At 38.6% G+C, this 47,389-nt stretch carries 44 protein-coding genes and 1 riboswitch; of the genes, 34 read left to right on the top strand and 10 right to left on the bottom strand.

The genetic code is table 11. From position 1 onward, the window contains the following. Positions 1-671 precede the first annotated feature (671 nt). Both IV84_RS02615 and IV84_RS02610 read left to right on the top strand, forming a co-directional pair. Positions 672-1,682 (top strand): glycosyltransferase family 2 protein, encoded by a 1,011-nt coding sequence (locus IV84_RS02615; RefSeq protein WP_056986065.1) that lies wholly within the window; start codon positions 672-674, stop codon positions 1,680-1,682. Between the two features lie 2 nt (positions 1,683-1,684). Further along, on the top strand, positions 1,685-2,668 hold the full coding sequence (locus IV84_RS02610; RefSeq protein WP_056986064.1) for a glycosyltransferase family 2 protein: 984 nt from the start codon (positions 1,685-1,687) through the stop codon (positions 2,666-2,668). Between the two features lie 264 nt (positions 2,669-2,932). Here IV84_RS02610 and IV84_RS02605 read toward each other — a convergent pair whose 3' ends face one another. Then, entirely contained in the window at positions 2,933-4,126 is a 1,194-nt protein-coding gene (locus tag IV84_RS02605; RefSeq protein ID WP_062909601.1) for a CotH kinase family protein, read from the bottom strand. A gap of 42 nt (positions 4,127-4,168) precedes the next feature. Continuing rightward, on the bottom strand, positions 4,169-4,669 hold the full coding sequence (locus IV84_RS02600) for a GW dipeptide domain-containing protein (protein WP_056986062.1): 501 nt from the start codon (positions 4,667-4,669) through the stop codon (positions 4,169-4,171). A gap of 231 nt (positions 4,670-4,900) precedes the next feature. On the opposite strand from IV84_RS02600, the gene IV84_RS02595 reads away from it, so the two are divergent. After that, on the top strand, positions 4,901-5,791 hold the full coding sequence (locus IV84_RS02595) for a YihY/virulence factor BrkB family protein (RefSeq protein ID WP_046871591.1): 891 nt from the start codon (positions 4,901-4,903) through the stop codon (positions 5,789-5,791). A gap of 100 nt (positions 5,792-5,891) precedes the next feature. Then, positions 5,892-6,188 (top strand): DUF3899 domain-containing protein, encoded by a 297-nt coding sequence (locus IV84_RS02590; RefSeq protein WP_145913124.1) that lies wholly within the window; start codon positions 5,892-5,894, stop codon positions 6,186-6,188. Positions 6,189-6,240: 52 nt separating this feature from the next. Here the strand turns inward: IV84_RS02590 and yidA are convergent, their stop codons facing one another. Beyond that, entirely contained in the window at positions 6,241-7,047 is an 807-nt protein-coding gene (gene yidA / locus IV84_RS02585; RefSeq protein ID WP_046871593.1) for a sugar-phosphatase, read from the bottom strand. Continuing rightward, positions 7,044-8,420: an HD domain-containing protein gene (locus IV84_RS02580; RefSeq protein WP_046871594.1), complete on the bottom strand. Its 1,377-nt coding sequence runs from the start codon at positions 8,418-8,420 to the stop codon at positions 7,044-7,046. Before IV84_RS02580 ends, yidA begins: the two co-directional genes overlap by 4 nt. A 227-nt stretch (positions 8,421-8,647) precedes the next feature. On the opposite strand from IV84_RS02580, the gene IV84_RS02575 reads away from it, so the two are divergent. From IV84_RS02575 to IV84_RS02550, 6 genes are all read left to right on the top strand, one after another. Continuing rightward, positions 8,648-9,088: a YwiB family protein gene (locus IV84_RS02575; protein WP_046871595.1), complete on the top strand. Its 441-nt coding sequence runs from the start codon at positions 8,648-8,650 to the stop codon at positions 9,086-9,088. Between the two features lie 45 nt (positions 9,089-9,133). Further along, positions 9,134-9,718 carry a DNA-directed RNA polymerase subunit delta gene (rpoE, locus tag IV84_RS02570; RefSeq protein ID WP_056986061.1) on the top strand — a complete coding sequence of 195 codons (585 nt, stop codon included), beginning with the start codon at positions 9,134-9,136 and terminating at the stop codon, positions 9,716-9,718. Positions 9,719-9,893: 175 nt separating this feature from the next. Continuing rightward, the gene (locus tag IV84_RS02565; protein ID WP_046871597.1) at positions 9,894-11,495 is read left to right on the top strand and encodes a CTP synthase; all 1,602 of its coding nucleotides are present in this window, start codon (positions 9,894-9,896) and stop codon (positions 11,493-11,495) included. Positions 11,496-11,728: 233 nt separating this feature from the next. Beyond that, positions 11,729-13,009: a UDP-N-acetylglucosamine 1-carboxyvinyltransferase gene (locus IV84_RS02560; RefSeq protein WP_056986060.1), complete on the top strand. Its 1,281-nt coding sequence runs from the start codon at positions 11,729-11,731 to the stop codon at positions 13,007-13,009. A 9-nt stretch (positions 13,010-13,018) separates the two neighbouring features. Beyond that, positions 13,019-14,311 carry a transcription termination factor Rho gene (rho, locus tag IV84_RS02555; protein WP_046871599.1) on the top strand — a complete coding sequence of 431 codons (1,293 nt, stop codon included), beginning with the start codon at positions 13,019-13,021 and terminating at the stop codon, positions 14,309-14,311. A 108-nt stretch (positions 14,312-14,419) separates the two neighbouring features. After that, a complete protein-coding gene (locus tag IV84_RS02550) occupies positions 14,420-14,677 on the top strand; it encodes a type B 50S ribosomal protein L31 (RefSeq protein ID WP_056986059.1) in 258 nt (85 codons plus the stop codon). A 114-nt stretch (positions 14,678-14,791) separates the two neighbouring features. Here IV84_RS02550 and IV84_RS02545 read toward each other — a convergent pair whose 3' ends face one another. After that, complete coding sequence (locus tag IV84_RS02545) at positions 14,792-16,024, bottom strand: multidrug efflux MFS transporter (protein WP_046871621.1); 1,233 nt, start codon at positions 16,022-16,024, stop codon at positions 14,792-14,794. Between the two features lie 89 nt (positions 16,025-16,113). Between IV84_RS02545 and IV84_RS02540 the strand changes: the two genes are divergently transcribed. Further along, positions 16,114-16,830, top strand: a complete 717-nt coding sequence (locus IV84_RS02540) for a class A sortase (protein ID WP_046871601.1) — start codon at positions 16,114-16,116, stop codon at positions 16,828-16,830. Positions 16,831-16,874: 44 nt separating this feature from the next. On the opposite strand, the gene IV84_RS02535 is transcribed toward IV84_RS02540, so the two are convergent. Beyond that, positions 16,875-17,342, bottom strand: a complete 468-nt coding sequence (locus IV84_RS02535) for a low molecular weight protein-tyrosine-phosphatase (RefSeq protein WP_056986058.1) — start codon at positions 17,340-17,342, stop codon at positions 16,875-16,877. A 104-nt stretch (positions 17,343-17,446) separates the two neighbouring features. Between IV84_RS02535 and IV84_RS02530 the strand changes: the two genes are divergently transcribed. The 10 genes from IV84_RS02530 to IV84_RS02485 all read left to right on the top strand — a co-directional run bounded on the left by IV84_RS02530 (position 17,447) and on the right by IV84_RS02485 (position 26,094). After that, the gene (locus tag IV84_RS02530; protein WP_046871603.1) at positions 17,447-18,037 is read left to right on the top strand and encodes a LemA family protein; all 591 of its coding nucleotides are present in this window, start codon (positions 17,447-17,449) and stop codon (positions 18,035-18,037) included. Positions 18,038-18,067: 30 nt separating this feature from the next. Further along, positions 18,068-18,967 (top strand): zinc metalloprotease HtpX, encoded by a 900-nt coding sequence (htpX, locus tag IV84_RS02525; protein WP_046871604.1) that lies wholly within the window; start codon positions 18,068-18,070, stop codon positions 18,965-18,967. Between the two features lie 71 nt (positions 18,968-19,038). Then, positions 19,039-19,821, top strand: a complete 783-nt coding sequence (locus IV84_RS02520) for a hypothetical protein (protein WP_046871605.1) — start codon at positions 19,039-19,041, stop codon at positions 19,819-19,821. A gap of 180 nt (positions 19,822-20,001) precedes the next feature. Next, complete coding sequence (locus IV84_RS02515; RefSeq protein ID WP_046871606.1) at positions 20,002-21,378, top strand: UDP-N-acetylmuramoyl-tripeptide--D-alanyl-D-alanine ligase; 1,377 nt, start codon at positions 20,002-20,004, stop codon at positions 21,376-21,378. A 177-nt stretch (positions 21,379-21,555) separates the two neighbouring features. After that, positions 21,556-23,118, top strand: coding sequence for a degradosome RNA helicase CshA (cshA, locus tag IV84_RS02510; protein ID WP_046871607.1), 1,563 nt, complete (start codon positions 21,556-21,558; stop codon positions 23,116-23,118). Positions 23,119-23,410: 292 nt separating this feature from the next. Continuing rightward, complete coding sequence (gene acpS, locus IV84_RS02505; protein WP_046871608.1) at positions 23,411-23,770, top strand: holo-ACP synthase; 360 nt, start codon at positions 23,411-23,413, stop codon at positions 23,768-23,770. Between the two features lie 6 nt (positions 23,771-23,776). Beyond that, complete coding sequence (gene alr, locus IV84_RS02500) at positions 23,777-24,904, top strand: alanine racemase (RefSeq protein WP_046871609.1); 1,128 nt, start codon at positions 23,777-23,779, stop codon at positions 24,902-24,904. Positions 24,905-24,981: 77 nt separating this feature from the next. After that, on the top strand, positions 24,982-25,254 hold the full coding sequence (locus IV84_RS02495; RefSeq protein WP_141306217.1) for a hypothetical protein: 273 nt from the start codon (positions 24,982-24,984) through the stop codon (positions 25,252-25,254). An 18-nt stretch (positions 25,255-25,272) separates the two neighbouring features. Further along, positions 25,273-25,644 (top strand): type II toxin-antitoxin system PemK/MazF family toxin, encoded by a 372-nt coding sequence (locus IV84_RS02490; protein ID WP_046871611.1) that lies wholly within the window; start codon positions 25,273-25,275, stop codon positions 25,642-25,644. Positions 25,645-25,728: 84 nt separating this feature from the next. Next, complete coding sequence (locus tag IV84_RS02485) at positions 25,729-26,094, top strand: DUF488 domain-containing protein (RefSeq protein WP_046871612.1); 366 nt, start codon at positions 25,729-25,731, stop codon at positions 26,092-26,094. Here IV84_RS02485 and IV84_RS02480 read toward each other — a convergent pair. Next, positions 26,091-26,579: a GNAT family N-acetyltransferase gene (locus tag IV84_RS02480; RefSeq protein ID WP_046871613.1), complete on the bottom strand. Its 489-nt coding sequence runs from the start codon at positions 26,577-26,579 to the stop codon at positions 26,091-26,093. The genes IV84_RS02485 and IV84_RS02480 overlap by 4 nt on opposite strands. 42 nt (positions 26,580-26,621) lie before the next feature. Then, positions 26,622-26,666, top strand: a riboswitch (PreQ1 riboswitch). A gap of 7 nt (positions 26,667-26,673) precedes the next feature. Between IV84_RS02480 and IV84_RS02475 the strand changes: the two genes are divergently transcribed. After that, positions 26,674-27,183 (top strand): QueT transporter family protein, encoded by a 510-nt coding sequence (locus IV84_RS02475; protein WP_046871614.1) that lies wholly within the window; start codon positions 26,674-26,676, stop codon positions 27,181-27,183. Between the two features lie 377 nt (positions 27,184-27,560). On the opposite strand, the gene cbpA is transcribed toward IV84_RS02475, so the two are convergent. The 3 genes from cbpA to IV84_RS02460 form a co-directional block, all read right to left on the bottom strand. Continuing rightward, entirely contained in the window at positions 27,561-28,208 is a 648-nt protein-coding gene (gene cbpA, locus IV84_RS02470) for a cyclic di-AMP binding protein CbpA (RefSeq protein ID WP_046871615.1), read from the bottom strand. A 132-nt stretch (positions 28,209-28,340) separates the two neighbouring features. After that, entirely contained in the window at positions 28,341-29,732 is a 1,392-nt protein-coding gene (locus IV84_RS02465; protein WP_046871616.1) for a L,D-transpeptidase family protein, read from the bottom strand. Positions 29,733-29,915: 183 nt separating this feature from the next. Further along, positions 29,916-30,878: an L-lactate dehydrogenase gene (locus tag IV84_RS02460; protein ID WP_046871617.1), complete on the bottom strand. Its 963-nt coding sequence runs from the start codon at positions 30,876-30,878 to the stop codon at positions 29,916-29,918. A gap of 327 nt (positions 30,879-31,205) precedes the next feature. Between IV84_RS02460 and pth the strand changes: the two genes are divergently transcribed. The 12 genes from pth (at position 31,206) to lysS (ending at position 47,007) form a co-directional block, all read left to right on the top strand. Further along, positions 31,206-31,763, top strand: coding sequence for an aminoacyl-tRNA hydrolase (gene pth, locus IV84_RS02455; protein WP_046871618.1), 558 nt, complete (start codon positions 31,206-31,208; stop codon positions 31,761-31,763). Positions 31,764-31,784: 21 nt separating this feature from the next. Next, entirely contained in the window at positions 31,785-35,291 is a 3,507-nt protein-coding gene (gene mfd, locus IV84_RS02450) for a transcription-repair coupling factor (protein ID WP_046871619.1), read from the top strand. Positions 35,292-35,310: 19 nt separating this feature from the next. Then, on the top strand, positions 35,311-36,903 hold the full coding sequence (locus tag IV84_RS02445) for a putative polysaccharide biosynthesis protein (protein ID WP_371861584.1): 1,593 nt from the start codon (positions 35,311-35,313) through the stop codon (positions 36,901-36,903). A 591-nt stretch (positions 36,904-37,494) separates the two neighbouring features. Beyond that, positions 37,495-37,764, top strand: a complete 270-nt coding sequence (locus tag IV84_RS02440) for an RNA-binding S4 domain-containing protein (protein WP_046871932.1) — start codon at positions 37,495-37,497, stop codon at positions 37,762-37,764. Between the two features lie 212 nt (positions 37,765-37,976). Continuing rightward, a complete protein-coding gene (locus IV84_RS02435; protein WP_052694537.1) occupies positions 37,977-38,348 on the top strand; it encodes an FtsB family cell division protein in 372 nt (123 codons plus the stop codon). 156 nt (positions 38,349-38,504) lie between these two features. Continuing rightward, the gene (locus IV84_RS02430; protein ID WP_046871931.1) at positions 38,505-38,996 is read left to right on the top strand and encodes a S1 domain-containing RNA-binding protein; all 492 of its coding nucleotides are present in this window, start codon (positions 38,505-38,507) and stop codon (positions 38,994-38,996) included. An 82-nt stretch (positions 38,997-39,078) separates the two neighbouring features. Next, positions 39,079-40,476: a tRNA lysidine(34) synthetase TilS gene (gene tilS, locus IV84_RS02425; protein ID WP_052694536.1), complete on the top strand. Its 1,398-nt coding sequence runs from the start codon at positions 39,079-39,081 to the stop codon at positions 40,474-40,476. Then, positions 40,476-41,018 carry a hypoxanthine phosphoribosyltransferase gene (hpt, locus tag IV84_RS02420; protein WP_046871930.1) on the top strand — a complete coding sequence of 181 codons (543 nt, stop codon included), beginning with the start codon at positions 40,476-40,478 and terminating at the stop codon, positions 41,016-41,018. Before tilS ends, hpt begins: the two co-directional genes overlap by 1 nt. Positions 41,019-41,114: 96 nt before the next feature. Continuing rightward, on the top strand, positions 41,115-43,292 hold the full coding sequence (gene ftsH, locus IV84_RS02415) for an ATP-dependent zinc metalloprotease FtsH (protein ID WP_046871929.1): 2,178 nt from the start codon (positions 41,115-41,117) through the stop codon (positions 43,290-43,292). A gap of 122 nt (positions 43,293-43,414) precedes the next feature. Continuing rightward, positions 43,415-44,299, top strand: a complete 885-nt coding sequence (hslO, locus tag IV84_RS02410; RefSeq protein ID WP_046871928.1) for an Hsp33 family molecular chaperone HslO — start codon at positions 43,415-43,417, stop codon at positions 44,297-44,299. Positions 44,300-44,432: 133 nt separating this feature from the next. Next, positions 44,433-45,440 (top strand): tRNA dihydrouridine synthase DusB, encoded by a 1,008-nt coding sequence (gene dusB, locus IV84_RS02405; protein ID WP_046871927.1) that lies wholly within the window; start codon positions 44,433-44,435, stop codon positions 45,438-45,440. 94 nt (positions 45,441-45,534) lie between these two features. Further along, on the top strand, positions 45,535-47,007 hold the full coding sequence (lysS, locus tag IV84_RS02400; RefSeq protein WP_100078178.1) for a lysine--tRNA ligase: 1,473 nt from the start codon (positions 45,535-45,537) through the stop codon (positions 47,005-47,007). Positions 47,008-47,389 lie beyond the last annotated feature (382 nt).

Below are 47,389 nucleotides of genomic sequence, written 5' to 3'. Positions count from 1 at the left end.
GCATTATATTTCGATCTATGAATATTTCAGGGAATATAATAAAAAGTTGAATAGCTTTAGAATTCATTTCTTTTACACTTGTTTGTATTCAATGCCGGTTTGTTTTTATGACTAAATAGCAATGCTTATGTGAATTGAAGATGACATTAGGATTTGGTTAGGTATCTATTAGTTTATTTAGCACGTTATAATGTTTTGAGTTATAAGCATTAAGAATCCTTTTTAACCTCGTTTAGATGTTTTTCATTGGTGAATTTTATAACTTCGCTTGTGTAAGAAATGAGACAGATTACTCTAATAATATTTCTTAATTTTTTGGTTCTTAATATGGTAGACTTTTTTATTAATTAGCCAACTAATTAAACAAAAATGGTATAATTAGTTGTATAAACAATTATGAGCGTTAGTGACTAACTAATGGTCTGGAGAAAATATTGACGATAAATTGTTTAGAATCTTTGGCATAGGATAAATAATATGTGAAGTATAAAAATTTGTGGTTACACAATTTTCAACAGATGATTCATGATTGAATGGATTAATAAATAAAAGAAGAGTTTATGGATTCTATATTTATTCTTGAAGTCATAGTTGACTTATAATTGTTAGGTGATATGAATAAAAGAATTTATTAAATATGATGAAGTATATTATAGAGGAGTTGCAGTGTTATGCAGAAAACAGTTTCGATTATTATTCCATTCCATAATGAGCCGATTTACACAGTGTTTAATGTATTAACCTCAATAAATAATCAAATTGGTATTAATTTTGAAAAAGTTGAAGTCATTTTAGTAAATGATGGCGGTCCTGAGCTTCCAAATGGTAAGGATACTTTTAGACTACTAAAAAATTTAGATGTAATTTACCTTCGTTCAAGTGAAGGGCATGGTCCTGGGCCTGCTCGACAAATGGGAATGGATCATGCAAGTGGCCAGTATTTTATGTTTATGGATGCGGATGATCAATTCCATATTGATGGGGCTTTGTTAGATTTTTTCAATGTTACTGATAAAAAAAATTATGACATAATTGCTGGTAAGTATGTTGAACAAGCAAAGAGTATTGAGAACGGCAACCTGTTTTATGTTTTCCATGATAACAATGAAAACTATTCTATTTTTTCTAAGTGGTTTAATCGTGATCTTATTGAGCGCTATCATATTCGCTGGGCTGATGATTTGAAAGTGTTTGAAGATACTTATTTTGTTGGGCTAGCTTATGAATTTGCAACGAATATTAAGCAAATAGATGCTTACAGTTATACTTGGTTGTATAACAGTAAATCAGTTGGCCGACGTATTGATAATTCAGGGATTTCCTTTGATGACCAGTTACATATTTGGAGTAGAGGACGTCGATATTTTCTTGAACAAGTACAAAAATACAAAGCTGCGCGTGTGGAAGATTGGTTTGTGGATTATGTTGCAGATATTTATTATCGACAAAAGAAATTTAAACCAGCAAATATGGAAAAATTTACAGAAGAGCATATTCATTTGCTTCGTGAATTTAGTTCGTATTGGCTACCGGCACGCGTAAAAATTATGCAAGCAATCATAAGTTACAACATAAAAAAAACTAATTACACAGGCTTAAGTAATGATGATGCAATTAAATTTTTATACGATACAGAACAATACGCGTTAGGAAATCAATTTTCTGAAAAGGAGACGAAGTAATAATGGATGCAAAGAAAGAATTCAGGCCAACTGTGTCAATTATCATTCCCTTTTACAACGAAGATGAGTATCAGCTGATGATTGCTTTATCATCAATTAACTATCAAATTGGGATTGATTTTCGTGAAGTGGAAATTATTCTAGTTGGAGATGGTGGAAAAAAACTAAAAAGTTTAGATGATTTTTCAGTGCTTAATAATCTTAATATTCGTTACAAATATTTTACGAATAGTGGGGGCGCCGGGGTTGCTAGACAGCGTGGCATGGAAATGGCCAAGGGCAGATACTATATGTTTGTTGATGCTGATGATGAATTTTATTATGATGGTGCTCTGCAGGAGTTTTTTGATGTAGTTAAAAAGGGTGACCATGAAGTAATAGTTGCCAAGTATATTGAACAAGGTAGAAATGCAGACGGCAGTTATTTTTATTTACATAATGATCCTGTTTGGAGTGCTGCCTATGCCAAATGGTTCAATCGTGATTATGTCGAACGGATGGGCTTGCACTGGCTGGATGATGTTCGGATATTTGAGGATGTGTATTTCTGTGCCATGGCGGTAGAATTAGCGAGTGATGTTGTTTGGCTTGACTCGTTTGTTTACAGTTGGTTGTATAATGAAAAATCTACTGTTAGAGATCCTGCCTTAAAATTTAATATTCGGTTAGATCAATGGGCTAAAATGAATAAATATTATTTGCGTAAGATTAAAGAAAAGGCACCCCAGAAATTAGCGTTTGATTTTGGCAATTCTATTGCCACATTGTTTTATTGGGAGAAAAAGAATCCTGGATATGATGAGAAAACATTAGACCATGAACAACAGCTGATGTTGAAAGAAAACGCTGATTTATGGGGCTCCACACAAGATATAATGCAACAGCAATTACAGGCATTGCATCAGCCAGGTTCAGAATATGAGAACTATGATATTTCTGATTTTAGTAAATACTTGGCACATTCTGAAAAACTTTTGAAGAGTTAAGTTGAACTTTGATCCAGTTGCTTTGAAGCTAAGATAACATGAAGGTTATGACAAAAATAGATAAGGCGATTTATTATAGTTTGATTCCTATAAATTTAGGATTCAAGCTATTTTTTTAACATAGTGAATTTTAAGTAGAGTTTAGCTTTAGTATATAAAAATTAGTTTTTTCGGTATTAGAAATTTAATTTTAAAAAATCCTGTTAATTGGTTACCATTTGGGCAATTTATTAACAGGAAGATGTACATACAGTGAACGATTCCTTATTTGAAATCTATTTTAAATCCGTTTAAAAGGTTGCTATGAAATGATTTTTCAATAATATGATCGCACTTAGGTAATTGTCGGTGAACAAAGTTAGTTACATTGGCTAAACTACTCGTTGGACCGGTTGGACTGTGCCAAATGTTTTGATCAGCAGCAAAATTTGTTCCGCCAATTTCGTCCATCTTTTGTTTGTAAGCGTCAATTACATGGTCTTCACTGAGAATTGTTTTGCGTAATTCCTGCCAGCGGGATTCTACCTCTTCTGGGAAGCAAGCAAAAATTCGTTTGAACAACGGTGAATCAATATGATTCAAAACTGGATGTGGATTAGAAAGAAGTTTGCCATCTGCATCAATATCAAAACTAATATCTAAATCAATTAATGAAAACAACCAATGCTTGCCATCATAAGTGAAGACAGTTGTATTGTGAGTAACATTATCAAAGGCGTCAAGGGCCCCCGTAAACAAAATGTAATCAATCAAATTGAGAGGATCAAAGTAATTTTGGGCATTTTTATGAAATTCTTGATCGGTTGAAGAATGGATAAATTTCATTAAACGATTTGTATTTGTAAACAATTTTTTATCGGCAGCTGTATGGTGTGACATGACGCCAAAGTCAGAATCATTTAATCTGGCAGTTGGGTTTGCAAAAGCAAGATCTTTATCATTTGTGTAGCCATCAAGTGCTAACAGGAGGATTTCATCTTCATTGTTAGAATCGAGCTTGAGACTATTCGCATCGAAATAGCTTGAAAGACTGTAAATGCCATAATTCATACCATCAAAGAAGACATTGACTGGCTGGGTTTGAATGGTTCCCAACATCTCTTTATCTCTGATTTTTTCAGGATAGATTTTTTCAGTTGCTAAAATTTCTTTCCATAAAGAGTAGCCAGTTCCATTTCTGGAATGGGTTTGGTCGGTATAGTCACCACGCAAAGAAAATTTACTTCTTGGCTGCCAAGTGCCAAATTTAACTAATTTAGATTGGGATTGCTCGAAATCATTATAAAGTTCGAATTCGAAATTACGGCGCTTGAAATCTTTGGTGTAATTGCCTTGGACAGAAAACTTGATCTGGGCCAGCGTATTTTCACCGTTTGGTTGTCGAATTGTCACACTACTTATTTTAGATTTAGCTTTTGAGCGCGAGGCAGTGTCACTACCAATAAATAGAGTTGCCAATGGCTTGCCCATCTTTGTGACGGCCTGAGAACTGACCCAAAATCATGATCCGTTGGTAAAAAACTGTTTAAATTCTTGATTATCACTACGAATGGCACGAGCGGTTACCAGAATGGTTTGACCGGCTATTCTATCCTTATTAATATATCCGATCGGAATATGACTAAATTTTTTAGTTTGTGGAATGTCCTTAAAGTAAGGATAATCAATGTTAGTTTTGGCTAACGTTGCTAATTGGTTAGTGAGACTAATTTGTGAATCAAATGTGGGCGGAATAACTCCTTCTTTGGGAATCCAAACATCGTTTCCTTGCCAATTAAATTTCACAAAGGTCATGCCTGTATTCAGATTTGCTTCTTGTGTAACATGGATTGCTGTTCCGTGTAATGGTCGTGCGTCACGATTGCCAGCCACATCACCATGGTTATACGGCCACATCATTCCCTTGTAGAGACCATCGAAACGGGCAGTTTGGTCGATCGTTGCATCATAGTTCACTTCTACCATATTATTCACATATACATCGTAGTTACTATCTGACATAAACTCACCTCAACTATTATATTATGATTTAATTTTAACATTATTTTATTAGATAGATTACTATTTTTAGATATATTCCTCCTGTAATTGAGTACTGAAATGCAAATCAGTTTTGTCGTTTAATTAAAAAGCAAAGTTAAATAGAAAACGTGATTATCTTATTATTTTTATAAGCAGCAATCACATGGTAAACTAAAGAAAACAACCATATCGATACAGAGGAGGACAGCCATGCTTAGAAGATTTCAACAAACCTCATTTTTTGATTTTATCACGATCTTTTTGCGGCGGTATAAAAAAGGAAACATCTCAAACAATGGGATTGTGTTAGCTTACTATACGTTGCTATCTTTCTTTCCTTTACTCTTATTGATTGGGAATGTATTACCCTTATTAAATTTACCGGTAAACACCGTTTTGAAATATGTAAATCGAATTATGCCAGAAAATATTTATAAGATTTTGAGTCCCCTGATTAAACAACTACTAACAACTAACAATGGTGGCGTGTTATCAATTGGGGTGGTAGTGGCCCTCTGGTCTGCCAGCAAGGGGATCAGCGCCTTCCAACAGGCCTTAAACGCGACCTACGACATGGAGAACACGACCAATGCAATATTAATGCGCATTCTATCATTTTTAATTGTCCTTTTATTTATGGTGGCGTTGATTATAATTGTCTTTTCTTTTTCATTCGGGCAAGTTGCGTTAGCTTATCTCACGCCGTTGCTACAAATACCACAGGATTTTATCAATTTTGTAGAAACTATCAAGTGGCCAATTACAATTCTCGGAATTTGGTTGATTTTGACCATCTTGTATATGATCGTGCCGATGGCTAGGGTTCGTTGGCGGTACGCGTGGGCTGGTGCACTCTTTGCGATGATTGGTCTCGTTATTTTGACCCAATTTTTTACGTTATATTTACGCTATTTTGGCGGAGCAGTTACTACGTATAAAACGATTGGAACTTTTATTATTATCATGTTGTGGTTAGATTTTTTGGCCGAAATCATGCTAATTGGGGGCGTTATCAACGCAGCCTTACAAGAAAAAATTAGTGGGTTACCATTCAAACCAAAACTGAGCCATTTAAAAAGAAACCACCAAACTAGTCATTAACTGGTATAATACAAACATAATTTAAGTTAAAGGTGTGACAATTACGGAAAATATAAAAAAGCACAAAGCCTTGACCAGTGAAGCCTTGATTGTAATATTAATGCTTATTGATTGGTTAATTTTTAAAGACCCGTTAAAAGTGAGCAATCACTTTTTTATGGCAGGATTGTTACTATTGATCGTTGGTATTTTCTTTGTATTGGAGCGAGGTCATTTATTCACGGGTTGGTTTCGGCGTCCCGCTAAGGGTGAAGATGATTCGGATAGAAAGAAAATTGATGTGCATAAGGTTGGCCGAGAAAAAAATGGCCCGATTGTGATAACCAAGCCGGCCCGTTACTTCCTAAATATTGGGAGTTTTACGATTATTGTCAGTGTTTTAATTTCGTTATTTTAAATCAAAAAGGGCACGCCAGCTTAAAAGCCGGGGTGTCCTTTATTGGTAATTTTTAATCTAAAACGAATTTTTGAATTGCTTTTGCGACGCCGTTTTCTTCATTGGTACTCGTGATAAATGTAGCCAGTTTTTTAGCTTCAGGGATGGCATTTCCCATGGCAACAGGAGTACCGGCAAATTGTAACATGGATAAATCATTGCCCTGATCACCGATGGCCATGACATTTTCTGGCAGCAAATTTAGGCGCTTAGTTAGACCTTTCAATGCGTTGCCTTTGCTGGCAGACTTGTTCAATACCTCTAGAAAATAAGGTTCACTTTGAACAAAGTAGTACTTATCTAAAAATGTTTGTGGAATTTTTTTTCGAAGTTCCGTAATTTTTTCGGGTGGGTCAATAAACATACCTTTAGAAATTTTAAAATTAGCCGGCATATCGCCAACCGCCCGATAACGGATGGCCATGCGTACATAAAAACTTTCGCCAATCGTATAAGGACTAATATTTTTATTTGCAGTGTAAATGTGATTTTCTGTTTCAACATGAAAATGGTTATGCAATTTCCGGCTTAAGGCTTCTAAATCTGTGTAGTCATTATAATTTAGCGTGTGATGAATCAGGACACGACCTTCAATAGTCTGCACTAAAGCACCATTAAAGGTGATGACATACTGATCATTACCGGAAAGACCAAGTGTGTGGAGGTGCTCAGCCACGCCGGTAAGGGGACGACCGGAGCACAAAACGACTTTAACACCTGATTGGCTGGCCTGTTTGATGGCCGTAACTGTTTCTGCGGCAATGTGTTTGTCGTCTGTTAAAAGCGTGCCATCTAAGTCAATGGCAATTAGTTTAATCATGAAAGATGGCCCTCCTTTGCGTCCATAAGCACGCCATTTTTAATGTAAGACTGAAATTCTTGGTAAAGCGGATGGAATAGTTCGCCGGCATCTTGAGAAAGCATCTTTTTAGGGAAGAAGAATCGCTGATCTCCGGAAACACGACCGGTAATTGCAGCTACTAGGGCACTAGCGGTGGATAATTCGACTAAAGTGCCATCGTGTTGCATGAGCTCAATTTGGGTTCGTGGTTTGCTGGTGCTGGGATCGTACGCATCGTAAGGGAGATCGTAACTATCATTGACCGCCGTGTAATACGTACTATTGAAACCAGCTTTTTCAATTAGATTGCGTAATTCTGGTAATAAATATTCGGTTTCATGTGTAAATCGGACTGATTTGAGTGGAATGCGGTTTAAAAAGCGTTTCGATAAATCATTCAAGACGGGATCTTGATCGTCTTCCCATTGTTGGAAGTAAGTATTTAAAACGCCGTCGTCTAAGCGCAAATAATCGGTAACGGTTGCTGTGTGATCAAAGAATGGAAGCAAGAAATAAGGGACAAAATTTCGTTGCTTATCGGCATCTTTTTGATTGCCACCGTAAATTTCATTTGCGCGTTGCAACAAATGACTTAAAATCATTTCCATCGAGCGTGAAACGGGATGAAAATAAACCTGTAAGTACATTTGAAACCGGCTGACAATGAAATCTTCGACCGCATGAATGCCGCTGATTGAAAAGGCAATACCACCCTTATATGGACGCATGACCCGTAAAATTCGAGTTAAATCAAACGTGCCATAATTGGTACCGGTATAGTAAGAATCTCGAAGCAGATAATCCATTCGATCAGCATCAATTTGGCTAGAAATCATTTGGACAACTTGAGGATTTGGATATTTATGTGAAATCACACTGGCAACTTCATCCGGAAATTTAGGTGAAACGCGTCGCAAAACCTTGTTTACTTCAGTTTCTGGGCTGGTGATAATTTGTTCTGTATACCATTCGTGATCCGTATGAAAAATGTGCTCGAAAGTATGAGAATACGCACCATGACCGATATCATGAAGAAGGGCCGCACAAAGGGTGACTAACCGTTCGGAGTTGTCCCAAAGGCCATCACCTGGTGTTTTTGTCGGATAGTTGCGTTCAAAATTATCACAAATTCTGCGCGCTACTTCGTAACAGCCTAAGGAGTGCGAAAAGCGGGTATGCTCAGCGCCATGGAACACAAGTGAAGTCGTACCCAATTGATGAATGCGCCGTAACCGCTGAAATTCCTTTGTGTTAATTAAATCTAAAATAACTTGGTTTTGAACATACACATAATCATGAACCGGATCTCGAAACACTTTTTCCATTGGTAACATTTGATTGCGATAATCCATGAAAACAAGCTTCCCTTCATTAAATCATTTGTTACTAACTAGTATAACAAAGATTTGCCCATTGGTTGATGTTAAGCGGATATGTTCGTTCCCTAACCACCAATAAAAAAGAAGTTGGTTTTGTTTTGTATTCATAAGTAAATTACTGAACCAAAACACTATGATGAATGACGCATATTGGTTTATACTATAAGGAAGATGTTTTTTGAAAAGGGGTGCTGACTTTGATGGATGAATTAAATACTGGCGTGCCAATCGCCATTCACCTGGATACGTATATTACACAAGAAGGTGAACAATCTCATTTTACCTTTGATGAAGACGGTCAACTATTTCAAATGGGTGACTCAGTTTATTTACGTTACCAGGAAACAGATGAGCACACAAAGGAACCAGTGCCAGTCACGATGAAAATTGATAATGAAGGCGACGTGTTACTAACTAGATCCGGTGAAAATAAATTACGGTTGCGTTTTAGTAATGGTAAACGAATTCAGGCTCGCTACCGCACGCCATATGGGATATTACCAGTAGATACGGTAACGCCATTTTTAGAGGTCCGTATGCGTGATCAACCAATTTCAGGAACTGTAAATGTAAATTATCAATTGTTTGCCGGTGAAAGTTTATTAGGAGACTATAAAATTAGATTGCAATTTACGGCTTAAGTAATGTATCATGGAGAGTAGACTGTTGAAAGGACGTGTACCATTTTGGACTTGAAAATTTTTGATGGACAAGACAAAACAGAACTCTCATTAATTGAGGTTGCCCATGAAATTCTTGCGCAACACGGTGATTCCATGGCTTTCGTGGATCTCGCCAATGAAGTTCAACAGTATCTTGGCAAAACTGATGAAGAATTCCGTGAACGTTTGTCACAATTTTATACTGATTTAAACACTGATGGTAGCTTTATTTCTTTGGGGGATAATAGTTGGGGCTTACGTACTTGGTATCCCTTTGAATCCATTGATGAGGCTGTTATTCATACTGAAGATGATGAAGATGATGATCGTCCTAAGAAAAAGAAGCGTAAGAAGGTTAATGCTTTCTTAGCTGATGCTGCTGACGACGATGATGTGATTGATTATGATGCCGATGATCCAGAAGATGATGACGATGTTGTGGCCGGAAACGACGACGATGACTTTGATGCGACTGCGAACAACGATGATTATACAGACACCTCAAAAGATGATGACGATAATGATGATTTACCTGACGATGATTTGCCAGATGGCATTGAAGGCCAACTTTCAGAGCTTGATGACGATGATTCCGATGATGACGAATAAGTCTGTTTGTAAGGCTTGACATTATCTTAGTTACCTTGTATTATCTTTATTGGGCGCTTTGCTGTGTGCAAAGCCAACAGTACGGATTTTAGATTGTGCTCCCTATTCCAAATGGATAGGGAGCTTTTTTATTATTTTTTGAATGTCCCTTAAAAAACCTCAAAGGAGTTAGAAAATGACCAAATATATTTTTGTTACCGGCGGTGTTGTTTCTTCACTTGGTAAAGGAATCGTTGCAGCTTCTCTCGGCCGTTTACTTAAGAATCGTGGTTTGAAAGTGACCATCCAGAAGTTTGATCCATACATTAATGTGGATCCTGGAACGATGAGTCCTTATCAACATGGAGAAGTGTTTGTTACAGATGATGGCACGGAAACGGATCTTGATTTAGGTCATTATGAACGGTTTATTGATAATGATTTAAATAAGTATTCCAATGTGACCACTGGAAAAATTTATTCTGAGGTTTTAAAAAAGGAACGTCATGGCGATTACTTGGGTGCTACAGTTCAAGTCATTCCCCATATCACAGATACAATTAAAGAGAAAATCATGCGGGCCGGAACCGTTACCGATTCAGATATTGTGATTACTGAAATTGGCGGGACAGTTGGTGATATTGAATCATTACCATTCTTGGAAGCTTTACGTCAAATGAAGAGTGAAGTAGGTTCAGAGAACGTGGTTTATGTTCATACAACCCTGATTCCATATCTGCGTGCAGCTGGTGAAATGAAAACTAAACCCACCCAACACAGTGTTAAAGAATTACGGGGCGTGGGAATTCAACCAAATATTTTGGTTGTGCGGACTGAAAAGCCCATCACTCAAGCAATGCGCAATAAAATTGCTTTGTTCTGTGATGTTGATCCAGAAGCAGTTATTGAATCTCGGGATGTGGACAATCTTTATCAAATTCCTTTGAATCTTCAGGCTCAAGGAATGGATCAAATTATCATGGATCATTTTGGTTTGGATACACCACAGGCTGACATGGAAGATTGGCGGAAAATGACCGAACATGTCCGTAATGGGCTTGATCATACACTTAAGATTGCCTTGGTTGGTAAATATGTTGCCTTACAAGATGCTTATATTTCTGTTTCAGAAGCATTAAAACATGCCGGATATCCTGTAAATGCAAGAATTGAAATCAAAAAATTAGATTCGGAAAAAATTACACCGGAAAATGTTGGTGAAATTTTAGGCGATGTTGATGGCCTCATTGTGCCAGGTGGATTTGGTGATCGTGGAATTGAAGGGATGATTACGGCCATTCAATATGCGCGTGAAAATGATCTCCCATTCTTAGGAATTTGTTTAGGAATGCAGATGGCTTCAGTAGAATTCGCACGGAATGTGTTGGGCTACAAAGACGCTAACTCTACAGAAATGAATAAAGATACTAAGCACAACATTATTGATTTAATGGCTGATCAAGAAGATGTGCACGACATGGGTGGTACCCAACGTTTGGGACTTTATCCTTGCAAATTGAAGCCCGGTTCTGTAGCAGCAAAGGCTTATGATAATCAAGATGTTATTCAAGAACGTCACCGTCATCGTTATGAGTTTAATAATGAATATCGGGATGCCATGCAGGAACATGGATTGGTATTTTCTGGAACATCACCTGATAATCATTTGGTAGAAGTTATTGAGTTGCCTGAAAATAAATTCTTTGTGGCTTCTCAATATCATCCGGAATTTTTATCACGTCCACAACGTCCAGAAGGATTATTCAAAGCATTTATTGAAGCCGCTGACGAACAATAAAATAAAATTGAAAGTAGCAGATGAATTTTTTCGATTTCATTTGCTATTTTTTTATTTTATATGGATGAAGATTACCAATAAGTTAATCAAGAATAAGTTATATGGGCAAAACGACCCTTGTACGGGTTTACATGGGAATTTATTTAAATTCATGGTTGTTTTTTTCATATAGATTATTTATGATTAGAATTGACTGTACATTATTAGGATGTTTATAAGTGAGGAAAGTACACATGAAAAAAATGGTAATCCGAGGCGGACGACAACTTTCCGGTGAGGTAACAATCGGCGGTGCAAAAAATAGCACAGTGGCGTTAATTCCAGCTGCAATTTTAGCCGATACCCCTGTCCGCCTAGACTCTGTTCCTGACATCTTGGACGTTCATAATTTGATGATTATTTTAGAATCTATGAATGTCCACTCAACGTTTAAAGATGGTGTCATGGAAATTGATCCAACTAATATAATTGAAAGTGCCTTACCTAGTAGGGCAATTAAAAGTTTGCGTGCTTCCTATTACTTTATGGGTGCACTGCTTGGTCGTTTTAAACGAGCCACGGTAAGTTTTCCCGGTGGTGATAACATTGGGTCTCGTCCAATTGATCAACACATTAAAGGGTTCAAAGCTTTAGGAGCCACGGTTAACGAAAAAAATGATTCTGTCTACATTACGACCGATACGCATGAATTACATGGAGCCCATATTTTCTTAGACGTTGTGTCAGTAGGAGCGACGATCAATGTGACTTTAGCAGCTGTTAAGGCACATGGACAAACAACCATTGAAAATGCGGCTCGTGAGCCTGAAATCATTGACCTGGTGTCCTTCTTGAATAGTTTGGGCGCTAAAATTCGGGGAGCAGGGACTGATGTGATCCGGATTGAAGGCGTGGACAGTCTTCGAAGTAACGCGACGCATACCATTATTCCAGATCGTATTGAAGCTGGGACTTATTTGTCATTAGCAGCCTCAGTTGGTGATGGCATTCAAATCAATAACATTATTCCAGAGCATTTGGAATCCTTTAACTCGAAACTTCTTGAATTGGGTGTTGATTTACAAGTTGGCGATGATAGTATTTATGTTCCAAAAACGAAGAATCTGCATCCAATTGAAATTAAAACAAATCCATTTCCTGGTTTTGCCACCGATTTACAACAACCAATTACCCCCGCGCTGATGAAGGCTGACGGAAGCAGCGTGATTATTGATAGTATTTATCCTAAACGAATTAAACATATTTCTCAGCTCCAGAAAATGGGAGCTAACGTCCGGGTTGAAAATGATATTATTATTGTCGATCATACCGATGAGTTGCATGGCGCAACGGTTGAAGCAGGAGAGATTCGTGCTGGTGCCGCATTAATGATTGCTGGACTTATGGCAAATGGGACAACAATTATCCAAAAAGCAGAAAATATTCTTCGCGGTTATGATCGGATTGTCTATAAATTAAAGCAATTAGGTGCCGATATTAAAATTGTGAGTGACGAAACAGAAAAAGTAAAATAGAGGTAAACTATGAGCGATTTTTTAACGATGGCGGAATTACAAAATATGACGCTCAAACAGATTTATAGTTTTGCTCGCCAGTTTAAGATCCCGTATTATGGACAAATGAACAAGGCTGAGTTAGCACTTGCCATTGTTCGTGCCCAGGCTAAAGAACAAGATTTTGTGGAAATGGAAGGCGTCTTGGATATTGTTTCCCAAGAAGGCTTTGGTTTCTTAAGGCCGATCAATTATGGTCCATCTCAAGAAGATATATACATTTCAGCATCTCAGATCACTAGATTTGGGCTCCGTAATGGCGATTTAGTAACAGGGAAAGCAAGGCATCCTAAGCCTTCCGAGCGTTACTACGGTTTGATGCATGTGGATCAGGTTAACGGAAAAAATCCTGAAGAAGCAAAGCAAAGACCACATTTTCCAGCTTTAACCCCGGTTTATCCAAAACAACAAATTAAATTGGAAACAACCACTGATGTATTATCAACGCGCTTAGTTGATATTTTTACGCCGATTGGATTTGGCCAGCGGGGATTAATTGTAGCTCCACCTAAAGCAGGAAAGACAACTCTTTTAAAGGCGATTGCCAATGGAATTGCAACCAATTATCCTAAGGTTAAACTCATTGTGTTGTTGATTGATGAACGGCCCGAAGAAGTTACTGACTTGGAACGTTCAATTAAAGGCGAAGTGGTATCGTCTACTTTTGATAAAGAACCCAAAAATCATATCAAGGTTTCGGAGCTAGTTTTAGAACGGGCACTTCGTTTGGTAGAGGACAAAGAAGACGTTGTGATCTTGTTAGATTCCATCACTCGGTTAACACGTGCTTACAATTTGGTGATTCCACCGAGTGGACGAACTTTATCAGGTGGGATTGATCCAGCTGCTTTTTACAAGCCTAAAAAATTCTTTGGTGCCGCTCGTAATATTGAGGAGGGTGGTAGTTTAACCATCCTGGGGACTACTTTGGTAGAAACGGGCAGTCGATTAGATGATGTCATTTATGAAGAATTTAAGGGAACAGGTAACTCAGAATTAACATTATCGCGGGAACTTGCAGAACGACGGGTTTTCCCAGCTCTAGATATCAAACAATCAGGAACTCGAAAAGAAGAGCTTTTACTGCCACAAAGTACTTTGGACGAAGTTTGGCGCATTCGACGGGCAATGGTTGGCGATTCACTGGAAACCACAGAGCAATTGTTACAATTTTTACGTAACACCAAAAATGACAAAGAATTTTTGCGTGATATTAAAAATGTTAAGTTCAAATCTGCGGGACGAAATCGCCAATCTCGGTAAAATTGGTTTGCGTATAACAGATATTCATGATATTATAATGAACGTTGATTAATTATGAAAAATAACTATGTCTCAGTAAATGACTCATGGCAAAGGAGTGTACTAACAATGAAAAAAGGAATTCATCCAGATTATCACGATGTCGTATTTCAGGATTCAACAACTGGTTTTAAATTTATTTCCGGTTCAACAAAGAATTCTGCAGAAACCATTAAGATGGACGATGGTAAAGAATATCCATTAGTTCGTGTTGAAATTTCATCTGATTCTCACCCATTCTACACAGGTCGTCAGAAGTTCAACCAAGTCGATGGAACTGTCGATCGTTTCAGCAAGAAATACGGTCTTACAGAAGACAAAAAGTAAGCATAAATTTGAAAAGCTCAAGTCACAGCAATGTTGGCTTGCGCTTTTTTATTATATTAAAAAATCCAGCTTTCTCTCAATAGCAGTTCTACTGCTAGGGGAAAGCTGGATTTTTTAGTTTGCACGTGCATGGCGATCAGAATGTGTGTTTATTTGGACAAGGATAAAGTTTATAGCGACTAGGATGGAAGTAGAGATGAAAACTGATCCGTAATCAAAGGCGCCAGAAACTGCCGATCCAATTAAGGGTCCGGACATGTTGCCTAGTGCTTGGAAAGATTGGTTCCAACTAAATACTCGGCCGGTAACTTCGGCAGGCGATCGCTTGGAAAGAATGGCCTGAACGGCGGGTAACATAGCGCCATCAGAGATACCAACCATGAAACGGAAAAATCCCAATAACCAAACGGAATGGACAAATGCCATCGGAATATACATACAGATCGCAAAAATGAAGCCAATCGACAAAATCTTTTCAGTGCCGATGCGATCACCAACCTCACCCAAACGAGGAGCCGAGAACAGTGTTGCAATTCCCGGAATTGCTGCAATTACGCCGGCAACTAAGGTGACTGGGCCGATATTGTGCATCAATTGGCGGACATATAAACTTAAAATGGGGGTGATCGAATTATTCGAAGCTTGGATGATCATGGTAGTTATAAACATACCAAACACAATTTTGGGATTTTCTAGTTTACCGATAACTTCTTTTGTCGACAAAGGTTTGGCCCGTTTTACCGGATGAAAATGCTCATGAACAAAGAAGTAACTGAGGAAAAACACAATCAGTAAAAGCCCGCCGGTAATAAAGAAGGTTACGCGATACGAGAAGAACTCAGCTAAAGCACCTCCAAGCAAGGGACCAATTAGATTACCGCTGACATAACCTGTTGAGAGGGTTCCAAGTGCCAACCCGCTTTTTTCTTTCGGCGTTTCGGTAGCTAAAAGTGCATTAGAATTACTAATATATCCGGAAAAGACTCCCTGAAGCATTCGGAGGGCAATGAGTTGCCAGACGTTTTGGACAAAGCCCATCGCCCCAAGCACAAATGCCATCCCAAGTGAGGCGCGCAGAATCATTAACTTACGTCCTTTTGAATCTGCTAGTCTTCCCCAGATTGGCGAAACCAAGGCGGTTACTAAATAGGTTGCGGAATATGTAATACCACTGTAAAATGTAAGTTGTTGCTTACTGAATTGCCCAAGGGTATCGACGTATAAAGACAGAAAAGGCATGACTTCACTAAAAGCCATTCCTGCCATGAAAGTGCCAAACCACAGGACAATTAAGTTTTGCTCCCACGGGGCGCGTTTTTTTGAAAAGAAATTTGTTATTTTAGAAATCACAGTTTGACACCCTTTCTAAGATTATAAATGAATCAGTAAAACCATATTTATTAGAATACCACTATTTAAGTGACAAGGAGATACACATGTCAAAAAAATCTACTTCAAAAAAAACATCTAAGTTTGGAAGATGGCTAGCCACCATTTTAGTTTTTCTTTTATTACTTGTGAGTTTGGCGTTAATTTTTAATGCCCAAATTAAGGACTGGCTGGTTGATTCATACAAACCACAGGTTACGCAACAGTCAATTGCAAAAAATAAAAAGAAGAAAGCCAGTTATGATTTTCAAAGTGTTAAATCACTAGATTTTCAAACAGTGGCTAAAGCCCGCACCAATGCCTCAAAATTGGACGTAGTGGGCGAGATAAGTATCCCAAAGGTAAAGTTAAACCTCCAGATTACAAACGGGATAACCAATGAAAATTTGGCTTTGACGGCAGCTACCTTAAAAGCCAATATGAAGATGGGTCAAGGCAATTACGCCTTGGCAGGTCATCATATGGTACGTAAAGATATTTTGTTCAGTCCGTTATATTGGAAGATGCGGCCAGGAATGATGATCTATGTAACTGATCTTAAACGGATTTATAGTTATAAGGCAACGGAACGGAAGTTTATTGCCGCGACTCGGGTGGATGTTATCAATAATGTGCCAAACAAGAAATTGATCACATTGATTACGTGTGATGCAACCGGAGCCAATCGATTAATGATTCGTGGTAAATATGAAGGTTCAGTGCCATATAAAAAAGCTCCTGAAAAAATTCAGAAGGGCTTTACAAAAAACTTTAATAATAAGTAATGCTTTCTAGAGTGCAAAGGCCTGACAAAAATTGTTAGGCCTTTTTACTTGGACTGAGAAGTTAAAAATTTTATCCAGTCATCAACGCCAGCCGAAATTTGTTGATAGGCTGCTTCGAATTTATGCGTGTACCAGGGATCTGGGACGTCTGTATTTGGTTTTTTAGAAGAAACGGACATGAACAATTTGATCTTCGCAGTGGAAGCTGCCGGCGCAAGATTTTTGAGATCTAAAATATTTTGATGATCCATTCCGATTAACCAATCAAATGTTTGGAAGTCGCTAGTGGTGACGGGACGTGAAATTAGACCTTTAGGATCAACGTGGTGTTTTTGAAGGACAGCTAAAGTTTGAGCGTGAGGCGGATTGCCTTCTTCCCAATCACTGGTTCCGGCTGAATCAGCTGAAAACTGGTTAGTCAAGTTTGCTTGATTAATTTTTTGCTGAAAGAGGGCTTCTGCCATTGGTGAACGGCAAATATTGCCGAGACACACAAATAAAATTTTTTCCATAAGATCACCTATTTCTAAATATTGTTTGAATTCCCACCCTAATGCTTTATAAAGCAGCAGTGGTCTGGTATCATCAAGTTATCAAATCGTAGAGGAGAATTCATATGACAGGGATAATAATCGCAGTCGTTGTGGTCCTTTTAATCGGATTGTATATTCTATTATATAACAACCTAGTTAAGGCCAGAACTTATACGCAAGAATCATGGAGTCAAATTAATGTGCAACTTAAACGCCGGAATGATCTGATTCCCAATTTAGTTTCAACCGTTCAGGGATATGCATCGTATGAAAAAAGTACCTTTACTAAGGTAGTTGAATTACGAAACCAGCTTGTTTCTGCAACGGATAAGCCTCAGACCACTGACGCAGAGCGGGCACAGACCATGGCATTATCTGACCAATTAAGTGGGCAGTTAAAGAGTGTGTTTGCGTTATCTGAAAACTATCCAGACTTAAAGGCCAGTGCAGAGTTTTCTAAGCTAATGGAAGAACTAACGAATACAGAAAATAAAATTGCGTATTCACGTCAGCTGTATAACTCAAGTGTGGCTAGTTACAACATGAAGTTACAAACGTTCCCAAGTAATTTGGTGGCCAGTATGACAAAATTCAAAGCTGCTACCTATCTAGAAGTACCAAAAGAAGAGACAAAAACACCAAAAGTGTCATTTAAAAAATACGAAGATTTATAGAATCGGTTGGCTAACGGGGAGTGATGAATGATGCTGTTTGAACAAATTGCGCGAAACAAGCGACGAACTGTTTATGTAATGATTGGATTTAGTCTACTGGTCCTTTTTATTGGTGGTGCCTTAGGATATGTATTCTATGATAGTGCCATCTCGGGAATAGTAATGGCTGCTGTGGTTGCTGCAGTTTATATGGGGCTTATGATTTCACAGTCTACTTCAGTCGTAATGCGGATGAATCACGCCCACGAGGTTAGCGAAGCCGATCAACCAGAACTTTGGCACATTGTCGAAGATATGGCGATGGTTGGGAAAGTTCCAATGCCAAAGGTATACATTATAGATGATGAAAGTCCTAATGCGTTTGCGACCGGGAATGATCCCAAGCATGCATCAGTGGCTGTAACGAGTGGCATTATGAAACGACTGAATCGTGAAGAGTTGGAGGGCGTTTTAGGTCACGAAATTTCTCATATTCGTAATTACGATATTCGATTACAAACGATTGCCTTGGCGCTATCTGCGGCAATTTCAATGTTGGTCAATATTGGAATGCGTTCTTTTTGGTGGGGCGGTGGCAGACGGCGAAGCAATAACAACAATTCAGAAGGCGGCAATATGCAGATTGTGTTGTTGATTGCCTCAATTGTGTTAATTATTTTGGGACCGTTGGCTGCTTCGATTGCCCAAATGGCCTTATCACGAAACCGTGAATATTTAGCGGATGCGTCGAGTGTTGAACTTACCCGTAATCCACAGGGGCTAATTACGGCGTTAGAAAAGATTTCGTCAAGCGATCCTATGAAAGAGGCGGATCCGACTAGTTCCGCTTTGTATATTTCTGATCCGTTAAAAAGGAAAAAAGGTTTTTCTCATTTGTTTGATACCCATCCGCCAATTGAGGATCGCATCGAAAGGCTAAAGAAGATGTAAGCCATTTGATGAAATTGGGCGTACAATAATAATATGAACAGATAATTCATTGAAAGTGAGCTATTAAGATCATGCGGGATGATTTCGTTTATATCCATTTGGAGCCGATTGCAAATTTAATTTACTCAAGAGGACTAAGTGTTGAAGATTTCTTACGTGGCATTCCAAGAATACCTACGCATATTTTGCTGTTGAACACGCCGATCAACGATAATTTAAGTGTTGAACCGCATACCCAACTAAATACGATTAGTGGGACTTTTAATATCCGTAAATATCTAACCAATCCTAAAGCGGAGCATGTTAGCTGGTTGGACTACTCTCATGCAGAGGGTTTGGAAGAATTGTTACCGGAAGAAATTGCTGAATTGTTATTTTTGGGACATATGCATACGCATTATACGACGCCATTTTCATATAAATTACAAAATGAATTTGTTTTTCTTTCTTTAGGAAGTAAACATTTAAAGGTTTACTATCGAAAGTTGAAAAACTTTTACCCTGTTCTAAATGATTCATTAATTCGGCATACGCGGTTAGCATTTAATGAACGACGAATGTTTCGAAGGTATGATAATTTTGCAGAGATTCCGCAGTCAATGCTTCGGCAGTTAACGCCAATTTTGAGTAATGGAATTATTTTTGCGTTTGATCAGGCTTTTGAACAGGAAAAACAATATCGGATTCCAATTTTAGTGGTGGCGGATAATGGGCAATCACCTATCTATCGAAGTCGCACTTCACTATATAATAAGGCTAAACAGGTAGCTGTGCTCCGTTACAACATGACAAGCGGCCATTGGCATTTAGTGATTACCGATTCTCACGCATTTGAGGATGATCAATTCTATTAAAGATTCAATTAATGAATTTAGTTTAAAATTAAAATTGTTGTTTTAGAATTAAGATACTGGCCGGTTTAATAGGCCTGAGTACCTTAATTCTTTTTGTTTTAGTGGGCATAAAAATAGAAAAATAGCATTATGTGGTATAATTTAAAGGTTGTAAATCAAAAAATTAGGAGTATGGATAAAATGAAAATGCAGTTGACAGAGATTGCCAATGCGATTGGAATTGAAGATGTACCTGAACATTGGGCGGCAATTACGATTGCAAACGTTGAGTTTGATAGCCGCAAGGTACGACCAAATTCACTATTTATTCCATTACAAGGGCAGCGAGACGGGCATGACTTTGCGGACACCGCGATCAAAAACGGGGCGGTTGCCACATTATGGGCAAAAGACCACACGAATGTTCCAACCGATTATCCAGCTTTGGTTGTGGATGATCCGTTGGAAGCATTGCAAAATCTAGCAGTTTATTATTTAGGAAAAATCAATCCTAAAGTTGTTGCCATTACAGGCAGCAACGGGAAAACAACGACTAAAGATATGACCGCTTCCTTGTTGGAAACTGAATATAATGTAGTTAAAACTGAAGCTAATTTTAATAATGACATTGGGGTTCCAGTGACATTATTAAATATGAATGCAAATACTGAAGTTGTGATTGTTGAAATGGGAATGGATCGCCCTGGGCAGTTAGACTTTCTAAGCAAGATGGTCCAGCCAGATACAGCTGTCATTACAATGATTGGTGAAGCTCACATTGAATTCTTTGGTACACGTGAAAAAATTGCGGATGCCAAAATGGAAATTACGGACGGTTTGAAAGATGATGGTTTGTTTATTTATAATGGTGACGAGCCCCTCTTAAGGGAACGAAGTAAGCAAGTTGACCAAGAGCAGTACACATTTGGCGATAGTGCGGCTGATAATCTTTTTTCTAGCAATGTCCAATTGGCAAAAAATCACACCGACTTTGAGATCAATTTAGTTCCTAACAAAACATATCGAATTCCGATGATTGGCAAGTATAATGTGATGAACGCGTTGGCGGCCATTGCGGTGGCGAAAGCTTACCACGTAGATCCTGCAAAAATTGGGGATGCACTCAGTAATTTTCAAATCACGCATAATCGGACTGAGTGGGTGCAAGGAAATGCCGGCGAGGCAATTTTAAGCGATGTGTATAATTCTAATCCTACAGCAGCTAAAGAAGTTTTGGATTCCTTTAGTCATACGGATACTGAAGGTCAACGAATGGTTGTTTTAGGGGATATGCTTGAATTAGGTGAGCAATCAGACGAAATGCACGTTAGTTTATCCGATTATTTGGACCCTAAATTAATTTCACAGGTCTATTTGGTCGGTAATCACATGAAAGCCTTAGCCCAGGCACTAGAAGCAAAATATAAAAAAGAACAGATTCATTGGTATACAGTAGAACAAGAAGATCAGGTAATTAAAGACCTTCAAGCTCGCTTAACGAAGCAAGATGAAATCTTGATTAAAGGTAGTCACGGGATCCATCTTGAGAAAGTTCTAGCAGGCCTGAAAGACTCATAAAGTAAGCGTTATAAGCAAATCAGAGCAATTGGTCTGGTTTGCTTATTTGCATTCACGGGTGTATGATACTAGGGTTATGTTTATAGTAGTGACTTCTCAGAATTGCAAGATAAAAGAACGGATTTTCTTTTGGATTTTGACAGAAGCACTTCACGATATCACTAGGAGGAAATTTATTTGAAGTTTACAGATTTTGAGTTATCGGATGATTTGCAAAAAACCATCAAAGAAAGTGGTTTTGAGGAACCTACCCCGATTCAAGCTCAGACAATTCCCCATGTTTTGGCTGGCAAAGATATTATTGGTCAGGCCCAAACAGGAACGGGAAAAACAGCCGCATTCGGCTTACCTATTTTAGAGCATGTTGATGTAAATGACCCTAATGTACAAGCATTAGTTGTTTCACCAACGCGTGAACTTGCCATTCAAACACAAGAAGAACTTTACCGTTTAGGTAGAGCAAAACATGTTAAAGTGCAAGTTGTATATGGTGGTGCCGATATTCGTCGCCAAATCAAGAATTTAAAGAGCCATCCCCAAATTATTGTTGGGACACCTGGTCGTTTATTAGATCATATTCGTCGTCATACAGTTAAATTGGAGCACGTCCAAACATTAGTTTTGGACGAAGCTGATGATATGTTAGATATGGGATTCTTACCTGATATCGAATCTATCATTTCCGAAACACCAGCCGATCGTCAGACTTTATTGTTCTCAGCAACAATGCCACCAGCTATGAAAAAGATTGGTGTTAAGTTCATGACGGATCCAGAACAAGTAACGGTTAAATCAAAAGAATTAACTACTGACTTAGTGGATCAATATTATATTAAATCAAAAGAATTTGAAAAATTTGATATGTTGACTCGTATTTTGGATGTTCAGACACCCAAATTAGCTTTGGTGTTTGGTCGTACAAAGCGTCGTGTTGATGAAGTTTCCCGTGGATTAGAAGCTCGTGGCTATAATGCTGCTGGAATTCATGGTGATCTTACCCAACAACGTCGTTCTAGTATTTTACAAAAGTTCCGAAATGGTCAAATCAGTATTTTAGTTGCAACTGATGTCGCAGCTCGTGGACTTGATATTTCGGGAGTTACCCATGTTTATAACTATGATATTCCCCAAGATCCTGACAGTTATGTCCATCGAATTGGCCGTACAGGCCGTGCCGGAGCACATGGTGTTTCAGTTACTTTTGTAACTCCTTGGGAAATGGATTATCTTCGTGATATTGAAAAGCTTATTAAGAAGCGCTTGCTTCCACTTAAGCCACCAACAGATGACGAAGCTTTACAGGGCCGTATAAAACTTGCTGAAGATGCTATTGATACTCTTGTTAAGAGCACGAAGGAAGAAAAATTCAGTGATCAGACCAAGGAATTGCTTGAGAAATACACACCTGAACAATTGGCTGCAGCCTTACTTAATAGTGAGACCAAGAGTGATTCAAGCCAAGTTAAGGTAAAAATCACACCTGAACGCCCATTACCAAATCATAAGGGCGGCAAGGGTCATGGTGGTGGCGGCCATCGTGGCGGTGGTTATCGTGGTAAGCGCCGTAGCAACAGTAGCAGCAGCTATCGTGGCGGTCGTGGTAATAACCGTGATAATTATGGCAAATCATCAGATCGTAGCCATGGTAATTACAAGAAGAATAATAGTAATGGTAGCAATAACGGTGGAAATCGTCATTCTTCATCGAATCGTAAATTTACCATTCGCGAACATAATTAGAAATTAATTGATGTTTAAAATAAAAAACGATTATTTGAACGCTCTTTATGAGAGTGTGGGATAATCGTTTTTTTGTAGTTATAAAAGGGTAATTCGAAAATGAAAAAAATTCATTTTGCCTTGAGTAAGATGAGTTTTACTTTCTATTGGTTACGATTTACACTTAAAAAGGTTTGTGATCGCGTGTTTTTTAATTTTAATCTCTTACACTATCTATGTGATTCAAAGATTCTAGCCGCTTTTTTGATTCTATCTGTTAACATAAAGTTAACTTTACTTTGGAGATGAGCCCATGATTTATGGAACAGGAATTGATTTGACCGATATTGATCGTGTAACTGAAGTGCAAGCACGGTTACCCAAATTTGCAGAACGTGTTTTGACGCCGCAGGAACTTAAGGTCTACCAAAAATATACAGGAACACGTGCAAGTGAATTTTTGGCCGGCCGTTTTTCCGCTAAGGAATCATATAGTAAAGCACTTGGCACTGGAATTGGTTCCGGAGTTGGATTTCAAGATGTTGAGATTTTGGATGAAGCTTCTGGACGCCCCAAAGTTAAGCGTCAGCCTTTTGATGGAATTGCACACGTCTCTATTTCACATACCGAGCACTATGTGATGACCCAAATGATTTTAGAAAAGAAAGGGTAATTTTTTATGAATGCAGGTACACATCGTCCAACAATTATTGAAGTTGATGCACAAGCAATTCGAGAAAATATTCATCAAGAATTGGCGAGAATGGATAGAAAAAGTGATTTGTTTGCGGTGGTCAAGGCAGATGGTTATGGGCACGGATTAGTCCAAGTTGCTAAATTTGTATCCGAAGCAGGTGCCACTGGATTTTGTGTTGCCATTTTGGACGAAGCACTCGAACTACGGACGGCTGGTTTTACACAACCAATATTGATCCTGGGAATTGTGGAACCAAAATATGCCCAGTTGTTGGCTGAACAAAAGATATCCGTTGCTGTAGGAAGTTGTGATTGGCTTAAAAAAGCGGCTCCGTTTGTGCATGGCGATGAACCAGTCCGAGTTCATTTGGCTTTGGATACAGGAATGGGTCGGATCGGATTTCAAGATCAAGATGAATTAAAAACAGCGCTAGATTATCTGCAAACTCATTCAGATCAGTTTTTATTTGAAGGAATTTTTACTCATTTTGCTACGGCAGATGAAACGGATGATCAGTATTTTAAATTGCAACTTTCGCGATTCAACGCATTTATGGATGTTTTGCCTCAACGTCCGCGTTATGTTCATGTTGCCAATTCAGCAACGAGTTTGTGGCATAAAGTTTGTGAAGGAAATATGATTCGATTTGGAATTGCGCTATATGGGATGAATCCATCTGGGAAAGCACTCTCTACGCCATATAAACTAAAACCAGCTATGGCGGTTACTTCTGAATTAGTATTTACCAAGCTTTTAAAGAAGGGCCGATCAGTTGGTTACGGGGCAACCTACACAGCTCAGCAGGATGAATGGATTGGAACGTTACCAATTGGCTATGCAGACGGATACCCGCGTTGTTTACAAGGATTTCATGTGCTTGTAGATGGCCAGAGCTGTGAGATTGTCGGGAGAATTTGTATGGATCAGTTGATGATTCGTTTACCCCATGATTATACAGTTGGTACGAAAGTGGTACTGGTTGGTAAGAGTGGCGAACAAGAAATAAAAATGGAAGATGTGGCGGAAGCAGCACATACCATTAGTTACGAAATTGCATGTGGTTTTGCTCCACGAATTCCACGAATTTATCTTCATGAGGAGAAATCTTAACAAAAGTGTTACCATTTAGTGCTAAAACGTGATATAGTAATGGTAATTCACGAGGATAGACGATGGGAGTTTTGATCATGGAAAATAAAAAACAAAATTTGATTGTAACTAATATTGCAACTAATAAGGATGTAACTGTGAGTCACTTACAGGCTTATTGTGATTTATTTGGCGTGAGTCAGGATGAAGTTTCCGATGATATGGTAAAAAATTATTTTGCGAATCATCAATTCGATCGCGTTCAAGAGTTAATTGATGGCTATGCTAAAATGGCTAATTTGAACGAGCAGATTGTGCATGAATTTCAAGCATGCGATGATGAGTGTTTTAACGAATTCTTGAGAAATTAAATAGGGGTGACAAACGTAATGAGTGAAGCCAACGTTAAACGTGGCGACATTTTTTATGCTGACTTGTCTCCTGTAGTTGGGTCTGAACAGGGTGGTTTGCGCCCTGTTTTAATTGTCCAAAACAATATTGGTAACCACTATAGTCCTACTGTGATTGTGGCAGCTATTACTGCTAAAATACAAAAACCAAAAATGCCAACCCACGTTGGAATTACAGCTGCAGAGACGGGTGTTGAACGAAATTCGGTTATTTTGCTAGAACAAATTCGAACAATTGATAAACAACGACTTAAAGATCAGGTCGGACAATTGGCTGCTAGCAAAATGCTTGAGGTAGATACAGCCTTAAAAGTGAGTGTCGGCCTGGCTGAGAATGTTCAACATACATAGAAATTGTTAAGACATCATATATATAAAGAAAAGGTGGCACTGAGTTATTGGTGGCCATCTTTTTTATTTTTTGGAGGTATTTTTATGGAAATTAAGTTGGAACGTATTTATACAAAGCCCGCAGATTTATCGGGATATCGTGTCTTGGTTGACCGATTATGGCCACGGGGGATTTCTAAGGTTAACGCTCAGTTAGATTGGTGGGCAAAAGAAATAGGACCAAGTACCGAACTAAGAAAGTGGTTCGATCATGATCCTAAAAAGTTTGAGGAATTTTCCAAAAAGTATGAAACAGAACTTAACACAGCAGAATTTAGTACGGAATTTATGACACAGATTAAAAAGCAACTGCAGACCCAAGACGTAATTTTTTTGTACGGGGCTAAAGACGAAAAACATAACCAAGCAGTTATTTTGAAAACGTACGTTGAAGCTAAACTTGCAGATTAGTCAAAAAAGTAGGACATTTGATAATCTGCCACAAAAATGCCGTTAATGAAAAATTCGTCTTTTAAAATTCCTTCGGTTTCAAAACCGTGTTTTTGATAAAAACGGATGGCGCCAGGATTTGTACCTAACGCTCTGAGATGTAATTTATGAACGCCGGAATCCTGGGCAAATTTTTTAAAGTGTTCCAGTAGTTTGCCACCGATCCCGTCAGATTGATGGGCAGGATCAACACCTATTCCGAATGTCCATGTGTATTTCGATGTTGGTTTTGAAGAGGCAGGATGGTAATCAATTGAACCTACCGGAAGATCATTAATGAGTGCAACGATTGTATTGTTACTAGAATGATCCTTAAGGTAATCCTGGGCCGTTGAATAATTAACGTCGACGGGGGTATTGTTAGAAGTCCAAATTTTGTTTTCAATTTTAAATAACGATTCTGCGTCAGATTGACAAAAAGGCCGGATCATTAATGTGTTTTTCATAGAAGCCTCCTGAATTAGTAATGATTTTATGATATCATAAAAAGGTTCGTGGTTCGCAATTATCCCACACAAAAAAACTAAGGAGGTATTTCTAATGACTAATCATCAGACGAAAACCTGGATTATTAATGCAATGGTAGCGGCATTGTATATTGTATTATCATTATTAGTTGGTATTTTGAACCTTGCATCTGGTGCAATTCAGTTTCGAATTTCTGAAGGGCTAAATCACTTGGTTGTCTTTAACAAAAAATATATTTGGGGAATCGTCGCGGGTGTATTGTTATTTAATGCGTTCGGACCTGGTAATTCAATTCCTAATGTTATTTTTGGAACAGGACAATCCTTATTAGCACTATTGATTGTGGCATATATAAGTCCAAGATTGCCAAAAATGTGGCAAAAAATGGCATTAAACACCATTTTGTTCACAGTATCGATGTGTTTGGTAGCATTAGAGTTAAAACTGACGTTAAATCTACCATTTTGGTGGACGTATTTCACAACGGCAGTTTCTGAATTAATCATCATGACTATCACAGCACCAATTATGTATTATCTAGATAAGTTTGTGCACTTTAATCAACGAATTGAAGAAAAGTGAGTGAGTGGAACAAAACGTTAAAGCCCAATGAAATAAGGAAACCGGAAGTGGGATCGTATCCCGCTGTGAGGTTCACTTATTTCATTGGGTTTGTTTTGTGCAGCTGTCCTCAAAATGAGTGAGTGGAACAAAGCGGTTAAACCTCGAAATATAAGAGTGACGGCGGTGGGATCGCAATCCCGCCAGAGGTGCACTTAGATTTTGTGGTTTGCTTTGCGGAGCTGTCCTCAAAATAATGAGTGGAACAAAGCGGTTAAACCTCGAAATGTAAGAGTGACGGTAGCCTAAATAACCTTATTCCCCACGTTTTAGACATAAAGTTCGAAAACATAAAAAAGAGGCTGAGAAAAGTATTTTTTCTCAGCCTCTTTTGATTCTTAAATATGATCATAGGACTGTAAATCTTCAATTTCAGGAACGCGGAACTCTTTTCGCTCAAGATTATCAACAATCCGGTCAAGTTTTTTCTTGCCCACACCAGAAGGTAATGTGAAGAGTGTTCGGTGAACCAGCTCGCCACCTTGAGCATCTAATGACATAACACTCGCGATTGACGTATATTTAGTGATGATTTTAGCCATTGAAGCTAAATCGCCACGTTCGCCGATGGAAACAACGGTCAATACATAACTGCCGACGTTAACATTCCATGATTGAGATAACATGTCTAACAAACGGGCATGAGTTAAAATACCATAGAAATGATTATTATCATCTAAAACAGTGATGTACGGTAAATCTTTGATGGAGAAAAAAACATTAAAAAATGCTGAGTTCACGGAAATGAATTTGGTTGCATTTTTTAATAGCGTTGTCACAGGTAGGCTCATATCGCCGCCTCGTGATTTATGCCGATAAATATGCATTTTATAAATATTCCCGCGGAATAATTGCCGGGTTTCATCTAAGATAGGCACACAACGAAAGCCTGAATCCTCAAGAATTTTTAATGCTTCCTCCAAAGTTGCGTCTTCACGAATGGTGGTTAGACGTTCCTTGGGTTTAACAAGTGATTTTAAGAGCATAACAACATCCCTCCAACTGAATAACTAAATAAAAGTAATCTTCACAGACCTAATAATAGCATGTTTTCAAAAAGAGTGCGATAAAATAATGAGAGTTCTCATTATTCTATCGCATTCTTTTAAGAAATCTCGTTAAAAAACGATAACTGGGGTTCCTAATGCAACGAGCTTATAAACTTTAGGCATGACAGACGGTGGTGTGTTGACACAACCATTTGATCCATGGGTTTTATACCAGGTCCCGCCAAAAGTTGGTTGCCAAGAAGCATCATGAATACCAATACCGGTATCATCAATTGGCATCCAGTAACTAACTTTGGATGCATAGGCGGTTCCATCAAGCTCGTTTCCTCTTAGTGTTGTATTCCGCTTTTTTGCCCATACGGACCAAACACCAGTTGTAGTGGTTTGTTTGGGTGGCAAACCAGTTACAACGTTGGTTTTTAATTTTAATTTTCCGTCTACATAGATGAACATTTTTTGATTTTTCTTATCAACTTCAACATAGGTATTTCCAATAATTTGTTTTTTGGTATTATAACCGGTTCCTTGAATAACTGGTTCACGTTCAAAACTTTTGCCTTTAAGAATTTCTTGGGTGAGGGCTGTTGTTTCATCGGCAATTTTGATGCTCCAGCCGTAAAAACCGCCGCTAACTTTTACAGTACCTCGGAGTGTGCTCTTAAACGTCTTTGTTTTTCCGTAAGTTTTGTACTTATTATCTATTTTTGTCACATAAGCCTTCACAAGTCTCTGGTTTAGGGAAATTTGATTATTGTTATAGGTAATCCATTTAGCAAGATCAGATGTAGGAATGGTGACTTTATGACCACCGACATTAATAACCGCTTTTTCGTTAACAATCTCCTTAACTAGCTTTGCGTCAGTGGCAGTTTTTGCAGAAGAATTAGCTTGCGCTGTTTTATAAACTGAAGAGTCTAACTTTAAGGCAGTTGCCCCATTAGTTAAAGCTTTTTTGAGACTGGTTGCTAATTTGGTTACATCAACTTGATTTCCTTGTTTCGCATCAGTTGTCGTTACTTTGCCATTGCTCACTTTAAGGGAAGCTGGTGTGCTAGCGGTTCGGTTCTGATTTAACTTAGCAGTTTCTGTAGCAACTAATTTATTAAATTGGCTGCTATTTACAGTCGTGCTAGAAAACTTTGTTGTTTTACTGGCTTCAACGCTACTTACGAGATGCAGTGGCCAGGACCAACTGGTTTGGTTATTTAGTGCAGATTTTAGAGAAGAAGAGTGAAACGTAAATCCAGTCTGATTCGTATTAAAGCTTGTGAGAATCTTGCCATTTTGTGTAATAGAAAATTTGCGATTAGCAAGTTGCTTGTTGATCAGCGTTGAAGCTTGATGGGCAGTTTTGTTACCAACATTAACGCCAGCAATTTTAGTGTTTGGTAAAAAACGATTGTTGGAGTCAAAGTGATAAGCGCCAATTCCGTAGATAATTGCTAATAAAATAATAAAGAGGCCAATGAAGCGCCATGAAGGTTTAGATTTGTGTCTCATTTAATTTCTCCTTGTCACTAATTTATAGTTCCATAACTTAAGATACCAAAAAAGTGATAAAACTACAATAGTGGTTTTTACTTTAATTCAAGTTGGAAAATTTGCAGATAAAAAAATCGATAACTCGCCGAAAAGGAATTTCGCGAATTACCGATTTTAATGGATGTTTTGTTAAGTTTAACTTTATTTTTCTAAGTTAGCCAAACCATCGTTTAAAACTTTTTTCAAAGTCTTAGCAGATGCAGCCATCTTTTGTTTCTCATCAGCATTTAATGGCGATTCGATCACACGTGCCAAACCAGAACCATTAATAACAGCTGGTGTACCGATGTAAATGTCTTTCAAACCGTCATATTGGCCATCCATGTAAGCACCAACGGGGAGAACAGCATTTTCATCACGTAAGATTGCTTTTGAAATTCTTGTTAAAGCAGTTGCAACACCATAGAAGGTTGCGCCCTTTTTGTTGATGATTTCGTAAGCTTTGTTACGAACATCATCTTCAATTTTAGCAAGATCATCAGCTGTAACGCCTTCTTCTTTAGCAATTTCAAGCAATGGCTTTGTACCGATTGTTGCTGCTGAGTAGCCAGCAAATTCGGAATCGCCATGTTCGCCCAAGATATAAGCATCAACAGAAGTAGGTGAAACATTAAATTTCTTACCAAGTGCCACACGTAAACGAGCAGTATCCAAAGAAATTCCTGAGCCGATAACCTTTTCCTTAGGGAATCCTGAGAATTTCCAAGTAGCGTAAGTTAAGATATCAACAGGGTTAGCAGCAACCAAGAAGATACCATCGAATCCTGAATCAACAACTGGTTTAACGATTGTTGATAAAATCTTCAAGTTCTTGTTTACAAGGTCTAAACGAGTTTCACCAGGTTTTTGAGGTGCGCCAGCTGTAATAACAACTAAGTCAGCATCCTTACAATCTGAGTATTCACCAGAATAGATATTCTTTGGTGAAGTGAATGGGATTGCATCTTCAAGGTCAAGTGCATCTCCTTGAGTACGATCCTTAATGACATCAACAACGACAAATTCTTCGGCAATTCCTTGTTGAGCCATAGCAAATGCATAACTAGAACCAACAGCGCCATCGCCAACTAAAACAACTTTTTGATGATTTGGTGTATTAGACAATATAATAACATCCTTTCAATTTATAATTTCAGTACAAGTATAACACGTTACCCTTTAATTTCGTATTTAGTAACTCATATTTATTGAAAAATGTTGTTAAATATTTAGATTTTAATTGCGACGAAAAAAATTTGGTTCAAAGCTTCTTGTGAGGAGCTTCAGTTAATGGAGAAAAACACTGTAATTTTTCTTGATTTGAGGATCCAAAACTGCAACAAATAGGCGAATATGCTACAATTGGGTAATTGTTAAACGGAACGCTGAACAGATTAATTCTGTTCGGCCATTTTGTCTGTTTCAGATAAAAATAATGGGAGCGTAATACAAATGAAAATGATCGTTGGTTTAGGAAATGTTGGTGCAAAGTATGACGGGACACGCCATAATACAGGATTTATGGTGGTAGATGAATTTGCTCGTGTTCATCAGGCTACTTTTTCTAAACATCAAATGGAAGCGAGTCTGGCAACTACTGTTGTGAATGGCGAAAAGATCTTATTGGTAAAGCCCTCAACTTATATGAATGATTCGGGAAGGGCAGTCCGTCCTTTGCTAGATTATTACAAAATTGATATTGCTGATCTGATCGTTGTGCATGATGATATGGATTTGCCAGTTGGTAAAATCCGATTTCGGCAAAAGGGAGCAGCTGGTGGTCATAATGGTATTAAAAGTTTAATTGCTCATTTAAAAACACAAAATTTTGATCGTTTAAAAGTAGGGACGGATCATCCTCAAAAAACAACCGTAGTTAATTATGTGCTGAGTAAGTTTACAGCCACGCAACAACCTTTATTTGATGAAAGTGTTGATCATAGTGTTAACGGATTGGAAGATTGGGTGAATGGGATGTCCATTGCTGATCTAATGAATAAGTACAATTAAAAGATTAAAAGGGGGATCACTATGAACATTCAGGATTTCTTTGCCCAAAGTCATGAAGTCCAACAAGTTCTCAGTGCTACGAATCCTGACAGTCGCCAATTAGTCACGGGTTTAGTTGGATCCGCAAAGACGCTTTTATTAACTGAATTACTTAGTCATCAAAATGCGCCTATTTTAACAATTTCGGATAATCTATACCACGCGCAACAATTAACCGATGATTTGCAAAATATTCTTGAAGAATCCCAAGTTCATTTGTTCCCGGTAGAAGAAACAATTGCGGCATCGGCAGCTACCAGTGCCCCTGTTTATCGTGGGCAACGCACTGAGTTCTTACACGCGTTGATTACGAATGAACCAGGAATTTATGTCACTTCAGTGTCAGGATTGCGCCGATTTCTTCCGCAAAAAAAGGTTATGCAACAGGCAGTTCTTGAAGTTAGTGTTGGCAAAGAGTTTGAGCTGACAGAGCTTGAAGACCAATTGGTGGATATGGGATTTGTGCGAGAAGAAATGGTTGCACGACCAGGAGATTTTGCGGTGCGGGGCTCAATTGTGGATATTTATCCATTAAATATGGATTACCCTGTGCGAATTGACTTCTTTGATACCGAGGTTGATTCATTACGTTACTTCGATGCAGAAAACCAACGAAGCGTTAAAAATATTGAAGCCGTGACAATCTTGCCGGCAACGGACTTTATTGTGACAAAGGCTATGCTGGAAAAAGGCATTGAAAATTATCAAAAAGCAGTTAAAAGCGAAAAAAAGCGTTTAGAGTCCGATAATGATATTCAACTTTTGGATTCACAGGCTGAAACGATTTTGGCCAGGTGGCAAGATCGAAATGTGCAACCGGAAGACATTGTCCTTTCTGACTATCTTTATGATGAAAAAGATAGTTTGTTGGATTACATGGATGAAACCGGGGTCCTTGTTTTCGATGACTATTCTCGAATCTTGGAAGCCGAACGTGATCTGCAAGATGATGACGCCGAGTGGGTAGCAGATAAACTAAAAACGCATCAGGTCATTTCAAATGAAAAATTTGGATTTGAAATTCGCAAATTAATCAAGGATCACAATCAGGCTCAAATTTTGTTATCTTTGTTTCAAAAGGGCCTTGGACGCTTAAAATTAGATCAACTGGTGGATATTAGAACGCGGGCAATGCAAGAGTTTTATGGACAAATGCCCGTTTTAAAGACAGAAATGGATCGTTGGCAAAAGCAGGAACAAACAATTGTTGTTCTTATTCAAAAGAAGGAGCGTTTGGATAAGGTTAGTTCTACGCTCCGAGATTTTGAGATTTCAGCGGTTGTGGCCCGTGATCAGGAAGTGCAACCCAAGGCAGTTACCATTTTGCAAGGGCAGTTAGCAAGTGGATTTGAATATCCAGAGTCTAACTTAGTTGTTATTACTGAGCATGAACTGTTTGCAAAGATCCCGAAGAAGCGGCCAAAACGCCAAAAAATGGAAAACACCCAACGACTCAAAAGTTATACAGAGTTAAAGCCGGGTGATTTTGTCGTACATGTGAATCACGGAATTGGCCGGTATACAGGGATGACCACAATGCTTGTAGATGGAGTTCATCAAGACTACATCACAATTCAGTACGCTGGGAGTGGCAAATTATTTATCCCCGTGACTCAGCTGAATTTAGTGCAAAAGTATGTGGCTTCTGAAGGTAAACATCCGCGTTTAAATAAATTAGGTGGCAGCGACTGGTCCAAGACCAAGCGTAAAGTGGCAGCCAAAATTGAAGATATTGCCGATGAATTGGTTGATTTGTATGCGCAACGAGAAGCAGAAAAGGGATACGCCTTTTCAAAAGATGACGATTATCAACGTCAATTTGAAGACGATTTTGCTTATTCTGAAACGCCTGATCAGTTGCGAAGTGTCGTTGAAATTAAGCACGATATGGAACGGCCTAAACCAATGGATCGCTTGTTGGTCGGCGATGTTGGGTATGGAAAAACTGAAGTTGCTTTAAGAGCAGCCTTTAAGGCAATTGAAGATGGTAAACAAGTTGCCTTTTTGGTACCGACAACCATTTTGGCACAACAACATTATGAAACAATGATTAATCGTTTTAGTGGTTATCCGATTTCAGTAGGGGTGTTATCCCGTTTCCGAACGAGACCACAAATCAAAGAAACTTTGGATGGGTTACAAAATGGAACCGTGGATATTGTGGTAGGAACCCATCGGTTATTATCAAAGGACGTTAAGTTTCAAGATTTGGGTCTATTAATTATTGATGAAGAGCAACGATTTGGGGTTAAACACAAGGAAAAGATCAAGAGGCTCAAATCTGACGTTGATGTTTTAACTCTGACGGCCACGCCAATTCCACGGACACTTAACATGTCGATGATTGGGGTTCGCGATCTTTCTGTTATTGAAACGCCACCAACTAACCGGTATCCCATTCAAACATATGTAATGGAAGAAAACGCCGGAGCCATTCGCGATGGTATTCATCGTGAATTACAGCGTGGCGGTCAAGTTTTCTATTTGCATAATCGGGTTGAGGACATTGAAGAAACGGTTAGTCAGGTTGAAGCATTGGTTCCAGAAGCAAGTGTGACTTACATTCATGGCCAAATGTCGGAAAAGCAAATGGAAGGCGTTTTGTATGACTTTGTTCAAGGCGAGTACGATGTGCTGGTGACGACCACAATTATTGAAACTGGTGTGGATATTCCGAATGTGAACACATTGTTTGTTGAAAATGCGGATCATATGGGATTATCACAGTTGTATCAGTTACGAGGTCGAATTGGGCGGAGCAGCCGGGTGGCTTATGCATACTTTACGTATAAACCTAATAAAGTCCTCACTGAGGTTAGTGAAAAGCGTTTAGAAGCGATCAAAGATTTTACGGAGTTAGGTTCTGGTTTTAAAATTGCGATGCGGGATCTATCCATTCGTGGGGCCGGCAATTTGCTTGGGCAACAGCAACATGGATTTATTGATTCAGTTGGGTACGATTTGTACACCCAAATGCTGACCGATGCAGTGAATCAAAAACAAGGCAAAAAAGCTAAGGTCGCAACCGATTCAGAAGTTGAACTGGGTGTGGAAGCTTATTTACCAAGTACGTATATTGAAGATCAACGACAAAAGATTGAATTGTACAAACGAATTCGTCAAATTGAGAATCAAGACCAGTATGTTGAGATTCAAGAAGATTTGATTGATCGGTTTGGCGAATATCCAATTGAAGTTACTAATTTGCTTGCAATCGGGCAGCTTAAAATGTTGGCCGATGAAGCTTTGATTGAAAAGATTCAACGTCATGACGATGCGATTCAAGTTACCTTATCGCCGCGGGCTACTGGTAAGTTACAGCAAGCTGATATCTTTGAGGCATTATCAGCCACAAAACTGCGCGCGATGGTCAATGTTGACGGTGGTAAAATGCAGATTAAATTAGTGATTCAACCAAAAATGCAGGAAAAAGATTGGTTAGCGCAATTAAAAGAATTCGTGGAAGCATTGATAAAAAAAGTGGCGTAGTTTAAAGGAGGACACTCCCGTGCAAAATAAAAAGATGAAAAATGCGATGCAAGGAGCGTTTATTTTAACCTTCGCGTCACTGGTGGCAAAGGTGTTAAGTGCCGTTTATCGAATTCCTCTCCAAAATTTAGTGGGTAACACCGGTTTTTACGTCTATCAACAAATATATCCGATCTATGGGATTGGGATCACGTTTGCGCTGAGCGGCTTTCCGGTTTTTGTTTCTAAATTAATTGCTGAACAAGAAACTGAAATACAGAAGGTTAAAATTGCGCGGCGAGCATTTGTTATTCTGAGTGGTATTTCACTTGTAATTGTTATCTCATTGTTGAGCTTTGCTCCTGAGATTGCTGGTGGAATGGGAGATGCTGGGCTTACACCTTTGATCCGCTGTGTTTCGTTAATGTTTATTTTCATGCCTTTTCTGGCAGTTGGGAGAGGCTATTATCAAGGGATTTTTCAGATGATTCCCACGGCCCGCTCACAAGTAATGGAACAGGTGGTCCGCGTAGCAATCATTATTGGTGTGGCCTACACAGCAGCTAGTCAAAATTGGAACGTATATCGAATGGGCACCTGGGCAATGTCAGGAGCAGTCGTGGCTGCAATTGTGAGCACTTTATACTTTTTACGATTATTTCGGAAAAAAATATTTGCACCCTTACCAAGTCAAGCTGGTGTTTCGTTAGAGCCAGTTACTAGCTACTCAAAATTAGGCAAACGGTTTTTGATAGAGGGTGGCACAATTTGTTTATTTGCAGCCATTATCATTCTGTTGCAGTTAATTGATTCGTTTACTGTGAAAAATGGGCTGGTAGCAAGTGGTGTGTCTAATGGAAACGCAAAGGCACTAAAAGGAATTTACGATCGTGCTCAGCCCTTGGTTCAGTTGGGGTTAGTGGTGGCAACTTCATTTTCAACCACCTTATTGCCGACCTTAACCAAGGCAGTTCAAAAGCATAATCGTTACGAGTTTAAAAGAACCGTTCAATCAATGTTGCACATTAGTTTGGCAATTTCGGTTGCCGCAACGGTAGGGATGATCACCTTGCTTCCTCAAATTAACCGGTTATTGTTTGGAAATACCGAAGGAACCTCCGCAATCATGATTTATGTGATCGCTGTGATTTTAGCTGCCCTAATTGCGACTTATAATAGTGTGCTCCAAAGTGTGAATGTTTTCAGACCGGCAATATTGGCCTTTTTTACAGGTTTAGGTGTGAAATTAGTTTTCAACCGGTTGGCAGTGACCAAGTATGGAATCAACGGTGCTAGTTTAGTAACGGTGCTCAGTTTGGCCGTGATTCTGATTTGCATGCAAATTGGTAGCCCAGATTCTTTGAAGGATAACCTTAAACTAGATTGGCGATTCTTCGCAAAATTGGTACTTGCAAGCGGAAGTATGGCACTGGTGGTTAATTGGAGTAAACTGGTGTTGCTGGGACTGTTTCCTGATGTAGGTCGAATAGAATTAGGAATTATTGTTGTGGCTGTGGTTTTATTGGGTGGCTTAACATTCATTGGGGTTGCCATTGGTGTGCGTTTGTTCACGATTCGCGAATGGTTAACCATTCCATATGGAAAGAAATTACTCAAAAAAATAGTTAGATAACGAGGATTTTCAAAAAAGTAAATTACTTTTGGATAGCATTATTAGGGGAGAAGGCACAAAAATGATTCCGGGTACTGCTATTAAAAAATTTAGTCCATCGAAATTAGGTAAACTGCCGTCCTCCGGCTCACTTGGCCTGGAACGGGGTGGGCACGATTTGAAGCCAAGCAGGTCACTTGTCTTCAAACTCGACCTTTATCTAAACGATAAATCGCTAAGATAAATTTTACCCCTGAGGCCAAAACGCCTACGAACTGGGGAAGTTGTTGTCTATAGATAATTCGTACGAGCACCTCCATAACAATCTTTGTGTTAAATATAATTAATTTTAAAACTTGAATCAGTCTGGAAGAAAATGGGCTCAGTAGTGTCATTTATCTTAACGATTTATCGTTTAGATAAAGGCCGAGCTTAGAGATGTGAATTTCAGCTCTAAGTCGTGCCCACTACGTTCCGGCCCAGATTTGCTGGAAGACGGCATCTGAACTAATTTGATTGTTATTAACTCTTTTGTATCAGGTAATTAGGTGAAGCTTAGTACTTTCAACCCTTAGTAGCATTACGATAACTAAATAGAAACGAGGAGAACAAATGCGATTAGATAAATTTTTAAAAATCTCGAGAATCATTAAACGACGTTCTATTGCCAAAGAAATTGCAGATCAGGGACGGATTACAATTAATGGGCGCGTAGCGAAATCATCTACCAATGTTGTTGTGAATGACAAGCTTGTGATTAAGTTTGGAAATAAAACGCTGACGGTTCGGGTCGATGCATTGTTAGAGACAACTAAAAAAGATGATGCAGAACGCATGTTTACAATTTTGGCGGAAGATTACGAGAAAGATTATCGAAAATAAATTGTTTGGGCGTTAGCTTTCTCAACCAATTTTAAAAACCAAAATAAATGGGGTCAGGTTTCCACTTTGTGGTTGCTTGGCCCCATTTTTAGTGCATAGGAAACCACTTACAAAATTTAATGAAATCTTTGCTACAAAGCCATGGACAGGTTTCTGAGAGGTTGTTATAATTACAGGTAGAAATAGTAAAAATCAAAAGTGGGGTTGCATAAATGGCGAGTAATGTGAACGATATTAAGAAACAAAATACAATAGCTACTGAAAAAATAAGCAAAATTCGTACAGCTCGTTTACATCGCTTTTATATTATTATGGGGATCTTTATTGTTTTTGCCGGCATCCTTTCCTTCCAACTCATCCATACGCATTATGAAAGGGCGCAAGTTGAACAACAAATTAGTACAAGTAAAAAACATTATACAACTGCTAAAAATCAAAATGAAACTTTAGATGTCCAAGTGAAACAATTAAATAATGATAATTATTTACAAAAGTTACTTCGGGAAAAGTATTATTACAGCAAGTCGGGTGAAATCATTTACAGTTTGCCTTCTGATCATTCTGAAGATGTGAGTCAAAAATAAAATTTAATTTTTTAAAAGACCAATTATTTTGAAGCTCGTTATTTCAAAAATATAATTGGCCTTTTTTATTGGTCAGCTTTGCTTCTGATTTTCTCGCACTCAACGTTAGGTGGTGCTATACTAATTACACATAGTCTAAGGAGGAAGTACTTTTTTATGGCAATTGAAGTTGGGTCAAAAGTATCTGGTAAAGTTTCTGGAATCACTAATTTTGGGGCGTTTATTGATTTAGGCGATCACAAAACAGGATTAGTTCACATTAGCGAAGTTTCCAACAAGTTTATAAAAGATATCCATGATGTTTTAACTGTTGGGGATACGGTCACAGTCAAAGTTCTGACAATCGGTGATGATGGCAAGATTGGACTATCAATGCGTAAGGCCGAGGATCGGCCAGAACATGAACATGAGCATCATAGTCACTCTGAACATGCTAATCATTCGAATCATGCAGGACATACTACTAATTCGCATTATTCTTCAAAATCAAGTTCTCATTATCAGGGACACAACAATAGTCATCATGAAGCACCAAAGGATTTTGATTCCTTACTTTCTGGATTCTTGAAAGATAGTGAGGAGCGCCTTACAACCTTGAAACATAATACTGAAGGCAAGCGTGGCGGTCGTGGCGGTCGTCGCAGTTAAATTAGTAAGATAAAGTATAGGGTCTGATTCAAAACATTTGTTTTGGTCGGGCCTTTTTTAAAAAGTTAGAAGGTGAAGTCACGTGAAGAGCCAACTCCAAGATGAATTTAATTTAGCGATTCGTGATTACCAATTAACACCAAAAACGGTGGTCGTCGTTGCTGTTTCGACGGGAGTAGATTCGATGGTGTTGCTCACGCTGTTGGAAAATCTTCCATTGGCCAAACGGCCTAAAATTGTAATTGCCCATGTAAATCACAAATTAAGGAACCAAAGTAGTGAAGAGCAGGCGTTCATTGAAGCTTACGCTAAAGCACATCAGTTAAAGCTGGAAATTGAAGTTTGGCCAGTTTCAAAACATCCCAAAACGGGAATTGAAAATGCGGCTCGAAAAATTCGTTACACTTTTTTTGCGAAAGTTGCTGATAAATATCAAGCACAATTTTTATTTACGGCTCACCATGCTGATGATCAAGCTGAAACGTTTTTGATGAAGTTAGTGCGTGGCGGATCGCTTCAACAATTGCAAGGAATTGGGGTGCGACAATTAACAAAACACACGCAAATTCAGCGTCCACTCTTAAATTTTGCTAAGACTGACATTCGTGAGTTTGCAACTGATAACCATGTGAAGTGGTATGAAGATGAGACCAATACAGATCAAAGCCTTACGCGAAATCGAATGCGAACAGAAATTGTGCCAAAACTTAAGCAGGAAAATTCAAAGTTTTTGGCACATGTTCAAAGTTATGAAACACAACTTCAAAGGCTGTTGCGGGCCACATCACAACATGCAGATGAACTTGTTAAACAAATTATGAGCAAGGATGGGTATCAAACCGAGGCCTTTTTAAAGCTGAGTCCGGAATGGCAAGATTTGGTTTTACAAGAAATTGCTTTGCAGAAACTTGGGGCAGGCAAATTGACAGATTCTCAGCGGATAGAAATCTTGCATCTTTTACATAATCAACAAAAACCAACCGCGCAGATTCAGGTCTCTTCTCAGATGCTTTTTTCAAAAAATTACGCCCAATTTGGCTTTTTTCCTGCAAGTGAATTGCGAGAAAAAGGCCAAGCACCTGTGTATTCTATGTTAAAATTAAATCAATGGCATGATATTGGAGAGTACGGGACGGTTGGATGGTTTGATGCCAACAAAATATCTCAGGATTTAGTAAATGCCGATCAAGTAATGAAACTTAGTAAGAACCAAATTAAAACACCATTTTTTGTGGGAGCTGGATCAGTAGATATCAAACTTCGCTTAAAAAATGGTGGCCATAAATCCATCCGTCGCGTGTTGATGGATGCTAAAGTACCGGTTTCAAAACGCAAAGGTTGGCCAGTATTAAAGGATGCCAATCAACAAGCAGTTTGGCTATTGGGAATTCGTAAGAGTTGGCTTGAAGAACCTTTTGACAGCCAGCAACAACAGTATTTCATAATCTGGAAAACAAATAATCTGGAGGAATTGAATTGATGAACGATGATATTGAACGTATTTTGTATAGTCAAGAGGACATTGCCAAAGCAGCTAAACGGTTGGGACAGCAAATAACGACGGATTATAAGGATAAGGTACCAGTTGTGATTAGTGTATTATCTGGGGCTGTTTTTATTACAACCGATGTTCTGCGCCAAATGGACGTTTACACACAGTTGGCGTTTATTGACGTTTCCAGTTACAATGGGGGAACAAAATCTTCCGGAGAAGTTCGGCTGGTAACTGATATTACTCAAAATGTCGCTGATCGTGACGTTTTAATTATTGAAGATATTGTTGATACCGGACGAACTTTGAAGTTTATTATTGACCTTTTAAAGCAACGCCATGCTAAAAGTGTTCGAGTTTGTACTTTATTAGATAAACCAACTGGACGAGTTTTAGAAGTTAAAGCAGATTATGTTGGTTTTAAAGTTCCTGATGAATTTGTCGTTGGGTATGGACTAGATTATAAAGGTGAGTATCGCAATCTGCCATACGTAGGTGTTTTGAAGCCTAAAATTTATCTGGATAAATAATTGGTCAAAATTGGTCAAGTGTGATATTATCTATCTATCGAAGGTAAAGCAGAGGTTTGCTCAGCATTCGTAAAACCGTTATCAAGGAGGATTCCAATGAATAAAAAAGGGAATAACAACGGACTTTTAAAAAACAGTTTGTTTTATATCGTTATTTTCTTGTGTATTGTGGGGATTATTTATTTCTTCACTGGACAAGGTAGTTCAACACAAACAAAGACGATTTCATCAAGTGATTTTGTGACCCAATTGCAAAAGAATAAGGTTAAGAGTTTTGAAGTACAGCCTACGAATGGTGTTTATAAAATTACCGGTAAATATCGTACTGCACAAAAGGCTTCTGCCCAATCTGGTTTATTCCCGGCGTCTGGTTCGAGTACTACAGTTGATAGTTTTACAGCAACTGTTTTGCAGAATGATTCTACGACTGCACAAATTACCCGAGCTGCACAAAAGGAAAATGTCAAAATGGACACAAAACCAGAGGCTTCTAACAGTTTCTGGGTCCAGTTATTAGTTACAGGAATACCACTTCTTATCTTCATCGTTTTCTTCTACATGATGATGAGCCAAGCCGGCCAAGGTGGCGGTGGCGGCAGCAAGGGTGTTATGAACTTTGGTAAATCAAAAGTTAAACCGGCTGATAAAAAGTCTAACAAAGTTCGTTTCTCTGATGTTGCAGGTGAAGAAGAAGAAAAACAAGAATTAGTTGAAGTTGTTGAATTCTTGAAGGATCCTCGTAAGTTTTCTTCGTTAGGGGCGCGAATACCGGCCGGTGTCCTCTTGGAGGGGCCCCCGGGTACTGGTAAAACTTTACTAGCAAAAGCTGTTGCTGGTGAAGCGGGTGTTCCATTCTACTCAATTTCTGGTTCAGACTTCGTTGAAATGTTTGTCGGAGTTGGTGCTAGTCGAGTACGTGATTTGTTTGATCAAGCTAAAAAGAATTCTCCTTCCATCATCTTCATTGATGAAATTGATGCGGTTGGTCGTAAACGTGGCAGTGGCATGGGTGGTGGCCATGATGAACGTGAACAAACGTTGAATCAATTGTTGGTTGAAATGGATGGATTCACGGGTAATGAAGGCGTGATTGTCATGGCGGCTACTAACCGTTCTGATGTCTTAGATCCAGCCTTACTTCGTCCCGGCCGATTTGATCGAAAGATCTTGGTTGGTCGTCCCGATGTTCGTGGTCGTGAAGCAATTCTGAAGGTTCATTCTAAAAACAAACCATTGGATAAAGATGTTGATTTAAATGAGATTGCAAAACAGACTCCAGGGTTTGTTGGTGCTGATCTTGAAAACTTATTAAACGAAGCAGCTTTACTTGCGGCTAGACGTAATAAGAAGGTTATCGATGCATCCGATTTGGATGAGGCTGAAGATCGAGTTATTGCTGGTCCAGCCAAGAAGAATGCAGTTGTTAACCCACTTGAACGTAAGACAGTGGCTTACCATGAGGCTGGTCATACAATTGTTGGTTTAGTATTGAATGACGCTCGTGTTGTTCATAAAGTTACGATTGTTCCTCGAGGTCGTGCAGGTGGTTATGCCATCATGCTTCCTCGTGAAGATCAGAACTTGATGTCTAAAAAAGACGCTATGGAGCAGATTGCCGGGTTAATGGGTGGTCGTGCTGCTGAAGAAACGATCTTTAATTCGAAATCTTCTGGCGCTTCTAATGACTTCCAGCAAGCAACTGGAATTGCTCGCGCGATGGTTACCCAATACGGGATGAGTGACAAGATTGGCCAAGTTGAGTTAGCAGCTCCTGGACAGTCGTACTATGGCGAAAGTGGTCCTGCATACTCTGAGAAGACAGCTGGAATTATTGATGATGAAGTTCGTCGTCTTACTGATGAAGGGCATCAAACCGCGTTGGATATCATTGCTTCACATCGTGAACAGCATAAGATTATTGCTGAAGCACTTTTGAAGTATGAAACTTTGGATGAAAAACAAATTTTGAGCTTGTTTAAGACTGGAAAGATGCCCGACAGTGGGGCAGCTTCTGATTTCCCAAGTGAAAAGGCAGCTACATTTGAAGAATCAAAACGTGAATTAGAACGTAAAGAAGCAGAACGTCATGCGGATGATGATAGCAAGGATGATTCAGATACCGATAAAGAAGATACACCATTGAATACACCAAGCGAACATGATACGGATGATTCTGGTAGTGAACATCGTTTACCAAGTTCTCATGATCAAAATTCTAGTGATTCTAAGAAAGATTCACAAGATGATCATTCAGACGATCACACAAATCTTTAAATTCAAACTATAAACAGTAAACTTTCTTTATTGAGAGTTTACTGTTTTTTGTAGCATTGGGTTGGTTTCAACCTTAAAATGTGTAAAAATATAAGATAGTGAAGAAAAGCTGAGGAGAAGATATGGAAGATTATTTAATAAAAAGTATAATTAATGACGGGATGTTCCGTGCATATGTGATTAACGGAACGAATCTTGTTCAGGAAGCACAAAAAAGACATGATACTTGGAGTGCAGCGACCGCAGCCTTGGGGCGTTCATTAGTTGGAACTACCATGCTGGCGGCTTCTTTACTAAAAGGTGAAGAAAAAATGACCGTTAGAATTAATGGTGGTGGGCCTGTTGGTGGGATCGTCGTTGACGGAAACGCAAACGGTACGGTCAAGGGATACTTGCAGCATCCACATGTTTCATTGCCATTAAATAAACGCCATCATATTGATGTGGGTAAAGCAGTTGGTAATCAGGGAACCCTTTCAGTCACCAAAGATATGGGACTAAAGGATCCGTTTACTGGTAAGGTTGGGTTGGCTTCAGGTGAAATTGGAGATGATTTCACTTATTACTTGGCGCAATCTGAACAAATCCCTTCTTCAGTTGGTGTGTCTGTTTTTGTGAATCCAGATGAAACTGTTGAAGTTGCTGGTGGGTTTATGATTCAAGTCATGCCGGGTGCTAGTGACGAGGCAATTAATCGATTACAAACAACGTTAACCCATTTACCACAGGTATCAGATTTGTTGCGGCAAGGGAAAACACCTGAAGATATTTTAAAACTAATATTTAGTAATGATAAAGTGAAAATTCTGGATAAAATGCCCGTTTCATTTGTTTGTGATTGTTCTAAGGATCGATTTGCAAAAGCAATGGCGAGCTTACCATCCAAAGAAATTAAGACGATGATTCAAGATGACCATGGTGCGGAAGTTAGCTGTCGTTTTTGTGGGAATAAGTATCAATACAGTGAAACTGACTTGAAGGCTATTTTGCTTAAGGCTAAGAATTGAGTTTCGTTTGGTGAGATATCAGTAGTGTGCTATGATAATTCTCATGATGTCAGCGATATTAGGACGGAAAAGGATTGTTTTCAAAGCTGACTTAGTGAAAGTAACTTAGACCACTTTTTATGAGGTGAAAAATATGGAATGGCAAATTGGTGATGTAAAAATTCCCAATCAAGTTGTTGTGGCACCAATGGCAGGCGTAACAAATTCAGCGTTTCGTCTGATTTGTAAAAAATTTGGCGCAGGATTAGTTGTTTGTGAAATGATTTCTGATCGTGGAATTATGTATAAAAACAAAAAAACGCTGAGTATGATGAATGTAGATCCACGTGAACATCCAATGAGCATTCAAATCTTCGGTGGAACTAAAGAAACGCTGGTAGAAGCCGCTAAGTTTGTTGACCAACATACGGCCGCTGATATTATTGATATTAATATGGGCTGCCCAGTGAATAAGGTTGTGAAAACGGAGGCCGGCGCTCGTTGGCTTTTAGATCCGAACAAGGTATATGAGATGGTTTCCTATGTAACAGATGCTGTTAAAAAGCCAGTGACGGTCAAGATGAGAACGGGTTGGGATTCCGATCATGTTTTTGCAGTTGAAAATGCGTTGGCTGCTGAACGTGCCGGAGCTTCAGCATTAGCTATGCATGGGCGAACTCGAAAACAAATGTATACAGGACATGCCGATTGGAATATTTTAAAAGAAGTTTCTGATCAACTTACAATTCCTTTTATGGGGAATGGTGATGTTCGAAGTGCTGAAGATGCTAAACGAATGCTTGATGAAGTTGGCTCCACGGCAGTTATGATTGGTCGTGCAGTTTTAGGAAATCCTTGGATGCTCCATCAAGTTTCGACCTATCTTGAAACTGGTGAATTGGTTGATGAACCGGAACCAGCTGAAAAGATCAGAATTGCAAAAGAACATTTGCATGGATTAGTGGAATTGAAGGGTGACTATGTGGGTCCACGTGAGTTTAGGACCCAAGCTGCCTATTATTTAAAGGGGATTTCGCATTCTGCGAGAACCAAAGTTGCTTTGAATAATGCTGAAACGGAAAAAGAAATGGATGATATCTTTGACCGATTTGCAGAGAAGCAGCAGGAACGAGAAATTAAACGTCAACAAATGGCAAGGTAAATATTCACTTGCTTTTTTGGTGCGAAATAGGCATCATAGATACGTGTGACTAACGGTAGAGGAGGATTTTTAAGTGGCAAAAAAAGAGCAGGACATGAATGATCAATTGAAGGTTCGTCGTCAAAAGATGCAAGATCTACGTGACAAGGGGATTGATCCTTTTGGACATGCATTTAAACGAACTCATTTGACTAATCAACTTCATGAACAATATGGTGACTTTGATAAAGAAGAGTTAGAAGAGAAAGATGTTCAAGCAACCATCGCCGGCAGAATGATGTCAAAACGTGGTAAAGGTAAAGTTGGCTTTGCTGATCTTAAGGATCGTAAAGGAACAATGCAGATCTATGTTCGTAAGGACACGGTCGGTGAAGATGAATATGCACTTTTTAAACAGGCAGATATAGGTGATTTTATTGGGATTACTGGCCAAGTTATGAAAACAGATATGGGCGAATTGACGGTTAAGGCAACAGATTTAACGTTCCTTACCAAAGCTCTTCGTCCACTGCCTGATAAGTACCATGGTTTGCAGAACGTTGAACAAATTTATCGCCAACGTTACTTAGACCTTATTTCTAATGATGATAGTTTTGATCGCTTTATTAAGAGAACTAAAATCATTACAGCAATACGTAAATATTTGGACAACCTAGATTATACGGAAGTTGAAACACCAGTTTTACATGGTCAGGCTGGTGGCGCTAATGCCCGTCCGTTTATTACGCATCATAATGCTTTAGATATTGATTTGTATTTGCGGATTGCCTTGGAATTACATTTAAAACGCCTAATTGTCGGTGGTATGGAACGAGTCTATGAAATTGGCCGTGTATTCCGGAATGAAGGAATGGATACGAAACATAATCCTGAATTCACGATGCTGGAAACCTATACTGCTTACTTTGATTTTCATGATGTTATGAATGAGACGGAAGGAATTTTCAAAGCGGCAGCTAAGGCAGTTTCGCCAGATGGAAAAATTACTTATCAAGGAACTGATTTAGACTTGGGTAAGGATTTTGAGCGGATGCACATGGTTGATGCTATCAAGAAGTATACGGGTGTCGATTTCTGGCCAAAAATGTCTGTAGAAGATGCACGCAAATTGGCTGATGAACATAAGATTCACTATGAAGACTGGTGGCAAGTTGGTCACATCATTAATGAATTTTTCGAACGATTAGTTCAAGACAAGTTGACACAACCTATCTTTATTTATGGTCATCCAGTTGAAATTTCACCTTTAGCTAAGAAAAATGCAGATGATCCTCGCTTTACAGATCGTTTTGAACTTTACATTAAGGGTAATGAATTTGGTAATGCATTTACTGAACTAAATGATCCAATTGATCAACGCGAGCGTTTTGAGGCGCAAGTTAAAGAACGTGAACAAGGAAATGATGAAGCAGAAGGCATCGATGAAGATTTCATTGAAGCTTTGGAATACGGAATGCCTCCGACTGGTGGATTAGGAATTGGAATTGATCGGTTGGTTATGCTTCTTACAGATGCACCATCAATTCGCGATGTAATCTTATTCCCAACGATGCGTCCAGAAAAATAAACATAAAATAAACTATTTGTTTTTTTGCAAATAGTTTATTTTTTTATTTTGTGAATGCTAATATATAGAAAATGATAATTATGATGATTAATTGTTATAAATAGAAATGAAATTTAAAAGGATAAAAAGAATAGTTCGTGTTTATTGAAAAAAGCTAAAAATGATCTTCTTTTAGGGATGAATTATTATGAATTTAGGTATTGACCAATGGACACTTTTTTGGTTATACTAGTAATCGTTGCTTAGGAGATGTGGTGTTAAGCAAAAGTAATTAAAAAAACTTTTCTTGACATGCTTAATTCTAAATGCTATTATTATATAGCTGTCAAAATTACTTGCATCTTTTTAACGGCGACATAGTAGACCTTTGAAAACTGAACAA

It is taken from the genome of Pediococcus damnosus, assembly GCF_001437255.1.
In the GTDB taxonomy this organism is placed as follows: Bacteria; Bacillota; Bacilli; order Lactobacillales; family Lactobacillaceae; genus Pediococcus; species Pediococcus damnosus.
This window is presented reverse-complemented; position numbering and strand designations above follow the sequence as displayed.

Coding starts and splice junctions, on each gene's coding strand:
- IV84_RS02615 (WP_056986065.1), top strand. CDS start 672: ATGCAGAAAACAGTTTCGATTATTATTCCATTCCATAATGAGCCGATT.
- IV84_RS02610 (WP_056986064.1), top strand. CDS start 1,685: ATGGATGCAAAGAAAGAATTCAGGCCAACTGTGTCAATTATCATTCCC.
- IV84_RS02600 (WP_056986062.1), bottom strand. CDS start 4,669: ATGTCAGATAGTAACTACGATGTATATGTGAATAATATGGTAGAAGTG.
- IV84_RS02595 (WP_046871591.1), top strand. CDS start 4,901: ATGCTTAGAAGATTTCAACAAACCTCATTTTTTGATTTTATCACGATC.
- IV84_RS02590 (WP_145913124.1), top strand. CDS start 5,892: ATGCTTATTGATTGGTTAATTTTTAAAGACCCGTTAAAAGTGAGCAAT.
- yidA (WP_046871593.1), bottom strand. CDS start 7,047: ATGATTAAACTAATTGCCATTGACTTAGATGGCACGCTTTTAACAGAC.
- IV84_RS02580 (WP_046871594.1), bottom strand. CDS start 8,420: ATGGATTATCGCAATCAAATGTTACCAATGGAAAAAGTGTTTCGAGAT.
- IV84_RS02575 (WP_046871595.1), top strand. CDS start 8,648: ATGGATGAATTAAATACTGGCGTGCCAATCGCCATTCACCTGGATACG.
- IV84_RS02565 (WP_046871597.1), top strand. CDS start 9,894: ATGACCAAATATATTTTTGTTACCGGCGGTGTTGTTTCTTCACTTGGT.
- IV84_RS02560 (WP_056986060.1), top strand. CDS start 11,729: ATGAAAAAAATGGTAATCCGAGGCGGACGACAACTTTCCGGTGAGGTA.
- rho (WP_046871599.1), top strand. CDS start 13,019: ATGAGCGATTTTTTAACGATGGCGGAATTACAAAATATGACGCTCAAA.
- IV84_RS02550 (WP_056986059.1), top strand. CDS start 14,420: ATGAAAAAAGGAATTCATCCAGATTATCACGATGTCGTATTTCAGGAT.
- IV84_RS02540 (WP_046871601.1), top strand. CDS start 16,114: ATGTCAAAAAAATCTACTTCAAAAAAAACATCTAAGTTTGGAAGATGG.
- IV84_RS02535 (WP_056986058.1), bottom strand. CDS start 17,342: ATGGAAAAAATTTTATTTGTGTGTCTCGGCAATATTTGCCGTTCACCA.
- IV84_RS02530 (WP_046871603.1), top strand. CDS start 17,447: ATGACAGGGATAATAATCGCAGTCGTTGTGGTCCTTTTAATCGGATTG.
- htpX (WP_046871604.1), top strand. CDS start 18,068: ATGCTGTTTGAACAAATTGCGCGAAACAAGCGACGAACTGTTTATGTA.
- IV84_RS02520 (WP_046871605.1), top strand. CDS start 19,039: ATGCGGGATGATTTCGTTTATATCCATTTGGAGCCGATTGCAAATTTA.
- IV84_RS02515 (WP_046871606.1), top strand. CDS start 20,002: ATGAAAATGCAGTTGACAGAGATTGCCAATGCGATTGGAATTGAAGAT.
- acpS (WP_046871608.1), top strand. CDS start 23,411: ATGATTTATGGAACAGGAATTGATTTGACCGATATTGATCGTGTAACT.
- alr (WP_046871609.1), top strand. CDS start 23,777: ATGAATGCAGGTACACATCGTCCAACAATTATTGAAGTTGATGCACAA.
- IV84_RS02495 (WP_141306217.1), top strand. CDS start 24,982: ATGGAAAATAAAAAACAAAATTTGATTGTAACTAATATTGCAACTAAT.
- IV84_RS02490 (WP_046871611.1), top strand. CDS start 25,273: ATGAGTGAAGCCAACGTTAAACGTGGCGACATTTTTTATGCTGACTTG.
- IV84_RS02485 (WP_046871612.1), top strand. CDS start 25,729: ATGGAAATTAAGTTGGAACGTATTTATACAAAGCCCGCAGATTTATCG.
- IV84_RS02480 (WP_046871613.1), bottom strand. CDS start 26,579: ATGAAAAACACATTAATGATCCGGCCTTTTTGTCAATCTGACGCAGAA.
- IV84_RS02475 (WP_046871614.1), top strand. CDS start 26,674: ATGACTAATCATCAGACGAAAACCTGGATTATTAATGCAATGGTAGCG.
- cbpA (WP_046871615.1), bottom strand. CDS start 28,208: ATGCTCTTAAAATCACTTGTTAAACCCAAGGAACGTCTAACCACCATT.
- IV84_RS02465 (WP_046871616.1), bottom strand. CDS start 29,732: ATGAGACACAAATCTAAACCTTCATGGCGCTTCATTGGCCTCTTTATT.
- pth (WP_046871618.1), top strand. CDS start 31,206: ATGAAAATGATCGTTGGTTTAGGAAATGTTGGTGCAAAGTATGACGGG.
- mfd (WP_046871619.1), top strand. CDS start 31,785: ATGAACATTCAGGATTTCTTTGCCCAAAGTCATGAAGTCCAACAAGTT.
- IV84_RS02440 (WP_046871932.1), top strand. CDS start 37,495: ATGCGATTAGATAAATTTTTAAAAATCTCGAGAATCATTAAACGACGT.
- IV84_RS02435 (WP_052694537.1), top strand. CDS start 37,977: ATGGCGAGTAATGTGAACGATATTAAGAAACAAAATACAATAGCTACT.
- IV84_RS02430 (WP_046871931.1), top strand. CDS start 38,505: ATGGCAATTGAAGTTGGGTCAAAAGTATCTGGTAAAGTTTCTGGAATC.
- hpt (WP_046871930.1), top strand. CDS start 40,476: ATGAACGATGATATTGAACGTATTTTGTATAGTCAAGAGGACATTGCC.
- ftsH (WP_046871929.1), top strand. CDS start 41,115: ATGAATAAAAAAGGGAATAACAACGGACTTTTAAAAAACAGTTTGTTT.
- hslO (WP_046871928.1), top strand. CDS start 43,415: ATGGAAGATTATTTAATAAAAAGTATAATTAATGACGGGATGTTCCGT.
- dusB (WP_046871927.1), top strand. CDS start 44,433: ATGGAATGGCAAATTGGTGATGTAAAAATTCCCAATCAAGTTGTTGTG.
- lysS (WP_100078178.1), top strand. CDS start 45,535: ATGAATGATCAATTGAAGGTTCGTCGTCAAAAGATGCAAGATCTACGT.